Source organism: Nocardia sp. NPDC005998 (assembly GCF_040614395.1).
Classification (GTDB): Bacteria; Actinomycetota; Actinomycetes; order Mycobacteriales; family Mycobacteriaceae; genus Nocardia.
This window is the reverse complement of record NZ_JBEXUI010000002.1, coordinates 57,113-113,589: the sequence shown is the minus strand read 5'-3', so window position 1 is coordinate 113,589 and position 56,477 is coordinate 57,113. Positions and strand designations below refer to the sequence as shown.

At 65.9% G+C, this 56,477-nt stretch carries 54 protein-coding genes and 1 pseudogene (1 of these 55 cut by a window edge); 21 read left to right on the top strand and 34 right to left on the bottom strand.

The annotated features are described in order from the left end of the window. Positions 1-70: 70 nt before the first annotated feature. Positions 71-277 carry a hypothetical protein gene (locus ABZ293_RS04160; protein ID WP_354954113.1) on the bottom strand — a complete coding sequence of 69 codons (207 nt, stop codon included), beginning with the start codon at positions 275-277 and terminating at the stop codon, positions 71-73. Then, on the bottom strand, positions 277-567 hold the full coding sequence (locus ABZ293_RS04155) for a hypothetical protein (protein WP_355177247.1): 291 nt from the start codon (positions 565-567) through the stop codon (positions 277-279). Before ABZ293_RS04155 ends, ABZ293_RS04160 begins: the two co-directional genes overlap by 1 nt. A 560-nt stretch (positions 568-1,127) precedes the next feature. On the opposite strand from ABZ293_RS04155, the gene ABZ293_RS04150 reads away from it, so the two are divergent. The 4 genes from ABZ293_RS04150 (at position 1,128) to ABZ293_RS04135 (ending at position 2,864) form a co-directional block, all read left to right on the top strand. Continuing rightward, positions 1,128-2,087, top strand: coding sequence for a helix-turn-helix transcriptional regulator (locus tag ABZ293_RS04150; protein WP_355177246.1), 960 nt, complete (start codon positions 1,128-1,130; stop codon positions 2,085-2,087). Then, positions 2,084-2,275 (top strand): DUF397 domain-containing protein, encoded by a 192-nt coding sequence (locus ABZ293_RS04145; protein WP_355177245.1) that lies wholly within the window; start codon positions 2,084-2,086, stop codon positions 2,273-2,275. The genes ABZ293_RS04150 and ABZ293_RS04145 overlap by 4 nt, the downstream gene beginning before the upstream one ends. A gap of 14 nt (positions 2,276-2,289) precedes the next feature. Beyond that, entirely contained in the window at positions 2,290-2,514 is a 225-nt protein-coding gene (locus ABZ293_RS04140; RefSeq protein WP_355177244.1) for a DUF397 domain-containing protein, read from the top strand. Between the two features lie 152 nt (positions 2,515-2,666). After that, positions 2,667-2,864, top strand: coding sequence for a hypothetical protein (locus tag ABZ293_RS04135; RefSeq protein WP_354954103.1), 198 nt, complete (start codon positions 2,667-2,669; stop codon positions 2,862-2,864). Between the two features lie 54 nt (positions 2,865-2,918). Here the strand turns inward: ABZ293_RS04135 and ABZ293_RS04130 are convergent, their stop codons facing one another. The 3 genes from ABZ293_RS04130 to ABZ293_RS04120 are packed head-to-tail and all read right to left on the bottom strand — an operon-like array spanning position 2,919 to position 6,472. Continuing rightward, positions 2,919-3,665 (bottom strand): succinate dehydrogenase/fumarate reductase iron-sulfur subunit, encoded by a 747-nt coding sequence (locus ABZ293_RS04130; RefSeq protein ID WP_355177243.1) that lies wholly within the window; start codon positions 3,663-3,665, stop codon positions 2,919-2,921. 5 nt (positions 3,666-3,670) lie between these two features. Further along, positions 3,671-5,611 carry a fumarate reductase/succinate dehydrogenase flavoprotein subunit gene (locus tag ABZ293_RS04125; RefSeq protein ID WP_355177242.1) on the bottom strand — a complete coding sequence of 647 codons (1,941 nt, stop codon included), beginning with the start codon at positions 5,609-5,611 and terminating at the stop codon, positions 3,671-3,673. A gap of 30 nt (positions 5,612-5,641) precedes the next feature. Further along, positions 5,642-6,472 carry a hypothetical protein gene (locus ABZ293_RS04120; RefSeq protein ID WP_355177241.1) on the bottom strand — a complete coding sequence of 277 codons (831 nt, stop codon included), beginning with the start codon at positions 6,470-6,472 and terminating at the stop codon, positions 5,642-5,644. Between the two features lie 392 nt (positions 6,473-6,864). Between ABZ293_RS04120 and ABZ293_RS04115 the strand changes: the two genes are divergently transcribed. Further along, entirely contained in the window at positions 6,865-8,103 is a 1,239-nt protein-coding gene (locus tag ABZ293_RS04115; protein WP_355177240.1) for an acetyl-CoA C-acyltransferase, read from the top strand. 335 nt (positions 8,104-8,438) lie between these two features. Here ABZ293_RS04115 and ABZ293_RS04110 read toward each other — a convergent pair whose 3' ends face one another. The 8 genes from ABZ293_RS04110 to ABZ293_RS04075 all read right to left on the bottom strand — a co-directional run bounded on the left by ABZ293_RS04110 (position 8,439) and on the right by ABZ293_RS04075 (position 15,433). Then, entirely contained in the window at positions 8,439-8,726 is a 288-nt protein-coding gene (locus ABZ293_RS04110; protein WP_354954093.1) for a hypothetical protein, read from the bottom strand. Positions 8,727-8,955: 229 nt separating this feature from the next. Continuing rightward, positions 8,956-10,158: an alpha/beta hydrolase gene (locus ABZ293_RS04105; RefSeq protein WP_355177239.1), complete on the bottom strand. Its 1,203-nt coding sequence runs from the start codon at positions 10,156-10,158 to the stop codon at positions 8,956-8,958. 939 nt (positions 10,159-11,097) lie between these two features. Then, the gene (locus ABZ293_RS04100) at positions 11,098-11,892 is read right to left on the bottom strand and encodes an ESX secretion-associated protein EspG (protein ID WP_355177238.1); all 795 of its coding nucleotides are present in this window, start codon (positions 11,890-11,892) and stop codon (positions 11,098-11,100) included. Positions 11,893-11,896: 4 nt separating this feature from the next. After that, positions 11,897-13,201, bottom strand: coding sequence for a hypothetical protein (locus tag ABZ293_RS04095; protein ID WP_355177237.1), 1,305 nt, complete (start codon positions 13,199-13,201; stop codon positions 11,897-11,899). Continuing rightward, positions 13,198-13,575: a hypothetical protein gene (locus ABZ293_RS04090; protein ID WP_355177236.1), complete on the bottom strand. Its 378-nt coding sequence runs from the start codon at positions 13,573-13,575 to the stop codon at positions 13,198-13,200. The genes ABZ293_RS04095 and ABZ293_RS04090 overlap by 4 nt, the downstream gene beginning before the upstream one ends. Positions 13,576-13,584: 9 nt before the next feature. After that, positions 13,585-14,175 carry a DUF3558 domain-containing protein gene (locus tag ABZ293_RS04085; RefSeq protein WP_355177235.1) on the bottom strand — a complete coding sequence of 197 codons (591 nt, stop codon included), beginning with the start codon at positions 14,173-14,175 and terminating at the stop codon, positions 13,585-13,587. 161 nt (positions 14,176-14,336) lie between these two features. Continuing rightward, a complete protein-coding gene (locus ABZ293_RS04080; protein WP_355177234.1) occupies positions 14,337-14,555 on the bottom strand; it encodes a DUF397 domain-containing protein in 219 nt (72 codons plus the stop codon). Then, on the bottom strand, positions 14,552-15,433 hold the full coding sequence (locus tag ABZ293_RS04075) for a helix-turn-helix transcriptional regulator (protein ID WP_355177233.1): 882 nt from the start codon (positions 15,431-15,433) through the stop codon (positions 14,552-14,554). Before ABZ293_RS04075 ends, ABZ293_RS04080 begins: the two co-directional genes overlap by 4 nt. A gap of 316 nt (positions 15,434-15,749) precedes the next feature. Here ABZ293_RS04075 and ABZ293_RS04070 point away from each other — a divergent pair, with 316 nt between their 5' ends. Beyond that, on the top strand, positions 15,750-16,226 hold the full coding sequence (locus tag ABZ293_RS04070) for a DUF4254 domain-containing protein (RefSeq protein WP_355177232.1): 477 nt from the start codon (positions 15,750-15,752) through the stop codon (positions 16,224-16,226). A gap of 712 nt (positions 16,227-16,938) precedes the next feature. Here the strand turns inward: ABZ293_RS04070 and ABZ293_RS04065 are convergent. Both ABZ293_RS04065 and ABZ293_RS04060 read right to left on the bottom strand, forming a co-directional pair. After that, positions 16,939-17,667 carry a HEAT repeat domain-containing protein gene (locus ABZ293_RS04065; protein WP_355177231.1) on the bottom strand — a complete coding sequence of 243 codons (729 nt, stop codon included), beginning with the start codon at positions 17,665-17,667 and terminating at the stop codon, positions 16,939-16,941. Between the two features lie 96 nt (positions 17,668-17,763). Further along, positions 17,764-17,946: a WXG100 family type VII secretion target gene (locus tag ABZ293_RS04060; RefSeq protein ID WP_355177829.1), complete on the bottom strand. Its 183-nt coding sequence runs from the start codon at positions 17,944-17,946 to the stop codon at positions 17,764-17,766. Positions 17,947-18,311: 365 nt separating this feature from the next. Between ABZ293_RS04060 and ABZ293_RS04055 the strand changes: the two genes are divergently transcribed. Then, positions 18,312-18,854 (top strand): ester cyclase, encoded by a 543-nt coding sequence (locus ABZ293_RS04055; RefSeq protein WP_355177230.1) that lies wholly within the window; start codon positions 18,312-18,314, stop codon positions 18,852-18,854. 164 nt (positions 18,855-19,018) lie between these two features. Here the strand turns inward: ABZ293_RS04055 and ABZ293_RS04050 are convergent, their stop codons facing one another. Beyond that, the gene (locus tag ABZ293_RS04050) at positions 19,019-20,974 is read right to left on the bottom strand and encodes an acyl-CoA dehydrogenase family protein (protein WP_355177229.1); all 1,956 of its coding nucleotides are present in this window, start codon (positions 20,972-20,974) and stop codon (positions 19,019-19,021) included. Positions 20,975-21,223: 249 nt separating this feature from the next. Here ABZ293_RS04050 and ABZ293_RS04045 point away from each other — a divergent pair, with 249 nt between their 5' ends. Beyond that, entirely contained in the window at positions 21,224-22,594 is a 1,371-nt protein-coding gene (locus ABZ293_RS04045; RefSeq protein ID WP_355177228.1) for a serine/threonine-protein kinase, read from the top strand. Between the two features lie 12 nt (positions 22,595-22,606). Continuing rightward, positions 22,607-22,720 (top strand): annotated as a pseudogene (locus ABZ293_RS04040) (hypothetical protein); the annotation flags it as partial. A gap of 26 nt (positions 22,721-22,746) precedes the next feature. On the opposite strand, the gene ABZ293_RS04035 reads toward ABZ293_RS04040, so the two are convergent. Together ABZ293_RS04035 and ABZ293_RS04030 are read right to left on the bottom strand one after the other, a co-directional pair. Beyond that, complete coding sequence (locus ABZ293_RS04035) at positions 22,747-23,214, bottom strand: helix-turn-helix domain-containing protein (RefSeq protein WP_355177227.1); 468 nt, start codon at positions 23,212-23,214, stop codon at positions 22,747-22,749. A 114-nt stretch (positions 23,215-23,328) separates the two neighbouring features. After that, entirely contained in the window at positions 23,329-24,510 is a 1,182-nt protein-coding gene (locus ABZ293_RS04030) for an ATP-binding protein (RefSeq protein ID WP_354959704.1), read from the bottom strand. A gap of 209 nt (positions 24,511-24,719) precedes the next feature. On the opposite strand from ABZ293_RS04030, the gene ABZ293_RS04025 reads away from it, so the two are divergent. The 3 genes from ABZ293_RS04025 to ABZ293_RS04015 all read left to right on the top strand — a co-directional run bounded on the left by ABZ293_RS04025 (position 24,720) and on the right by ABZ293_RS04015 (position 26,461). After that, on the top strand, positions 24,720-24,989 hold the full coding sequence (locus tag ABZ293_RS04025) for a hypothetical protein (protein WP_355177226.1): 270 nt from the start codon (positions 24,720-24,722) through the stop codon (positions 24,987-24,989). A 456-nt stretch (positions 24,990-25,445) separates the two neighbouring features. Then, positions 25,446-26,051, top strand: coding sequence for an NlpC/P60 family protein (locus tag ABZ293_RS04020; protein ID WP_355177225.1), 606 nt, complete (start codon positions 25,446-25,448; stop codon positions 26,049-26,051). A gap of 2 nt (positions 26,052-26,053) precedes the next feature. After that, entirely contained in the window at positions 26,054-26,461 is a 408-nt protein-coding gene (locus ABZ293_RS04015) for an RNA-binding S4 domain-containing protein (protein WP_355177224.1), read from the top strand. A gap of 94 nt (positions 26,462-26,555) precedes the next feature. On the opposite strand, the gene ABZ293_RS04010 is transcribed toward ABZ293_RS04015, so the two are convergent. Genes ABZ293_RS04010 through ABZ293_RS03990 form a run of 5 tightly spaced genes read right to left on the bottom strand, consistent with a single transcriptional unit; the run spans position 26,556 to position 36,218 of the window. Continuing rightward, positions 26,556-27,692, bottom strand: a complete 1,137-nt coding sequence (locus ABZ293_RS04010) for a cation:proton antiporter (RefSeq protein WP_355177223.1) — start codon at positions 27,690-27,692, stop codon at positions 26,556-26,558. After that, positions 27,689-28,081, bottom strand: coding sequence for a hypothetical protein (locus ABZ293_RS04005; protein WP_355177222.1), 393 nt, complete (start codon positions 28,079-28,081; stop codon positions 27,689-27,691). The genes ABZ293_RS04010 and ABZ293_RS04005 overlap by 4 nt, the downstream gene beginning before the upstream one ends. Positions 28,082-28,111: 30 nt before the next feature. Further along, positions 28,112-29,836: a fatty acyl-AMP ligase gene (locus ABZ293_RS04000; RefSeq protein ID WP_355177221.1), complete on the bottom strand. Its 1,725-nt coding sequence runs from the start codon at positions 29,834-29,836 to the stop codon at positions 28,112-28,114. Continuing rightward, on the bottom strand, positions 29,833-35,952 hold the full coding sequence (locus ABZ293_RS03995) for an SDR family NAD(P)-dependent oxidoreductase (protein WP_355177220.1): 6,120 nt from the start codon (positions 35,950-35,952) through the stop codon (positions 29,833-29,835). Before ABZ293_RS03995 ends, ABZ293_RS04000 begins: the two co-directional genes overlap by 4 nt. Continuing rightward, the gene (locus ABZ293_RS03990) at positions 35,949-36,218 is read right to left on the bottom strand and encodes an acyl carrier protein (RefSeq protein WP_355177219.1); all 270 of its coding nucleotides are present in this window, start codon (positions 36,216-36,218) and stop codon (positions 35,949-35,951) included. The genes ABZ293_RS03995 and ABZ293_RS03990 overlap by 4 nt, the downstream gene beginning before the upstream one ends. A gap of 191 nt (positions 36,219-36,409) precedes the next feature. Between ABZ293_RS03990 and ABZ293_RS03985 the strand changes: the two genes are divergently transcribed. Further along, entirely contained in the window at positions 36,410-37,363 is a 954-nt protein-coding gene (locus ABZ293_RS03985; protein WP_355177218.1) for an MBL fold metallo-hydrolase, read from the top strand. 48 nt (positions 37,364-37,411) lie between these two features. Here the strand turns inward: ABZ293_RS03985 and ABZ293_RS03980 are convergent, their stop codons facing one another. Continuing rightward, the gene (locus ABZ293_RS03980) at positions 37,412-38,386 is read right to left on the bottom strand and encodes a nitronate monooxygenase family protein (RefSeq protein WP_355177217.1); all 975 of its coding nucleotides are present in this window, start codon (positions 38,384-38,386) and stop codon (positions 37,412-37,414) included. A 339-nt stretch (positions 38,387-38,725) separates the two neighbouring features. Here ABZ293_RS03980 and fadD5 point away from each other — a divergent pair, with 339 nt between their 5' ends. Together fadD5 and ABZ293_RS03970 are read left to right on the top strand one after the other, a co-directional pair. Continuing rightward, positions 38,726-40,297 carry a fatty-acid--CoA ligase FadD5 gene (gene fadD5, locus ABZ293_RS03975; RefSeq protein ID WP_355177216.1) on the top strand — a complete coding sequence of 524 codons (1,572 nt, stop codon included), beginning with the start codon at positions 38,726-38,728 and terminating at the stop codon, positions 40,295-40,297. A gap of 47 nt (positions 40,298-40,344) precedes the next feature. Continuing rightward, positions 40,345-40,950: a cysteine hydrolase gene (locus tag ABZ293_RS03970; RefSeq protein WP_355177215.1), complete on the top strand. Its 606-nt coding sequence runs from the start codon at positions 40,345-40,347 to the stop codon at positions 40,948-40,950. A gap of 74 nt (positions 40,951-41,024) precedes the next feature. Here the strand turns inward: ABZ293_RS03970 and ABZ293_RS03965 are convergent, their stop codons facing one another. Continuing rightward, positions 41,025-41,669 carry a TetR/AcrR family transcriptional regulator gene (locus ABZ293_RS03965; RefSeq protein WP_355177214.1) on the bottom strand — a complete coding sequence of 215 codons (645 nt, stop codon included), beginning with the start codon at positions 41,667-41,669 and terminating at the stop codon, positions 41,025-41,027. A gap of 105 nt (positions 41,670-41,774) precedes the next feature. On the opposite strand from ABZ293_RS03965, the gene ABZ293_RS03960 reads away from it, so the two are divergent. Beyond that, the gene (locus ABZ293_RS03960; RefSeq protein ID WP_355177213.1) at positions 41,775-42,485 is read left to right on the top strand and encodes a methyltransferase domain-containing protein; all 711 of its coding nucleotides are present in this window, start codon (positions 41,775-41,777) and stop codon (positions 42,483-42,485) included. On the opposite strand, the gene ABZ293_RS03955 is transcribed toward ABZ293_RS03960, so the two are convergent. After that, the gene (locus ABZ293_RS03955; RefSeq protein WP_355177212.1) at positions 42,482-44,854 is read right to left on the bottom strand and encodes a lysylphosphatidylglycerol synthase transmembrane domain-containing protein; all 2,373 of its coding nucleotides are present in this window, start codon (positions 44,852-44,854) and stop codon (positions 42,482-42,484) included. The two genes, ABZ293_RS03960 and ABZ293_RS03955, sit on opposite strands and share 4 nt — an antisense overlap. A 205-nt stretch (positions 44,855-45,059) precedes the next feature. Between ABZ293_RS03955 and ABZ293_RS03950 the strand changes: the two genes are divergently transcribed. Beyond that, positions 45,060-45,908, top strand: coding sequence for an SDR family NAD(P)-dependent oxidoreductase (locus ABZ293_RS03950; RefSeq protein WP_355177211.1), 849 nt, complete (start codon positions 45,060-45,062; stop codon positions 45,906-45,908). A 12-nt stretch (positions 45,909-45,920) separates the two neighbouring features. Here ABZ293_RS03950 and ABZ293_RS03945 read toward each other — a convergent pair whose 3' ends face one another. Continuing rightward, positions 45,921-46,697 carry an SDR family oxidoreductase gene (locus ABZ293_RS03945; protein WP_355177210.1) on the bottom strand — a complete coding sequence of 259 codons (777 nt, stop codon included), beginning with the start codon at positions 46,695-46,697 and terminating at the stop codon, positions 45,921-45,923. Next, positions 46,681-47,460 carry a 2OG-Fe(II) oxygenase family protein gene (locus ABZ293_RS03940; RefSeq protein ID WP_355177209.1) on the bottom strand — a complete coding sequence of 260 codons (780 nt, stop codon included), beginning with the start codon at positions 47,458-47,460 and terminating at the stop codon, positions 46,681-46,683. The genes ABZ293_RS03945 and ABZ293_RS03940 overlap by 17 nt, the downstream gene beginning before the upstream one ends. A 117-nt stretch (positions 47,461-47,577) precedes the next feature. Between ABZ293_RS03940 and ABZ293_RS03935 the strand changes: the two genes are divergently transcribed. Both ABZ293_RS03935 and ABZ293_RS03930 read left to right on the top strand, forming a co-directional pair. Then, the gene (locus tag ABZ293_RS03935) at positions 47,578-48,177 is read left to right on the top strand and encodes a GDSL-type esterase/lipase family protein (protein ID WP_355177208.1); all 600 of its coding nucleotides are present in this window, start codon (positions 47,578-47,580) and stop codon (positions 48,175-48,177) included. Between the two features lie 309 nt (positions 48,178-48,486). Beyond that, positions 48,487-48,621, top strand: coding sequence for a hypothetical protein (locus tag ABZ293_RS03930; protein WP_355177207.1), 135 nt, complete (start codon positions 48,487-48,489; stop codon positions 48,619-48,621). Between the two features lie 123 nt (positions 48,622-48,744). On the opposite strand, the gene ABZ293_RS03925 is transcribed toward ABZ293_RS03930, so the two are convergent. Next, positions 48,745-50,229, bottom strand: a complete 1,485-nt coding sequence (locus ABZ293_RS03925; RefSeq protein ID WP_355177206.1) for an AarF/ABC1/UbiB kinase family protein — start codon at positions 50,227-50,229, stop codon at positions 48,745-48,747. A 109-nt stretch (positions 50,230-50,338) separates the two neighbouring features. On the opposite strand from ABZ293_RS03925, the gene ABZ293_RS03920 reads away from it, so the two are divergent. Together ABZ293_RS03920 and ABZ293_RS03915 are read left to right on the top strand one after the other, a co-directional pair. Beyond that, positions 50,339-51,118 carry a GntR family transcriptional regulator gene (locus ABZ293_RS03920; protein WP_355177205.1) on the top strand — a complete coding sequence of 260 codons (780 nt, stop codon included), beginning with the start codon at positions 50,339-50,341 and terminating at the stop codon, positions 51,116-51,118. 440 nt (positions 51,119-51,558) lie between these two features. Beyond that, positions 51,559-52,491 (top strand): oxidoreductase, encoded by a 933-nt coding sequence (locus ABZ293_RS03915; protein ID WP_355177827.1) that lies wholly within the window; start codon positions 51,559-51,561, stop codon positions 52,489-52,491. 164 nt (positions 52,492-52,655) lie between these two features. Here the strand turns inward: ABZ293_RS03915 and ABZ293_RS03910 are convergent, their stop codons facing one another. From ABZ293_RS03910 to ABZ293_RS03890, 5 genes are all read right to left on the bottom strand, one after another. After that, positions 52,656-52,829: a hypothetical protein gene (locus ABZ293_RS03910; RefSeq protein ID WP_355177204.1), complete on the bottom strand. Its 174-nt coding sequence runs from the start codon at positions 52,827-52,829 to the stop codon at positions 52,656-52,658. A 57-nt stretch (positions 52,830-52,886) separates the two neighbouring features. Then, the gene (locus ABZ293_RS03905) at positions 52,887-54,011 is read right to left on the bottom strand and encodes a nitronate monooxygenase family protein (RefSeq protein WP_355177203.1); all 1,125 of its coding nucleotides are present in this window, start codon (positions 54,009-54,011) and stop codon (positions 52,887-52,889) included. 204 nt (positions 54,012-54,215) lie between these two features. Then, positions 54,216-55,571, bottom strand: coding sequence for a wax ester/triacylglycerol synthase family O-acyltransferase (locus ABZ293_RS03900; RefSeq protein WP_355177202.1), 1,356 nt, complete (start codon positions 55,569-55,571; stop codon positions 54,216-54,218). Between the two features lie 143 nt (positions 55,572-55,714). Beyond that, positions 55,715-56,359, bottom strand: coding sequence for a methyltransferase domain-containing protein (locus tag ABZ293_RS03895; RefSeq protein ID WP_355177201.1), 645 nt, complete (start codon positions 56,357-56,359; stop codon positions 55,715-55,717). A gap of 7 nt (positions 56,360-56,366) precedes the next feature. Next, positions 56,367-56,477 carry the 3' end of a hypothetical protein gene (locus tag ABZ293_RS03890; RefSeq protein ID WP_355177200.1) on the bottom strand. 483 nt of this gene lie beyond the right edge of the window, so the window shows 111 of its 594 coding nt (coding positions 484-594); its start codon lies beyond the right edge, outside the window; its stop codon occupies positions 56,367-56,369.

The window sequence follows — 56,477 nt, the reverse complement described above, 5'->3', positions numbered from 1 at the left end:
CAGTCCAGCAGCACATCCGGAACGCCGTGCTGGCGGGTGGTCGAGATAATGGCTGTCGGCTCGGCGGCGCTCATAACGGCAGCGCGCGCTCGTCCAACACACATTTGCCCGCCTCGACCAGTGTCGTGCGTGCCGCGCGGCGGACCCGGCACCGGTCGACGGTGCAGTCGATATGCAATTGCATTGCGGCGTGGGCTTGTTCGGTTGTCAGCACACCGGGGTCGCTGCCACAGGCCAGTAGCGAGGCGACATGCATATTCAGGTTGGTGAGTTGCATCAGACCACCTCCGCCCGGCGGCGGACCGAGCGGACATGTCGGCTGTATCGGGAGACCGGCCCGTCGTCCCACGGGGCCTGCTGAATTGCCATCCCCAGGGCCTCGAGTGGGGTGAGTCCGATCCCTTCGGCGAGATTGCCGACCGCGCCGAGCAGTGCTGGCACCACCTCAGCAACCTGCAGGGCGGCAACCGCCTGAGGACAGGTCAGGGTGCGCCCGGGCAAATAGGAAACCACCCAGCTCTCCTGCCCGACGCTGCGGGCTCGATGCGGGGTCAAATCGCTGGTCATCAACGACGACGCTATGACACTTACAGCCATGACTCCTCGTTCCTACGTGCGATTCCTGCGACGCTCGCGACGCGCCCGTAGGCGGTAGCTTGCGTGACCACGGAGGGCGCCGCGAGTGTCGCCATCGAATCCTGCGACGCTCGCGACGCGCCCGTAGGCGGTAGCTTGCGTGACCACGGAGGGCGCCGCGAGCGTCGCCATCGAATACTGTGCGTGCCCGGAGCTTTCACCAAGCGAGGGGAACGACGCCTGTTCACTCCGGGCACATTTCCAGCACACCACCGTGACATGTCACGAACGACGTCCTTGGGGGATATCCGAAGATTTGGCGCGAATTCCCAGCACAAAACCCAACCGGGAAGGGAGGATTCTCCATAGTGGACGAAACAACCCGCTACCCAAGCGAAGTGACGGGGAACCGAGCTTGTGGGGTCGCCCCGGAGCAAACCTTTGGGTCTGTATCCGAGCCCGCGGTGTGCGCCGCGGGTCCGGAGGCGGAAGCCTGCGTGCTGACGTAGGGACCCGCGAACGTCGCAATTGAATACAGAACGGAGCGTGCTGTGTCAGCGAGTTCGGCAAGAGCGTCAGACAGTTCCCGGGATGCCGCGCGCGGGACCGAACCTTCGGACCGACTATCCCCCGACAGCACCGCCTCTACCCTACCCAGACGCCAACTCGGCCGATATCTTCGGGACTGGCGCACGCAGGCGGGCCTCACCATCGCCGAAGCGTCCAGGCTGATGGAGTGGGGCGCAAGCACCCTGCAGCGCTTGGAAAAAGGCCAGGCAGACCGCATTCGTACCATCGATATCCAAGAGCTGTGTCACATCTACGGCATCCCGGACGAACTGTCCGACGGCCTGAAGGGCCTGGCCCAGCAGGCCGCGGTCAAGAGCTGGTGGCACGGCTACGGCGACCTCATCCCGGAGAACTTCGACGTCTACGTCGGATTGGAGGCATCGGCCCGGCGACTCGCCTGCTACCAATCCGAACTCGTACTCGGCCTGTTCCAGATCGCCGACTATGCCCGAGCCCTCAATCGCTCTGGCTATCCCGATGATTCGGATGCCGAAATCGAGCGGCGTATCCAATTGCGGTTGCAGCGCCAGGCTTTGATCACCCGCAAGGCCGTACCGGCGACGGTGGATGTGGTGTTGCACGAATCGGTCCTGCGCCGGGTGGTCGGTGGCGCCAAAGTGATGGCGGCGCAGCTACGTCATCTTGCCGATATCAGCACCCAACCCAATATCTGCCTGCGTATTCTGCCGTTCGCGGCCGGTGTTCCACTCGGGGTTTCCACCGGACCGTTCACGGTTCTGGCATTCGGAACCGATAGCAAGGGCCAGCCGGTCGAGCCGCCTGTGGTGTACGCCGAGGGCTTGACCGGGGATCTCTATCTCGAAAGACAAGCCGATGTCCGGCGGTACGATCGTGCGCACGAGTGCCTCCAGCGCAGTGCGCTGGATATTCAATCCAGCAGACATCTGCTTCGGCAGGTGGCGAAGGAGTATGTGGCATGAGTACGGATTTGGTTGGCGCGCAGTGGCTCGAGCTCACCCGCAGTGGCGCGGGTAAGCACTGCGTCGTCTTCCTGGATGGCGGTCGGGTCGGCGTGCGCGACAGCAAGAATCCGAGTGGATCCGCCCTGGTCTTCACCCCGGGCGCATGGAATGTCTGCACCGCCGGTGTGGCGGGTGGCGAGTTCTGAGGGAGTTGCGAGGCGTGAGCATCAACAAGGGTGCGAATGTTGATCTGTCCGATGCTATCTGGCGTAAGGCCGGTGATGGCACCGGAAAGGACAGCGTGGAGGTGGCGTTGCTAGCGGAGGGGCACGTCGCATTGCGCGACGGTAAGAATCCCGATGGCCCGGTCCTGGTCTTCACGCCCGGTGAATGGGCCGCCTTCACCGCGGGTGTGCACGATGGTGAGTTCGACCGGCCCGAGTAGTGCGACCCGCCCGGCGGAGTGCCCGCCGGGTCCGGTCACCTGACGGCCGTGCGATGCCCGGTGATCAGATGTGATCGGGGAGATCACGAAACAGTGCAGATTCGACAACGAAACTGTGTTTGCCGCTGACGATTACGGGTAGACAACAACTTGTGGACCGTGGGCTCAAGAGTTCCCATCCCCGGTACAAGAAGTTGCGGCCGGGCGATTGGGTGGAATGGCTGATCGTGGCACTGCTTTTCGCGGTGTCGGCGGTGGGTGTCTTTGTCCTCACCGGCTCATTTCTATCGTCGCTGTTCGTCGGCGTGCTGGTATGGATGGTCGCCGTCGGAGTCGTCGCGTTGTTATAAAGGGTGCGCCGACCGGCCGGGCATCGAATCCCGGCCGGTGGTCGCGAGGGTGGGTCAGCGCCGGAAGAGCTTGTTGCCCAACCAGACCAGCGGATCGTACTTCTGGTCCGCCACCCGTTCCTTCATCGGGATCAGGGCGTTATCGGTAATCTTGATGTGCTCCGGGCAGACCTCGGTGCAGCATTTGGTGATATTGCAGAGTCCGAGTCCCTGCTCGTCCTGCGCCAGATTGCGGCGATCGGCCACATCGAGCGGATGCATCTCCAACTCGGCGATCCGCATCAGGAACCGCGGACCGGCGAAGGCTTCCTTGTTCTCCTCGTGGTCGCGGACCACGTGACAGGTGTTCTGGCACAGGAAGCATTCGATGCACTTGCGGAACTCCTGGGAGCGTTCCACATCGACCTGCTGCATCCGGTAGTCGCCGGGCTTGAGATCGTCGGGAGGCGTGAAAGACGGGATCTCCCTGGCCTTCTGGTAGTTGAACGACACGTCGGTCACCAGATCCCGGATCACCGGGAAGGTGCGCATCGGCGTGACGGTGATCAGTTCATCCGGCTGGAACGTCGACATCCGGGTCATACACAGCAGCCGCGGCCGACCGTTCACCTCGGCCGAACACGAACCGCATTTGCCCGCTTTGCAATTCCACCGCACCGCGAGATCGGGCGCCTGGGTGGCCTGCAGGCGGTGGATGATGTCGAGCACCACCTCACCCTCGTTCACCTCGACGGTGAAATCGTGCAGTTCACCGCCGTCGATATCGCCGCGCCACACGCGGAATTCGGCGTCATAACCCATTTTCCCTACGCCTCGCCTTCCGTGGCTGATACCGAACTTGCCGGATGGGAGGCGAGTTCGGCTGGGTTGTAATACTTTTCGAGCTCACCGAGATCGAAGAGCGAGAGCAGGTCGGCCCGCATCGGGATCTGGTCCTCGGAAACGACCCGAACGCCCGGCACCGGTCCGTCCGCGTCGGCGGGATCGATCGAGCACACCAGCAGCTTGTTGCGCCAGGCCGCATCCATGGTCGGGAAGTCGTCGCGGGTGTGTCCGCCCCGGCTCTCGGTGCGCAAAAGCGCTGCCTGCGAAACACATTCGCTGATCAGCAGCATATTGCGCAGGTCGAGGGCGAGATGCCAGCCCGGGTTGAACTGCCGATGCCCCTCCACCGTCACATTGTCGAAGCGTTTGCGCAGGTCTGCCAGGCGCGTGATGGCCTCCTGCAATTCATGTTCCTTGCGGATGATGCCGACCAGATCGTTCATCGCCTGCTGCAGATCGGTGTGCAGGGTGTACGGGTTCTCCCCCGTCCCTTCGACAGGCGGATCGAACGGCGCCACCGCGGCTTTCGCGGCGGCGCTGATATCGGTGTCGGATACCGTTGGCCGCTCGGCCAGTTCCTCGACGTAGGTCGCGGCGCCGAGTCCGGCCCGCCGACCGAATACCAGCAGGTCCGACAGTGAATTGCCGCCGAGCCGGTTCGAGCCGTGCATACCGCCGGAACACTCACCCGCGGCGAACAATCCGGGCACGGTGGCCGCGCCGGTATCCGGATCGACCTCGATGCCGCCCATAACGTAGTGGCACGTGGGGCCGACCTCCATCGGCTCCTTGGTGATGTCCACATCCGCGAGCTCTTTGAACTGATGGTGCATCGAGGGCAGTCGCCGCCGGATCTCCTCGGCGGGCAGCCGCGAGGCGATATCCAGGTACACCCCACCGTGTTCGGTGCCGCGCCCCGCCTTCACCTCCGAGTTGATGGCGCGGGCCACTTCATCGCGGGGCAGCAGATCCGGGGTGCGCCGCGCGGAGTCGTTATCGCGCAACCACTGATCGGCTTCTTCCTCGGTTTCGGCGTACTGCCCCTTGAAGACCGGCGGGATGTACTCGAACATGAACCGCTTGCCTTCGCTGTTCTTCAGCACGCCACCGTCACCGCGCACACCCTCGGTGACGAGAATGCCCTTCACACTGGGCGGCCAGACCATGCCGGTCGGATGGAACTGCAGGAATTCCATATTGATCAGCGTCGCCCCGGTCCGCAGCGCCAGCGCGTGTCCGTCGCCGGTGTACTCCCACGAGTTGGAGGTGACCTTGTAGGACTTGCCGATGCCACCGGTCGCCAGCACCACCGCGGGCGTTTCGAACAGGACGAAGCGCCCCGACTCGCGCCAATAGCCGAACGCGCCCGAGATCCGGTCGCCGTCCTTCAGCAGTTCGGTAATGGTGCATTCGGCGAAAACCTTGATGCGCGACTCGTAGTCGCCGGTCTCCGCGAAATCCTCCTGCTGCAGCGAAACGATCTTCTGCTGCATGGTCCGGATGATCTCGAGTCCGGTGCGGTCGCCGACATGCGCCAGTCGCGGGTAGGTGTGGCCACCGAAGTTGCGCTGGCTGATCCGACCGTCGGCGGTCCGATCGAACAGCGCCCCATAGGTTTCCAGCTCCCACACCCGGTCGGGCGCCTCCTGGGCATGCAATTCGGCCATGCGCCAGTTGTTGAGGAACTTGCCACCGCGCATGGTGTCCTTGAAATGGGTTTGCCAGTTGTCCTTTTCATTGGCATTGCCCATCGAGGCGGCGCAACCGCCCTCGGCCATCACGGTGTGCGCCTTGCCGAACAATGACTTGCACACCACCGCGACGGACAGACCGTGTTCGCGTGCTTCGATCACCGCGCGCAGTCCGGCGCCACCGGCACCGATGACGACGACGTCGTATTTGTGCCGTTCCACTTCTGGCATGGCCGCGAAACTCCTGGTTTGTGAGGGCGGTTAGTTGATGAACCGCAGATCCGAAATCGTGTCGCTGGCAACCAACATCACGTAGAAGTCGGTCAGCACCAGCGTGCCGAGGGTGGTCCAGGCCAGTGCCATATGGCGGGTGTTGAGCTTGGAGACCTGGGTCCAGAACCAGTACCGCACGGGGTGCGCGGAGAAGTGCTTGAGCTTGCCGCCCATGATGTGCCTGCAGGAATGGCACGAGAGGGTGTAGGCCCAGAGCAGGATCACGTTGCCGAGCAGCACGATATTGCCGAGGCCGAAGCCGAAACCGCCGGTCTTGCCGTGGAATGCGTAGATCGCGTCCCAGGTGTTGACCAGTGAAACCAGTACGGCCACATAGAAGAAATAGCGGTGCGCGTTCTGGATGATCAGCGGCAGTTTGGTCTCGCCGGTGTACTTGGCGTGCGGTTCGGCGACCGCGCAGGCGGGCGGCGAGAACCACACCGCGCGGTAATAGGCCTTGCGGTAGTAGTAGCAGGTCAGCCGGAACCCGAGCAGGAACGGCAGGACCAGGAAGCCCAGCGGCAGGATCGCCGGGATATGGCCGAACCAGGCGCCGAAGTGACGCGCGCCCTCGACGCAGTCGGTGCTCACACACGGTGAGTAGAACGGCGTCAGGTAGTGGTAGTCGTCTACCCAATATGCCGTTCGCACATACGATCTGATCGTCGCGTAGATGACGAAGGCGGCCAGTCCTGCGGCCGTCGTTAGCGGTGGGATCCACCATCGGTCGGTGCGCAGTGTGCGCGCGGAGATGGCGGCCCTGGTCTTGCTGAAGACGCCGGTGCCCGTTTCCGGGGTGGCGGTCGGTGCGGCACTCACAGGTGGATGCCTCGCTGATCTGCTGTGCGGACGGTCCCCGTGACCTCCGCAATCGAATGTGATGCTGAGCACCATACGACAACCCGGCTATCGAGTGAGCGAGGTCCCGCCAAACATGACCCACCCTCAGGTCCGTGATTTCCGCCACATTCGATCGAGGTCTGCCTCCCGCGGGCCGCGGCGAGCCGACCGCGAAACCGCCGAACTCTCCTAAAACAGAACAGGATTCGAGCGCGCCCGCGAGCAAGGAAACCGCAGGTCGATTTTTCGGCCGCACGAACGTCACGCGGCGGCAACAAACGTGTGGTCACCTTTCTGGAGATTCAACCGCTGACGTGCGCTGATGCGACCGCTGCTCGCGGACGGCCCGGCCGGGGGAAGGAGTGACCCAGATGAGGAGAGCCGCGATCGTGGCGCCGGTCCGGACCCCGAGCGGGATCGAGGGTGGCGCACTGTCCGGTATGCCGCCGGAATGGCTGGCCTCGACCGTCCTTGCTGCGGTGATCGCCCGCGCGGGCATCGATCCGCTGCGCATCGAGGATGTCGCGATGGCCAGTGTCGACAACCGGGCCAGCGCCCCCGAGCTGAGCCGGCTGGCCGCACGGGTCGCCGGACTGCCGTTCGCGGTGCCCGGATTCCTGACCGACCGCCGCTGCGGCAGTGGTCTGCAGGCGGTGATCACCGCGGCGATGATGGTGCAGACCGGTGCGGCCGATGTGGTGGTCGCCGGTGGGGTCGAATGTTCGGCCGCCAGCGATTACCTGTCGACCGATCCGCACCGGTCCGGCGATCTGGCGAATGCCGAAGAGTTGGCGAATGTCGAAGAGCTGGCCCGCTATTACGGCATCAGCCGGGAGGCGGCCGACGAGTTCGCCGTCGCAAGCCATCGCAAGGCCGCCCGCGCCTGGCGGCAGGGCACCTTCTCCGCCGAGGTGATCCCGGTCGGGGTCGTCGACGATGACACGGACTGGAACGAATTCGATACCGCGGTGCGCCATCGGATCATGCGCGACGAAGGTGTGCGCGAGGACGTCTCCACCCGTACCTTGGCAATGCTGCGCCCGCTGATTTCCGACGGTGTGGTCACCGCGGGCAATATGAGTTCATATCGGCACGGTGCGTCGGCCTGCCTGGTCGTGGCCGAGGACCGGCTCGACGAACTCGGCGTGGTGCCGATGGCCTATCTGGTCGGCTGGGCCGCGGCCGGATGTGATTCGGACACCGCGACTCTGGGCGCCGCCCCGGCCGTCGCCAAATTGCTCGGCCGCACCGGATTCACCCTCGACGATCTCGATCTGATCGAGGTCAATGAGGGCTTTGCGGTGGAAGTGCTTGCGCTGGCACGGGAATGGGAGCTGGATCCGCGTGAGCGGCTCAACGTCAACGGTTCGGCGATCGCGCTCGGTCATCCGGTCGGCGCGACCGGCCTGCGGATCATGACCACGATGCTGCACGAGCTGGCTCGCACCAACGGCAATTACGGTCTGGAGGCGATCGCGCTCGGCCCCGACCACGGCATCGCGGCTCTCTTCGAATCGGCGGGCGCCGCCCCGATCCCCGAGACTCCCCGCGGCGCCCGCTTCCACGGCGTCCGCCCGTCCCGCAGGTCGGGTCGGCACCGCGCCTCCTGAGTCGGAGGATCAGATCGAGGCCGCACGCGCTGTTCTAGCGGCCGCTGAGCAATTCGGACGGACCGCGGCAGCAGTATCGCGGGGGGAGGGGGGAAAGCGCGAGCGAATATGCCAGGGGCGCAGTACATCCCGAGCTGCGGGGCCGCAACAGCAGTCGGCGCTGCAACCACCAGGGGCTCACCGCATTCGGATCGATGCCGGTGACCCATTCCGCACGTTCAGCGGCCCGAATGTGGGTTGTTCACCGCACACGTGCGATTGCGCGTGTGCGGTGACCAAAGCGCGTATGCCAGTTTCCGTGCCGACCGGTACGGACGGCGCGTGGAACCGGGGAGCTACTTCGTGCGCGGGCGGGAGTGGAAGCCGAGGCCCTCGTCCTGCGCGCCCATCCACGCCGCCTCGTCGGACTTGCTGTCCGGGACGTAGATGGTCTCCTGCGGGCGATGCGTGAGCTGCTGCGGCGGTGACTGCTCGAGTTCATCGGCATCGATCACGAGCCGCTCGAGGTCGTTTTCCAGTCGTCGCACCGAATTGGCGTCGCCATAGTGCGTGCGCAGTGCGCCGATGGATTGCCGGAGCTGCCCGACCGCGTAGCGGAGTTCAGCTATTTCGCTGCGTGTCATCGATACCTCCTGTGTTCCTTGGCGGGCAGACGAACTCGGTGGGTAGCGGATGCCTCCATGGTCTGCCTGGGAGCGCCCCGCACCAAGTCGTGTGACTCACCACACAACGTGATCTACAACACAGTACGTGAGGATTTGCGATCTGGCTCGTCGGACCAACTTTTCGAATGTTGCCCAAACATTGCCGATGGGCGTGGCAAGCCATCCGTGCACTTCGACGAACACGAGCTCAGCTGGCAGTGGCGTATCCGGGACCCTGACCGCGCATGGCGATGATGACCCGATCGACCAGGTCGACTATGTAGGCGGCCACTTCTTCGGCGCGTTCCAGGTGCACGCTGTGTCCCGCTCCCTCGAGCCGGACCAGCTGTGAGCCGGCCAGTTGCGAGGCCAGCACCACCGAATGCGTGAACGGCACGACAATGTCGGCCGAACCGGCCAGCACCAACGCCGGAATGTCGCCGAGGCGCGGCAGCGACGCGCTCTCGTCGAAGGTGATCAGCGAGGCGAGGAAGCTCGACATGGTGAGCAGCGGGGTGTCGTTCATCATCGCCGCGGCGATCGCGACCATGCGACGGTTCGTCGTCTTGGTGCCCATATTTGCCTCGCGGGCGATCGGCTCGAAGATCCGGCGGGACAGCCGCTTGGAGGCATGCATGAGCCGCGGCGCGCGCAGCACCGCAGTCTGTAGCGAGTTCACCGCGCGCCGACTCAGCAACCGACCGAGTCCCACCTCGGTGAGGCCGTTGGCCGCGCCCGCGATCAGGCCGATGCCGACCACTCGGGTGCCGATCGCCGCCGGGAACAGCCGGGAGTAGGCCAGGGTCACCATCGCGCCCATCGAATGTCCGACCAGGATGATCGGGCCGGTCGGCACGACCGTGCGCAGTACGGCTTCGAGGTCGTGGCCGAGCTGATCGATGGTGTAGGTCGAGGGGTGGGCAACGCCGGACTCGCCGTGGCCGCGGTGGTCGTAGAAAACCATTCGGGGGTCGGTTCCCCGATAGTCGGCCACGTCGATTTCACCGATCGCTCCGTCGCTGTACTTACCCGGCCCGTCGGCTTCGCTGACCGTCAGCCCGCTGTGCCAACCCGCCCCGCCGGCTTCGCTGACCGTCAGCCCGCTGTGCCATCCCCCGTCGGCTTCGCTGACCGCCATTCCGCTGTACCAACCCGCCCCGTCGGCTTCGCCGACTGCCATCCCGCTGTGCCTACCTGCGGCTTCGCCGACTGTCCCCCACTGTCGCAGCAACTGATCGCGCAGGAACGACCAGGATTCGGTGCGCAGGCAGTGACCGTGCACGAAGACGATGGTCAGGGGCGCGTCGTCGGCGCCGTGGGTGCGGACCGCGATCGGGACACCGTCGTCGGCCGACACCGTAATGCGATGGCCGTCGTAGTCGGCGGCCCGCCGGGCGATGGTCATGGACATGAAGGTTCTCCTGTGCCTCGGTGGACACCCGTACGGAGCGTTCTTGCCCGGTTGTCGAGTTGGATTCCCGAGCCGTTAACGCTCCATACCGGTCGTTATGTACGCGTTGTCCAACTGAGGCCGCCGATCGACATCGCGGGGTCGTCCGCTCGCCGCTCGGTGAATCTAAGAGCCAGTAGGTTAGACGCTAGATTCGGGTAGATAACCATGGCTGGCCGGAATTTGTCGGCCAATTGATCAGATTTGATCAGATTTCCTAGAAATCGCTAGAGATTGCTATCGGGTGATCACGAATCCGAAGTATCGAAAATCTATCGGAATCTATCTATTTTTCAAGATTATTTAATATTTATCGATTCAGTGCGGCCCAGCTGCGCACGCACGGTGCGAGCCGTCACCCCTGCCGCAGGTGACGGCTCGCACCGGCTCCGGCCTACTGCCCCGCGTCCAGACAGCTCCTGCCATATCGCCCCCTGGGGGCAGGGGGCGAAGGTAGTCGAAGGGTGGTCGCCCAGGCTGATTCGACCGCCAGATGACTACGTTCGGCGAGCAGCCGAAGTGGGCACATCCCCGCCGTCGGCGGCAAGACTGCGCACGTCCAGCCATACCCCAACAACCCCCCCAATATTGGACAAGCGATCACCATGCGCTGATGCAGGCAAACGCCGAGAGCACCCCTGCACCAGCGCATTCTCGACCGATCGGATTGGGAGTGCAGGGGCGGGGCGATAGGTGGTCGCGTGAGGGGGGCGATGGCAGGAACGGTCGTAGGAGATCGACCTCGGTCGAGGGAGCGATCTGTCATTCCGTGATCTACGGGTTCGGTGCTCTGGCTCGGATCGAAGATGGCCGCCTCCAGTTGCTGGTGGCGGCCGCTGTGTTGAGGCGTCATTTGGTCGGGGTCGCGCGCGGCTGGTTGACGGGTAGGGGCGGGGTGGGTCAGCGGCGGGAGCGGAGGTATTCGTCGTGGGCGAGGTCTTCGCGGTGGTAGCGCTGGGTGAGGGTGAGTAGGCGGTGGATTTCGGCGGCCATGGCGGGGGCGGCCATGGGGGCGGCGATGATGGGGTCGCCGGTTTTGACGTAGTAGCGGCCGTCGGGGTAGTCCATCCACCAGAAGCCGCGACCAGGGGTGGGGCGGGCGTCGACGGCCGGGCCCGCGTAGATGGTGATCTCACCCAGGCCGGAGCGGGTGCGCTGGAAAATGCGGTCCAGTTGTTCGAGGGGGCCGTAGTCGTGGGCGCGGCGGATATGGCGGTCGCGGTCGGCGGCGATCTCCTCGCGCCGGAACTCCAGTCGCGGTTGCGTGCCAGGACCGCGCTGCGGCAAGGCGGCGACGGCGTGGCTGCAGACCTGCTGGGCGGTGCAGTATGTGATGACCACATCGCCGCCGGTGTCGGCGGTGACGCCGGGCAATTGGGTCAGCGCGGCACCCATGCTGTCGCGGATCGCGCCGTGGAATCGGTAGGTCTCGGATAGGTAGGGGCCGCCGAAACCTTTCGACTCCACCCGGGCGTCCGGCTCGAGCAGCACCTCGATGGCGTGTTCGAGTTCGGGGGAGTACTTGTCGAGCAGGGCGGTGAGCGCGGCCTCGCGGTGGCGTTCGAGCTCGTCGAATTCGGTGATTTCGGTGCGGTAGTGCAGCGGGTACGGCAGCCGGTCGCGACCGTATGCGGCCCAGAGCATTTCGAACTCCAAGCCGGTGAGCCTGTGCTTGTTCACCCCGTCGGCTGCCATCCCCCTAGTACTGCTGTGCACCGTCGGGGTCACCGCCGATCACCGGGGGCACGGTCTTGGGTAGCGAATCCAGTCCGGTGGCTTCTTGTCCGTGCTCGGCGGTGATGAGGTAATCGGGAACACCCTTCTTGCGATCCTCATCGCTGCCCTTCCCCTGACCGGCCCCGCCCATGCCCGACATTCCGGATGTTCCGGCCCGGCCTGATGCCGTGGTGCTCTGGCGCGCGGCCGAGGCGGCTGCGGTGGAGCCGGTGGTGGGTGTGCCCGCGACGCTGCGGCCCGGGCCGCCCGAGGTGCTGCCCGGACTACCGGTGCCGACGCGGCCACTCGAGGGGCTGCCGATTCCGGGTGTCGCGGAGTGCGGGGTGCCCGTGGACGGACCGCTGGTTCCGGACGTGGTCGGTGTCGCGGTGGTGGGTGAACTGGATTGCGTTGTCGGCGTGGTGCTTTGCGGATTCGTACTGGTGGGCGTCGTGGTATCCGAGGTCGCCGCCGTTGGCTGCGTGCCCGTTTGTCCACCCGTACCGGATCCCGAGTCCCCGCCTGTCGGGCCGCCGTTGCCGTTTCCGTTGCCGTTGCCGGAACCACCGCCGCCACCTGAATCGCCTGGTGAGCCACCGGGATTCGGCCCTGGTGTGACCGGGCCGCCGGGGCCGTCTGTGATCGTCGGCGCGGTGGGCATATATGGAAGCCCGACATCGGTCTGCCCCGCCACCTGGCCGTAGACCGTCCGTAGGATTCTGCGGCCCTCCTGCTCGGCCTCGGTCTGGGTGTATTCGCCGGACTTCATGACGCCGTCCTTGGGCAGCGTCTTGCCGGTGATCTCCGGGCGTTCGGTGAGGCCGGGCATGAGTGCCTGGGTCTGCTCGAGGCCGGTCTTCATTTCGGAGAGTTTGAGGCTGGTCAGCGTTGCCGCCGTGGCGAGGGGGACGGATTTTTCGTAGTAGTTGTTCACGGCAGTCGTCGCGGCCTGTGCCGCCGTGCCGGTCCAGCCGGGGCGGCCGTTCTGGCCGTCGATGGTGCGTGCGAATTCGCGGTTGAAGGTTTCGAACGAACCCTGAAGTTCCAGTCCGATATTCGCCCACATCGTGACCGCGTCATCGACCAGTTTCGGCTTCATCGCCGAGACGGCGGTCTGCATTTCCTGGAGAGTTAGGTGGTCGTAGCTATCCGGGGTGGTGACGTGCGGCGGCTGCGTTTCGCCTTCGAAATTCTTGTAACCGGATTCGGTCTTGTAGATCCAGTCGCGGTCCCGGTTCCACTGTTCTTGCGCCTCGATGATGCGGCGCTGGTAGTCCTCGTAGGTCATTCCGGGGTCACCTGCGTGAGCTGGGAGGCGTGGTATTGGTCTTGGGCGACGAAGTTCGCGATCGCTTTTGCGACGACCTCTTTGGCGGTCTCGACGGCATCGATGTGCTGCATGATCACGGTGTCGAGCGAGCGGTCGGTTCCGGAGGCGGTCTCGGAGAACTTCTTCTCCAGGATCTTGCCGGAGTTGAATGTCCCGAAGCCCGACATATTGCTGATGCGCCTAACCCCCAGAAGTATCGTGTTCAGCCTGTCGATTTGGTCGTCGCAGACCTTGTCCAAGTCTTTCCCGACTTCCGGGTCCAGCGATAGCTCACCGGCATTGGCTTGGTCGAGTAGCCGTGTCCATTCGTCTGGATCGATGCCACTGATCATTTCCCCTCCTCAGCGCACAGGCAGATACGTGGCCAGGGCTTCAGCGAGCCGACGCGCCTGGGCACACGGTTCACCGGCTTTGGCTCCAGAGGAGCCGTACCGGTTGGCCACATCGAACTCGACCATTCCGTGGGGCACCTCAACGGCGAGCCAGCAGGTCAGGTCGTGCGTCGCACCGGGCTCTCGAAACTGGAGTGCTGGACGAGTACCAACGGTCGTCGATGTGAAGTCTGCATAGTCGGTCCTTTGTCGGGCCTCCTCAAGTGTGTGTTCCGACGAGAGGATCCCAAGGTTGTACGCCTTCGGCTCCGACTCCCAACTGCATACCTTCCAGCCCGTCGGGTCAACGCCCGCGACTTTGTTGTCTTTACTGGCGGTGTTCAATCCGAGCGCGGTAAGCGCTGAATCGGGGATCGTGCACGGATCCCAAACGGCGGCTTCGGGGTCGACCGATGTCGTTGCGGCAGTGGTTGTCTTCGGTGCGCTCGACGTGGCAGCGGTCGGCTTCCCGTCCGTCGAATCGCCATTGCACCCGGCGAGCAGCAGCATCGCGCCAAGGGCCAAGGCCGCAGCGGGCAGCAGCTTCGCTTTACCAGTCATTCGCGAACCCCTTCACTACCACCGGTTGCCGAGGGGGCTATGCGCATCCCCCGCTGCCCCGCACCTTACCGGCGGATGTTGGCGACCAGCAATGAGAGTGCAGGCCAAACAAGATCGAGACCTCCCGCCTCGGACGAGCGGGAGGTCTCGAAGCGATCCGACTACGACCGGCGGAATTCCCCATCAGTGATGGCGGCGGCGAACGCATCCCACGCGCCGCCGCTGAACACCAGTGCCGGGCCGTCAGGGTTCTTCGAGTCCCGGACGCCGACGAGATCGCTTGATAGGAACGCGACTTCAACGCAGTCCCTTGTGGCGGAGCTTCGGGTGCTTTTGAACCAGCGAGCTCCAGAATGGTCTATGTCGCGCTTGAGGGTCACCTTGCATACTCCCTGGCTAGCTGCCGCAGCAGACTTCTACTGGTCGTTTCATCTAGTGCTGCGCGTTGAACTGCCCCGTGAGCATCATGGTAGTGCCGGACATCGTCCTGCGACTCCAAGTACAAACAGCCGGTCAAGTTTTCGAGATAGACGACCGATGGCTCGATCGGCTCGCCCTTCTTGTCCATCCCGAAATCGATTACGGTGAACAGCCCGATCGGGTCACCCAATGGGATACCGGCCGAGTTCGGGAGCACCCGAAGCGTCACGTTCGGCAGTGTGGACATGTCCGCAAGGTGTCGCAACTGTGCGCTCATGATCCGCGTGCTGCCGACAACCCGGCGCAGCGCACCTTCGAGGAAAACGGCATTCAATTCGACAGGTTGCCGCTTGCGGGTGAGAGCCCTCTGACGGCGTTGTTTGACATCGACTCGTCGATCGACCTCTTGGCTGGAAGCCCCGGGCAGCGCCGACCGCACCATGGCGCGTGTGTAATCCGGCGCTTGCAACAACCCCAGAACGACATCTGGCGCGTACGACGTCAGCCTTCGCGCCGACGCCTCTAGCCCTACATACACGTCGAAGTCTGCCGGTATCAACTTCCCAAAATCATGCCACCAGCACTTGCCGGATGCCTCCTGCGCCAGCCCCATCAGTCCGGCGGTCACCACCTCGTTGGCGTCGTACACGCTGCACAGCTCCCGAATATCCAGCAGCCGTATCTTATTCGTCTGTCCAGTCTCCAATCGCTGTAGCGTCGTCGTGCCGCGTTCGATCAGCCGCGCGGCTTCCGGCATGGTCATTCCGGCCTGCAAGCGCAGGTCTCGGAGGTGCCGTCCCAGTTGCCGTCGCGGCACCGTGCTTCCTGTTTCCGACATGGCCCCCTGCCTTCGGTCTCGGATCTGAAGAGATTCGTCCGTGGATGGATGTGTGCCACGCGAAACGGATTTCGTCCTCGCACTTCGGTGCGAATGGCTGGAAAACCCCATGAAGACGCTGACTCCTCCGCCTGTCGCGTGCTCTGCTGTTGCCGCGCCCGGCCGGGGAGCCGTAGGAAACCGAGAAACCTATTGGATCACAACGGATCGCCGTTATCCGGAAATTCGGCCGGGCGCACCGGAATTCACCGATACGAACCGAGGCATCCATGACCCACCCAGCAGTCGACGCATCCGGCTCACCCCGAGGGCTGCCATGCTGATCGACCCGCTGCCGACCAAAGGAGCGATGCTGCGCGCCTGCCGCGGCGTCGAACACACCGAACACCCACTGCTACAGGCGGCCTACGAACTCACCTGCTTACACGAACGCCGCCGCACCCACCCATCCCCCACCGCCCCCAACGGACTCGCACCACAATGCCCACCCGACCACGCCTGCCAGAACCCCGAAATCGACACCCGCAGAACACATCTGGTCCGCGAAATCGACCACTGGATCCACGCCAACCTACCCCCCGCCCACGGCTCCGCCTCAGTACACACCGAAACCCTCGGCACCGTAATCGACCGCCTAGCCGCCTACACCGCCACCGCCTACACCGCCCTCACCAGCCCCTCCGACCACGCCCTCGGCAACGCCTGGGAGCGCCTGGCCGAACTGGCCATCGCCTACGAAGACCTGACCACCGACCTGACCACCGGCCGCCGCCGCCTCCCGGGCGGTCCCTAACCTGCGGCTGCCCACCACCGGCCGCCGCCGCCTCCCGGCCGGTCCTTAACCTGCGGCTGCCCACCATCGGTTGCCGCCGCCTCCCGGGCGGTCCCTAACCTGCGGCTGCCCACCATCGATTGCCGACGCGCACTTGCCGACGCGCTGAGCAGCCTCGCATCCAAGCGGTCAGGTTGGCCCTGCTCCGCTCGTGCGCGACACGCGACCAGCCCTGCACGCAACCGCTTCCACAACGACAGCAGTACCGGCTCGAGCTCGGTCATGAATGCCCGAACGAGGAACTTCCGGCCAACCACCGCAAGCCTCATCACGTGGCTGTTGACTCGGGCAGCGCGCGGCGCAGGATGCGACGGGGTAAAGACCACGATGTCATCCAAAGCGTCCCCCGCTCGACCACCGGCCGCCGCCTGCCGGGTGGCCCCTGAACCGACCCCCTGCTGCGGGCCGCACCAAATCCAAGCTCGCACAGAGGTTCTGATTTTCGACTCGGTGTGTGTGCGGAACGTCGATATGAGACCGTGTCGAAGGTGGGTGAACTCCGTTGGCCCCCAACGCGGGTCCTAACCGCACCGCTGTCCGTGACCTGCGCCGCACACCGACTCGCACCGACAGCACATGCGTCGCGCCGCCGCGCCGGGTCAAGATTGGTCGCCCAGCTTGCGAGTGCTTTGGCCGATCAGGAACTGCGGCGATTACCCAGCGCTGCCGCCCTCTAGGTCGGCAGCATGTCGCTGATCCGATTGACGTGCCGCGAGGACAACGGCCAACGCATTGCGACTATGTCGAGCATGGACTTGATGCGCGCGGAGTCCTCCACCAGTGTCGGTGGTATCGGGGGCTGCAACAGATACTCGATATCGTTGAGCAAGCGGGCCGAGTCTTCCTGATCCATATGAGCCGCCTCGCGGCTGATCTCCGCCAGCTGCGATTGATCGCCGACCCGATAGGCGACGATTCGAACTTGCGGTCCGATCTCCTCGTCCCGCCCGAATTCCTCAGCTAGAGCCAATATTTCGGCAGGCGGGAGGTCACCTGTACGGCCCAGGGAGTCGATCGCATACCTCCGCACCGCGCCATACTCGTCGACATCGCGCACGCACTCGACCAATTCGGCGGTCCCATGCCCCGGGTAGCTTCCCAACGCCTCGGCAATGGAAGCGCGCACTATCCACGACGGGTCGGCGCGCAGCAGGTCCACAAGGACGTCGACCGCGGGACCGTACCGAACGAGGCCGAGCGACTCTGCCGCTTCGTTGCGAACCATCTCGTCGTAATCCGACAGCATCCGCAACAACACCGGCCCGACAACCGAAACCTGTGTTACACCCAGATATCCGATTGCGCGCGCCGCTTCACTACGCACAGCGATATCGCGCGACTCGACGAGCGGCAGGATGTCGGCGACGGCTCGGCCGTCGCCGAGCTCGATCAATTCGATCATCGCACGGACCTGCTCACCAGGATTTCCCGATGTGAGCGCCGAATTGAGCGGGGAGCCTCCGCCGTCCACTTGTACCCACATCCTTCGATCGCTGTCTTAGGCGAATTCCCGTGCTCCCGAGATCCACTGCTGATCGGCCTCCGAATATGCCTGTGCGGCAATGCCTTCCCACCCCGTGTCGCGCAGGGTCGCGATCCGCGTGTCGATCTGATCGAGGTGATCGGCGATGTAGGCGGCCACCCCGGAAAGCCGGGCAATGATCTGCTCGAGTTCGTCCAGGTCGTGACCATATCAAGAGTGTGCACGAGCGGCGATTAACAGTGAGTTAGCTGTAGATTCTCGCGCTGCCCGATCCGTGTAACAACCCGTGCTGGCGCCACCATGGTGTTCTCATCCGAGGGATCCCTGCGGTCGACTCCAAGTCAACTTGTCGAACTATAAATCCACAGGCAGGCATCGTGCCGGCGAGCGGCAGTCTCTGCTGCCCTCTTACTTCGCGCACGAAAGAGGGGCACAATGATTGCGATATACCGGCTTCAGGGTTTGCGATTAACGGGTAGCTGAATGTCTGCTGATGATATTCGGGCGGGCATCCGCCGTGATGACAGCGTCCACATACTGGGGCGCGGCGCCTGGATCCACTGATGGCATCGCGGCCGCGCTCCGCACACTCCGCGCCGGGCACCGCGAATGCTGCCTGTAGCGAATATGGCCGCCCCGCCAGTTCGGCGCCATCAATCGATAGGAGAGCCATGTCAGAACAGAACAAGGCCGCGGCAAGGCGCGTCTTCGACGCATGGAACGCGCGAGACCTCGCTGTGTTCGACGAGGTGTTTGCAGCCGACTTCATCGACCACGATCCACAGAACCCGTTCGCCGATGTCCATGGCCCCGACGGCTTCAAGCGGCTCGCGCAGATGTATCACGCCGCGTTCTCGGATCAACGGTTCTTGGTCAACGAACAGATTGCCGAAGGCGACTTCGTCACTACCCGATGGACGGCGACGGGCACCAACGACGGCGAGATGATGGGCATGTCCGCGACCGGCAAACCAGTGGTGGTTCAGGGAATTACGATCAGTCGGTTCCGGGACGGCAAGGCCGTCGAATCCTGGGTATGTTGGGACACGCTCGGGATGATGCAGCAACTCGGCGTCGTCCCATCGGCGCACTCCGCGACGACCTGAATCGCAACGTGGATGCGCACCGTGTCCTTGGCGAGCGAGAACACGGGCGGGATACGCGCATACGGTTCGGTCCGGAGTTTCGGAGGTACCGAAACCGTGTACGAGCGATCATGCTACGAGCCGTCACCCCTGCCACGGGGGTGACGGCTCGTACCGACTCCGGCCTAGGTCCCCGCGTGACTGCGGGTCGACGGCAGGAACGGTCGCAGCAGGTTTGTCTCGGTCGACGGACCCATCTGCCATTCCGCGATCCACGGTCCGGTGCCCTCGCTCGGATCGAAGACGCCATCCTCCAGCCACTGATAGCGGCCGTCGAGGACGCCGCGGGTGAGGGTGCGATCGTCGTCGTCGGTGTTATCCCACAGCGCGTCGAACAACTTCTTCACCCGAATCCGCGACTGCCTGCTGAAGGTATCGGCGAGTTCCTCGGCGGCCTTGGCCTCCGGTGCGCCGGCGGTCCGCGCTGCCTGCGCCCGCACGCAGGCGGCCGAGATCGCGAACAGTTCGGCGCCGATATCGACAATGCGACCGAGGAAGTTCTGCCGGTACTCCAGACCCGCCTGCCAGCGCGCCATCGCATACATCAGCGACCTGGCCTGTTTGCGGGAGCTGCGCTCGACAAAGCGCAGATGCCGGGCCAGCGGTCCGAATTCGGCATAGGTCGCCGGTACCGTGCCTGCGCCGACCGCCAACTGCGGGAACCACTTGGCATAGAACCCACCCGCGCCGACCGCGGCCTTGGCCTTGTCCTTCAACTCGGCGTTCCGGTCGACCAGCGCACCGGCGGCGGACATGTGCGCATCGGCCATCTCCCGAGCGATCAGCAGGCGCATGATCTCGCTGGAGCCCTCGAATATGCGGTTGATCCGCAGATCCCGGACCAGCTGCTCGGCCCCGACGGCGCGCTCACCGCGGGCCCGCAACGAGGCCGCCGTCTCATAGCCGCGTCCGCCGCGGATCTGTACCAGTTCGTCGGCGATCTGGCAGCTCATCTCACTGGCCCAGAGTTTGGCCAGCGCCGCCTCGATACGGATATCGTTGCGGCCCTCGTCGCACATGGTGGCCGACAGGTCGAGCGCCGCCTCGAGTGCGTAGGTGGTGGCGGCGATGAAGGAGATCTTCTCCCCTACCGCGGCGTGTTCGCCGACCGGACGACCCCACTGCACCCGCTGCGTGCACCACTGCCTGGCGATCTTGAGTGACCATTTCGAGGCCGCCGTGCACAGCGCCGGTATGGCGAGTCGTCCGGCGTTCAACGTGGTCAGCGCGATTTTCAGGCCGTCGCCCTCACGGCCGACGAGATTGCGCTTTGGTACCCGGACATTGTGCAGGCGGGTTACGCCGTTCTCGATACCGCGCAGGCCCATGAACGAATTGCGGCGCTCCACGGTGATGCCGGGCGAATCGGCCTCGACGATGAAGGCCGAGATGCCGCCGCGGTGCCCCTCGCTCTTGGGTATCCGGGCCATCACCACCAGCAGTTCGGCGACCACGCCATTGGTGGTCCACAGCTTCACGCCATTGATCTCGTAGGCCTCGCCGTCCTCGGTCGGGGTGGCGATGCTGGCCATCCGGGCCGGGTCGGAGCCGACATCGGGCTCGGTGAGCAGGAATGCGCTGACCGCGCCCGCCGCGCAGCGGGGCAGGAACTCGGCCTTCTGCTCCGCGGTGCCCGCCAGCTTCAGCGGTTCGGGCACGCCGATCGACTGGTGCGCCGAAAGCAGTACCCCGAGGCTGGGGTGCGCGGAGCCGACCAGCATCAGCGCCCGGTTGTAGCCGACCTGGGAAAGCCCTTGGCCGCCGTACTCCTGCGGAATCTTGAGGCCGAAGCAGCCGAGTTCGGCCAGGCCCTTGACGTACTCGTCCGGAATCTTGGATTCCGCCTCGATGACGCTGCCGTCCAGCGATTCGCAGAACGGCCGCAGCCGGGCCAGATAGGCCTCGGTGCGCGCCGCGTCCTCGGCGCTCGGCTCGGGGTACGGGTGGATCAGATCGAGCCGGAACCGGCCGAGAAACATCTCCTTGGCGAACGATGGTTTGGCCCAGCCGGTTTCGCGGGATTCCTCGACCAGTGCGCGGGCCTGTTCTTCGGTGGCGTCGACTTTTGCGGTAGTCGCCATGATGTCCTCCTCGGACGTGATCAGGATCACATTAGAGTGTAGGAGGGTTTGTTACCGGCCGGTAGATGTTGAGGTAGAGCGTTATCTATCGATCGCTAATGATCTTGATTTAGCGGCAAATGGGCCGCTAACGCTTGCCGGGCGCCGGGCGGACAGATTGTCTTGACACCGGGTTCGGAATGTGGGGTAGTGGCTGATACGTGCCCGGCGACGGCGGCGACGTGGCCCGTATTCCCTTGGAGGGCAGGGATGTTATTGCGGCCTGGGCAGGTGTTCGCGGGCTATTCGATTGTGCGGCCCCTCGGATCCGGCGGAATGGGCGCGGTCTATCTGGCCGAGGATCCGGCGCTACCGCGACAGGTGGCGCTGAAGGTGCTCGCCGAAAACCTCGGCGCCGATCATCGCTACCGCAGCATCTTCCGGCGTGAGGCCGATCTGGTGTGCCGCCTGGACCATCCCAATGTCGTCTCGGTCTACAACCGGGGTGCGGAGGGCGAGGTCCTGTGGATGGCGATGCAGTATGTGGACGGCACCGACGCGGGTGAACTCATGCGCAAGGAACCGACCGGATTGGCGCCGAAGCGGGCGGCGCGCATAGTCTGCGAGGCCGCCAAGGGGCTGCATCACGCGCATGAGCAGAATCTGCTGCACCGCGACGTCAAACCATCGAACATCCTGGTCGCCGCCGGTGCCGAGGGCGAGCGCGTGCTGGTCGCGGACTTCGGGCTGGCGCGCACCCTCGAGGAGGCCGCCACCGTCACCGAAACCGGTTGGCGCGCATGTACTCCCGCCTTCGCGGCGCCGGAGGTGCTGGCAGGGCGCGCGGTGGATCGCCGGGCGGATATCTATTCCCTCGGTGCGACCCTGCTCGCGCTGCTCACCGGATCGAATCCGAACGGCCACGGACCGACGCCAGCAGGGACCCGAACCGTACGGGACAATCCGCAGCTCACCCGGGTCCGGCCGGATATACCACCGGCGCTGGACGACGTAATCGCCCGCGCCATGGCGGCGGATCCGCAGCGGCGCTATAAGACCTGCACGGAGTTCGCGCGGGCGGTGGAACTGGCGATCAGCGATACCGAGCGGTGGCCGCATCGGTGGGGGTTGTCCGGTCTTGCTCGTGCTCCGCGCGGCCGTATCGCCGTACTCGGTGGCATCGCCGCCGCACTGGTGGCCGCGGTGACGACCGCTGTCTGGCTGATGCCCCATCGATCCGATGGGGCGGCCCCGGTGGTGGTGTCGAAGACGAGCGCTGCGCCGCCCGGGCTGCTGCGGTGCTATTGGCGCGTGCGAGTCCCGCTCGGCACCGACTTCTATCTCGAATTGCCCAGCGGGGCAGCCGATCACGACGATGCGCACTGTGTCCTCAATGAGGGCGATCGTGGCGATTCGGTGGCCGCCCTGCGGCAGGCGCTGAACATGTGCCACGGCATCCAGCTGGATGCGACGACGGTGTACGACGCCCCGATGAAGCGCGCCATTCGGCATCTGCAGCTCGACTACGGTGCCGCGGTCGACGGCATCTACGGCCCGGAGACGCGGGCCGAAGCCGTCCAGTGGCCGGTATTTCGGGTCGCCGACGGTGCCTTCGACGGCCGCTGCGCCCCGGCGCCATGACCGTGCTGCGACGCGACCGCCGATCACGGGCAGGTGCCGCAGGTGGTGTTCACCGCGCTGGAGGTCGCCCCGGTCGGGCTGACCGAGGCGGCGGCACGCACAGCGGGCTACGCGGTCGAAATGGTTCGAGGTGTGACGACAGGTTCTAGTTGTCACTTGCGGGTCGCATCTGCCACCGAGGCATCGTGTCGACCCACCTTGCGAACTTGGGTGGTCGCCGCGGTCACGAGCTTGCCCTCGTGGTTTTCGGTGCGCAGTTGGGCGACGGGGCTGCCGTCACGGTCGACGAGTGTCGAGTGGGGTTCGTTGCTGGTGAAGGCGTGGCGTTCGCCCCATTGGCGCAACGCCACGACGACGGTGAATAGGTCCTGCCCGGCTTCGCTGAGTTGGTAGCTGTGCCGCTTGCCGCCGGGGGTGGTGCTCGTGGTGAGGATGCCGTGTTCGACGAGCCTGCGCAGGCGGTCGGTGAGAATGTTCCGGGCGATCCCGAGCCGCTGCTGGAATTCGGTGAAGGTCTGGCCCAGCTCACCGGCACCATCCGCACGGTGCTGCGAGTGCGCCCCATCCTCGACCGAACGGCGCCCATGCAGTGCGGAAGATGATCCGATGGGGGAGTTCAACGCTACGCATCCACCCAAGTTATCCAGTCGCCCTCGGATCGACCCGGGTGACAACCACCGCAGGGCAACTGCGACTACCGGTGTCCACTTCCCTTGCCGTACCGAGTCGTTCGGCTACACGCTGCGCAGATAGCGACCGAAGTGCGGCACCGTGAACCCGATGGTGCCGCGCTCGGCCGAATAGATCAGGCCCTTCTTGATCAATCCGTCGCGGGCCGGTGACAGCGAGGCGGGTTTGCGGCCGAGTTCACTGGCCACCGCGGCGGTCGGTACCGGACCGTCATCGCCCGCCAAATCGGCCATGGCGCGCATATATTCGCGTTCGGCGGGAGTGGCGCGTTCGTATCGGGAACCGAAGAATCCGACGGCGAGTTCTTCTTCGGCGCTCGGTGCCGCCACCTCGACATCCTCGGCGGTAATCGGGCTCTCCGGCGCCTGATCCCAGGCGGCCTTGCCGTAGGCCTGCACGAAGTACGGATACCCATCGGCCCGCTGGTACAGGGCATCCAGGGCGGCCTCGGTGAATTTCACCTCCTCGCGCTCGGCGGGTGCGATGAGGGCGAGGTCGGCGGATTCGCGGTCCAGCCGATCGATGCGGTGGTAGCTGAACAGACGCTCGGAGTAGCTCTTCGAGGCCGAGAGCACCGCGGGCAGGTGCGGAAGTCCGGCACCGACCACGATCAAAGGCGCGGCGTCCTGGCTCAATTCGTGACAGGCGCCGCAGATGGCGGAGATATCGGCCGGTCCGAGATCCTGCATCTCATCGATGAACACCGCGATGCCGACGCCAATATCGCTGGCCAGTCCGGCGGCCTCCTTCAGCAGTTCGATCAGATCGATCTCGATATCGCCGGAGTCGGCGCGACCGGTCACCGCAGGGACATCGATGCCGGGCTGCCAGCGCTCCCGCATGCCCTTATCGGCGGTGGAGCGCAGCGCGAAAGCCTTGAGTATGCCGAGGAAGTCGTCGACGCGCTCCTGATTGCGGTGCGCCATGGCGATGGCACGCACGGCCATATGCAGTGCCGAGGACAGCGGGCGGCGCAGTTCCTGATCCGGTCGTGCCTCGATTTTGCCGGTACCCCAACCGCGCGAGACGGCGCCGGAACGAAGCTGGTTGAGCAGCACGGTCTTTCCGACACCGCGCAGTCCGGTGAGCATGACGCTGCGCTCCGGCCGGCCGCGCGCGATCCGCTCCAGCACGATGTCGAAGGCCTTGAGTTGCTTATCGCGCCCGGCAAGTTCGGGTGGGCGCTGTCCGGCTCCGGGAGCATACGGATTCCGCACGGGGTCCATGCCCAGACACCGTAGCGCGTCTCGTCAGCCGAATCTGGCCATGTATACGGCGTGTCCTAGATATTGCTAGCGAACCATCGCAGTGTTGAATGGAGCGACCTGCAAGCAGTCGCTCACAACGTAGTTATTGCACTATTGCTATCGCCACGAAAGTCTCTACGCTGGTTGCGGTTCGGTATACCGTCCAGTACCGGATGGAACGGAGGGGCATGTCCGAGGAATCGACTCCCGCGACCACCGCCGAAGTGGTCGAATCGTGGAACGTTCCGGTCGGGGCCACCGTGGCCGAACGCATCCGCTCCAACATTCTGGTCGCGATCGAGCGTGGCTATGACGATCCGCAACTCGTCGCCGATCTCGCGGTCGGGCCGCTGGTGATGGCACTGGGGCAGCTCGAGGTCGGCTTGGCCGATGCGCGGCGCCGCATCGATGAACTCGAGCGTGCGCTGGCGCAGCGCGGCGGCCCGGCCGAGGAGTAGTCGGCGCCGAATCCCGTGGGCGCGGTGTCTGATCCGGTCGGCACTCCCGATTCGATAACTCGCGTCGCGCCGCCGATACCGAGTTGTGACCATCCGGAAGTTTTCCGACTCCGGCCGCTCGTCCTGGGGTTTTTCGATCATCCGAGAACAACCTGTGCTGTGCGCTGGACAACATCGCGTCCGGGTCGTAATCTCTTCGTGACTTAGTGGAGTCTGTCGGTTCGTCAGAGAAGCGGCGCCACTGAGTCACCGCCAAAACGGCTGTCGGGACCAATGATCCCGGCCGTCGTACCGGGACCCAGAGATTCAACTGGGAGTTGGGGCCGATCTGCCGGTCCGAACCGACAGCTGACCCGGTCGGCGGGAGAGCAGAAAGATCGGAGATACGGCTCGGTGGGTAAACACAGCTTGCAGCGGGAATCGCGGCTCCCGAATTCAGTCAAGGGTGCGCTCGTCATGGGAGCAGTGGCCGCATCTACCGGTGCGATGCCCGCGATCCCCGCGATGGCAGCCACCATCAACATCCCCGGTATCGGTGATTTCGACGTCCCGGTTCCGCAGGAATTCGAACAGCAGGCCCAGGATCTGGGGCAGCAGCTCACCCAGGCGCTGGCCTCGATGCCCGCCGCGCCTGCGCCGCAGACCGCCCCTGAGGCCGGCGTGCCGAACGTCCCCGGCTTCTTCACCCCGGGTATTCCGCAGATGTTCCACCACAACACCGCCAGTGACGTCGCGCTGGACGCCGCCAAGTCCAAGGTCGGCGCCCAGTACTCCTGGGGTGCCTCGGGTCCGTTCAGCTTCGACTGCTCGGGTCTGGTCCAGTGGGCCTACCGTCAGGCCGGAATCGAACTGCCGCGTACCAGCTTCGAACAGTCGCACGTCGGTGCGCCGGTCGCCTTCGAGAACCTGCAGCCCGGCGATATCGTCGTGACCAACGGTGGCGGCCACGTCGGCCTGTACGCGGGCGACGGCAAGCTGCTCAATGCGGTCCAGTCCGGCCAGCCGGTGTCCTACACCCCGCTGCGCCCCGACATGGTTGTGACGGCACGCCGTATGGTCTAAGGGTGGCACCCGCCCAACCGACTACCAAGAACACCGCCCCGACACAGGCCCGTGTGGACTCGTGGACGTGGGCGGTGCGTCTTTTCAAGACCAGGTCCGCTGCCGCGGAGGCCTGCCGCGGCGGACATGTCCGGGTGAACGGTGTTGCGGCCAAACCGGCCCAGCATGTTCGCCCGGGTGATGAGGTGCGGATTCGCGTCGGCGGTATCGAGCGGATCGTCATTGTCGAGCGCATCGTCGTCAAGCGCGTCGGCCCGCCGATCGCCGCACAGTGCTTGATCGATCGCAGTCCGCCGCCACCGTCCCGGGAGATTCTGGCGGTCGTGCCGCGCCGCGATCGTGGGTCGGGTCGGCCGACCAAACGGGAGCGCCGCGAGACCGATCGTCTGCTGGGTCGCACCGAGGGTTGAGCCTCATTCGTTGGTGCCGCCGCGGCTTGATCCAGCGGCTGATATCCAGGTTCGCGAAATCGGTTGTCGCCTGGGCGAGCTGATGGTTGCGGCGTTACTTTGCGCGGGTGGTCGCGGCCGCGATTCGGCTGGCCGCGAGCGCCGCCGCGGCGATGGTGCACAGTGCGCCGAGCATCATGGCCGATGCCTCGCCCGGCACCAGGACGTGCAGTTGCGAGCCGACCGTGACGGCGGCGACCGGGACGCCGACCTGCGCCGCGGCCAAGGTGCCGAATGCGATCGGCTGTCCGGCGATGCGGGTCGTGAGGTGCGCGAGAACCGCACCGATGCCGAGAGCCAGACCGAGCACGATGAGCCGAGGGTGGTCGCCGAACTCACGCAGGTTGAGCCGGGCACCCAGCCAGACGAAGAACAGCGGACCGAGAAAGCCGTCACTGATGGCGAAGAGTTGGCGGGCGACTCGTCGCGGCTCGCCGACCCCGGCGACCGCCAGTCCGGCGGCGAATCCGGCGAGCATGATCGACACATGGGTTCGGGTTGCCAACGCGCACAGGGCGAACAGCACCGCGAGGCTGACCCGCAGTTCCAATGCGAACCCGCGATCCTCGGACAACCGATGCACCCGCCGCCGCGTACCCGATAGTTCCAGCTGTCGCAGCACCACGAACAGCACGGTGGCGGCTGCCGCGACCGCGATGGCGCCGAGTGCCGCGCGACCTGCGTTGCCGGGATCGATCACCAGCGGCAGCGCCACCACGCAGGCGATATCGGCGATTGCCACCTGAGCGGTCAGGGCCAGCACGGGATTACCCTGCAGACCGAGCGAATCGACAATGGGCAGCACCAGTGCCGCCGATGAGGACGCCATCAGCACCGCGTAGACCGCGCCGTGTCCGGTATCGAACCAGCGGGCAATGCCGAAACCGGCCGCGGTGGCGAGCGATCCGACCAGCACCGCCCGGATCGCGCCCCTGCGCAGTGCGGAACGGACGGCCGGATCACGCACCGGAACATGGCTGCCCGCCACGAACATGACGAGCGCGAAACCCATATCGGCGAGGAAGGCGAACAGGGGGTCGGTGGCGTGCAGAATGCCGAATCCGGTGGTGCCGAAGATGATGCCAGCGGACAGTTCGCCGAGGATCACCGGTATATGCCAGGCCTGCCGCAGTGCGAGCAGCGGGCCGCACAGTCCGAGCGTGATGACCAGGGCGAGGGTGGAGAAGGTCATCGCGGCATGGCGGCAATCTTCGCCGGAATGGCGATATTCTCATCGGCCCAGTGGACCGCGCAGACCCGGTGGTAGCCGTCGGCGATCACCATCGGGACCTCGGTGCGGAAGTCGCCGCGCACCAGCAGGATCGGCGAGAGCGACTTACGATTGTTGATCTTGATGAGATCGCGCCGGACATACGGATTTTCGGGCGAGACCAACTCGAGTCGGGCCGCTCGCAGGATGTCCTTGGCCTTCTTGTGCACGATCGGGGCGGTGCGCAGATCCGCGACAACCGCATCGACGATATCCGGTCCGGCGAGCAGTTCCAGATAGTCGGCGGCCGCCGGATAGTCGTGCTCATCGGGCTGGTCTTTCCATGTCACGGGGAGGATTTCGGTCGACATGGCGCCCATCATCGCGCTCGACGCACCCGATCAGGGGGACATCGGCGGGGTGTTTCCGCAGTGCTCGGGCCGGGTCAGGTGGCCAGCGCCGTAGAGTGCCCGGCATTCGCCGCGGCGCAGTTTGCCGCTGGTGGTCTTGGGGATCCGGCCCGGCTGCACCAGGACGATGTCGCCGGGAGTCACCTCGTGTGCGGTCGCGATGGCATTGCGGATCCGGCGGCCCAATGCGGCCACCTCCGCTGATCCGGCCGCCGGATCGACGAGTTCGGCGACCACCACCAGATCCTCGCGGCGACCGTCATCGTGTCCGAATGCGGTCACATGCCCGGCCCGCACCTCGGGCGCGCAGTCGGCCACGGTGGTCTCGATATCGGCCGGATAGTGGTTGCGGCCGTCGATGACGATGAGATCCTTGAGTCGGCCCGCGACATAGAGTTGGCCCTCGTACCAGAAGCCGAGATCGCCGGTGCGCAGCCAGGATTCGTGGCTGCCGGACAGCGTGGCGCCGAAACTCGCCGCGGTCGCGTCCGGATTGTTGTAGTACCCGGCGCAGACATTGGGGCCGCGGACCCAGATTTCGCCGACCGTGCCCGTCACCACCTCGATCCGTTCGGTCGGCTCCACCACCGCGACCTGCTGGCCAGCGGGAATGCCGCAGCCGACGAGCGGTATACCGGTGCGTGCGGGTTGTGCGGTGCCCTGCGCCAAGGCCACCCGATCGAAGCGGTGCGAGACGGGCTCATCGAGCACACCGCAGATGGTGACCGGAAGTGTGGCCTCGGCCAGACCGAATCCCGGAGTGTGGGCGTGATGCCGGAAGCCATTGGCGGCGAAGGTTTCGGTGAAGGCGGTCAGCACCTCGGCTCGGATCGGTTCCGCGCCGTTGAGCAGCGCGTCGAGTGCGGATAGGTCCAAATCGGCGCGTTCCTCGGCGGTGGTGGCCGAGACCGCGAGGGCCAAGCCGAAATTGGGGCAGCCGGTGGTACCTGCGTGGTAGTCGCTGAGCGCACGCAGCCAGCGGATGGGGCGCTTGACGAATTCGGCGGGCGCCATTGTCACGCCGGGTACGCCCGCGTAGAGCGGTAGCGAAAGGGCCAGCACCAGACCCATATCGTGGAAGAACGGCAACCAGGACACGATCGGTTTGGTGCGTACCGCCGGTACCGCCGTCCACAATTGATCCAGTGCCGCGGCGAGATTCGCGTGCGTCACCTCAACTCCGGCCGGGGCCTTGGTCGAGCCGGAGGTGTACTGCAGGTAGGCCGGATCCGTTCGGATGGCATCGACAATCGGGTCGGCTGATGCGGTGGCATCCGGCTCGACCTCCAGCACCCGACCCAATGCTCGCCCGAAGATATCGCCGGTAGTGGTGTCGGCGGCCGAGATCAGGCTGAGGGCTGGGCAGGCATCGGCGAGTACCCCGTCGAGCCGGGACCGATTTCTGCCTCCGGTGGGTGGGAACAGCGGTACGGCAATGCGATTGCTGTATAGACAAGCGAGAAAGGCGACGGCGTAGTCGATTCCGTGGGCGCAGAGGATTGCCACTCGGTCGCCGGGATCGCTGGTCGCCCTGAGTCTTTGGGCTAGAGCACCCGCTGCGGCGTGCAGTTGCCGGTAGGTCAGCGTGACCGGCTCGCAGTGCTGTCCGTGATAGCGCAACTCGGTATAGGCGGAGCTGTTGGGCTTTGTCCGTGCCCATTCGGCGATTCGGGCGGCCAGTGCATTGCGGGGCGGTGTGGTGTGCGGCGAAGTCACGGCAGTTCAGCGGATTTCGCGGCGATGCGTTCGGCCAGTGCGGCACCGAGTGCGGTGATGGTGGGGTGTTGGAATAGTTCGGCGGTGGAGATCCGGATATTGAGCCGGGATTCGAGGTGGCGGCGCATCTGAATGCCGAGCAGGGAACTCAGGCCCAATTCATTGAAATCGGCTTCGGGATCGAGATGTTCGGAGGTCAGGTCGAGGGTGGCGGCCAGCACGGTGCGGATGGTCGTGGTGAGCGGTTCGACCGGATGGTGTTGCGGGGGTGCCGGATTCGTCGATGCCGGTGTCGTCGGCTGATCGGTGAGCAGGTTGCGCAGGCGGATGGCGACCGGAGTCGAATCCGTCGTCGGTACGTAATCGACCGCGAGCAGGTACGGCTGGTCGTAGTGCATTGTCTGAGCGAACAATTCGGTGCCCCGCGGGATATCGAATGCCGAGATTCCAGCGCGTCGCAAATGTGCCGCGCCACCCGCGGCCGCGGCGAGTCCCGAATCCCAGATTCCCCAGCCGATGCTCAGCACGCGCCGACCCGGATATGCGCGGGCGAGTGCGTCCATCGCGGCATTGGCACTGGCGTACGCGGCCTGACCCGGCGCGCCGAATGTGCCGGTGGCCGAGGAGAACAGCAGGACGAAGTCGGTCGGGTCGGTGGCGGTGAGTTCGATGAGGTGGCCAGCGGCAATCAGTTTCGGCGCGAACATCCGGGCGAGCTGACCTGCGGTGACGGCCTCGAAGGCGGCATCCTCGAGTGCTCCCGCGGCGTGGATGACGCCACGGATGGTGGATCCGCATTCCCGGACATCATCGAGGGCGTTGGCGAGATCGCTGCGGTCGGCGGCGTCGCAGCGCATCACGACGATTCGATCCTCGAGTCCATCCAAGATCGCGGGCACCGGGCGGGGCGCGCGGGTGAGCACCACCACGTCATGGGCACCGGCATCGAGTAGCCAGCGCACCACGACCGAACCGAGCGCACCCAGGCCACCGGTGACCACGTAGGTGCCATTGGGATCGATGGATATCGGGGTGGCCGACCGGGGACGGGCGGGTACGAAACGGCGTGCGGCGACGGCACCGCCGGTGATGCGGAGTTCATCGGGAAGCGCAGGCGCGGTGGCTGCCGCCGTGGCCGCGTGGACGATGAGGTCGCATAGGCGGGGCACCGCGGTTTCCGCTGCATCGGTCCACAGCAGCCGCACCTCGCGGCCGGATTCTAGCTGCATCGAGCGAACCAGTCCGGCCACGGCCATCGGCACGGTGCCCGGCGAGGATGGTGTCGGGCGCCGCGCTGCAGACGGGGAAGCGGGCGGAGCGGTCGCGGTTTTCGGGCGGGAAGCCCGTCGAAAGTCCGGCGATGTCGGCCCGAGCTGGCGGTTTGCCGACGATGCTGTGTGGTCGTCGAGCGGGTGGTCGGAACCGTCATGCGGGAGCACGATCGTCAAGGATGCGGTGGCGTCTTCGGATTGGACGCGTTGCAGCAGATCGAGTATGCGCGCGGTGGTGGTCACGATGCTGTTCGTGTGTCCGTGACGGTCGGATTCGGGGGGCGCGCCGAATCCGGTGGGCCAGACCACGACCACCGCGGTGCGGGCAGAGCCGGTGCGGGCGGCGAGGACGGCGGAGACGATCGGCCCGGCGGCATCCGGTTCGCGGGCGACCCGTTCGGTGGGCAGTGTGCGGTCGAGCGCCCTGGCCAGCCGGACCGCGAGCGGGGATTCGCCGATCACCAGGGCATGCTGCGGTTCAGGGTGGCGCTGGACTCGGTCACCGTTGCCATCGGACGAATCGTGGATCTCGAACGGTATCCACGCTTCGTGGCGGAACGGGCCGACGCGTGTGCTCGATTCGGGCCGCAGCGGCAAGGTCGCGAAACGGATCTGCACACCCGACAGTGCGAGCACCGGAACCCCGTGCTGATCGGTGCCGATAATGTCGCCGGTCAGCCCATGGGGCGATCGATCACGAACGAACGCGTGGGCTTCCAGCAGCACCAGCTCCGGTTCGGCAGAAAGCCAGGCGGATTCGATGCCGATCGGCAGTGCGACGGCATTGTCGGGCAGGTGGTCGTGGCCCGCGGCGGCGAGCAGGTGCAGGCAGCCGTCCAGGATCGCCGAGCGGTGCGGTGATGCGCCGTCGTGGGGTGCGGCGGCGAACGAGCCCACCGCACAATCGGGACCGGTCTCGATGCCGCGCAGCGTACGGAAGCCGGGACCGTATTCGAGGTGATGTGCGCGCAACGAGTCGTACAAATCGGCGGGCGCGAGCATCCGCATCCTTCTGCGCGCGGCTCGATTTGCGTCGACCACCCGCATCCATGCGACGATATCCCCGGGTGTGGGGTCACCGGCCAGCCGTGCCGAAGCCAGCGTCCCGGCGCCTGTGACCTCCGCCTGTAGCTTCCCACCACCGGTGTTCCGGTAGGTGACCGCCGACAGCGCCGCCAGATCGGTTCGATCGTGCACCATGAAATCAGCGATCGCAGTCGATATATGCCCGGCCCGAGCCAGCTCGAGCAACCTGCGCAGCCAGAAGACCGCCGGGACCGTCGGTACACCCTGCACCACATGATCGTCGAGATCATCTGCAGGGAACTCGGATTCGGCGAGGACCACGTCGGATGCGCGCACACCGCTGGCAGCTCGCTGGTCTGCGACACGGATACCGGCGGTACCCGAATCGCCAACGGTGCGATGGTCGATATCTGTAGCAATGCCGTGTCTGACGGCGGGACCTGCCGTGGTGCTGCCGTTGATCCCGAGGCTGTTGTTGATCCGCGGGCCAGCGGTGGTGCCGTCGTCGACACCAGTGGCCGAAGCGATGCCGTCGTAGACACGGGGGCCGGTTGTGGTGCTGTGGTTGGAATCAGCGCCCGAACTGGTGTCGCTGTTGACACTGAGGCCGGAAGTGATGCCGTAGTCGACACCGGGGTCGTTAGCCGTGCTGTAGTTGGATCCGGTGCTGGAAGTGGTTCCGTCGTTGGTGTCGCGGCCGGATGTCGTGCCGCTGGCACCAGGGCTGTTTGTGGTGCTGTGGTTGGTATCGGTGCTGGAAGTGGTTCCGTCGTTGGTGTCGCGGCCGAATGTCGTCCTGCTGGCACCAGGGCTGTTTGTGGTGCTGTGGTTGGAATCAGCGCCCGAAGTTGTGCCGCTGTTGATATTGGGACCGGAAGTGGTGCCGTAGTCGACACTGCGGCTGGAGGTTGTGCCGCCGTCGATACCGGATCCGCTAGCGGTGCTGTGGTTGGAATCAGCACCCGAAGTTGTGCCGCTGTTGATATTGGGACCGGAAGTGGTGCCGTAGTCGGTACCGCGGCTAGAGGTTGTGCCGCCTTTGATGCCGGATCCGCTAGCGATGCTCTGGTTGGTACCGGTGCTGGTAGAGGTGCCTCCGTTGACACCGGGACCGATTGCGGTGCCCCGGTATCCAGCAGCCCTGGTATCGAGTGTGGTGACCAGCGGGAACTGGCGTTTGACCCACTGCCGCTGTGGCGGTGCCGCTGTGAATGGTCCGCTCGCGGCCCAGTTCACCTGTCGGCCTTCGAGGTAGAGTTCGGCGACGCAGGTCAGGAAGGCTGCGGCCTCGTCGTCGCGCTTGGTGGCCGCATGGGTCGCATCGGCGAAATCGGGGTATTCCCGAATCGCGGGTATCAGCACGGGATGTGGGGCGATTTCCAGTACCGATGTGAAACCGTCCTGCGCGGCTAGTTCCAGTGCCGCCGCCAGTTCAACGGTCCCCGAGGCATTTTCGGCCCAGTAGTCGGCATCCATCGCGGCCGTGGTGATGGTTTCACCTGGGCGCGCCGTGGAGTAGACCGGCACGGATGGCACCCGCGCGGTGAGTGCGGCGAGCGCGTCGACGAATTCCGGAAGTAGCGCGCCGACCTGTGGACTGTGTGCGGCGAAGTCGACGGCGATGCGCTGCGCGAACATCTTTCGCCGCCCGGCGCGCCGGATCAGCGCGTCGATATAGCGCGGCGCACCGGAGATCACCACCGAACGCGGGCCATTGATCGCCGCGATCGCGACGGTCGCATGCAGCGGCTCCACCAGCCGCGCCGCCTCATCCGGTGTCGCCTCCAGCAGCGCCATGGCGCCGTGTCCATCGAGCCGCGCCAGAATCCGGCTGCGCTGCACCGCGACTCGCGCCGCGTCCGCAAGCGATAACGCACCACTCACGGCCGCACCGGCGACCTCACCGAGACTGTGCCCGACCACCGCATCCGCCTCGATGCCCCATGCGGCGAGCAATTCGGCCAGTGCCACCTGAAATGCGAAGATCGCCGGTTGCACGAGTTCCGTGGCGCCGGTGCCATTGCTCGCCGACGCACTGCCGAGCGCGAATCCATTGCGCGGCGTCCACACCCGTGCTCCGCCCGCCGCGACAATCGCATCCGCGGCGTCGGTCAGCGCCTTGGCGAATACCGGATAGCGAGCCGCCAGTGCCCGTCCCATTCTGGCGTGCTGACCGCCCTGCCCGGAGAACAGGAACAGCATCCCACCCCGTCGCCGCACCGAACTCGTGCCGATCACTCCCGCACCGGAGGCGCCGTCCGCGAGTGCGCGCAACTGAGTCGCCGCGTCGCCGCGATCGTGGGCCAGAATCGCGGCGCGGGCGAGTTCGGGTATCAATCGCGATGTGGCAGAGGCGAATTGCCGAAGGATGTCGGTATCGCCCTGCCCTGTGTCAATGGCGCCGGCATCGGAGTCCACGCCGAGGTGCGCGTCGGCACCATCGAGCAACTCAGCCCACTGCTGTGCCCGCGTCCGCAGTTCCGCGATATCGCGGCCGGTGACCGGAATCAGCACGGGCGGTTCATAACCCCGATACCGCTCGGGTTCGATCCCGCGCAACACCACGTGCGCATTCGTCCCACCGAATCCGAATGAGCTGACCCCTGCGCACCGCGCACCCACCGGCGTCGCGGTCCAGTCGATCGGCTCGGTCGGCACCCGCAGACCCTGCTCGGCAAGCCGCAACAGCGGATTCTCGGTGTGGAAGTTGATGGTCGGGGCGATCACACCGTGCCGGATGGACAGCGCCGCCTTGACCATTCCGGTGACACCGGCCGCCGCCTCCAGATGGCCGATATTGGATTTGATCGAGCCGATCCAGGTCGGCTCGGCGCCGTCCCCGACCACGGCCGCGAGTGCGCCGACCTCCACCGCATCACCCAAAGGCGTTCCGGTGCCATGGCATTCGATGTAACCGCTATCGCGCGGTTCGAGTCCGGCCCTGGCCCATGCGGTCCGAATGGTGTCCTGCTGGGCGCGACCATTCGGCGCGTACAGACCATTGGATCGCCCGTCCGACCCGACCGCCGCGCCGAGGATTTCCGCGTACACCCGCTGCCCGTCCCGCAACGCATCCGCGGTGCGCCGCAACACCACCACGGTGCAGCCGTCACTGCGGGAATACCCGTCCGCCGCGGCGTCGAATGGTTTACTGCGCCCGTCCGGCGCGAGGAATCCACTGTCGGCCAGGTACTCGGAGGTATGCGGCAGCAGCGTGAGCTGGACCCCGCCGACGATCGCCAAGGGCACCGCGTCATCGGCGAGCAGACGCATCGCGAGATCCACCGCCGCCAGCGAGGACGAGCACGCGCTGTCCACCACCAGACTCGGTCCGTGCAGGTCGAGGACATAGGAGAGCCGGTTGGCGATAATGCTGAGCGCCGAACCGGTCACCGCGTACGGCGCATCGTGCCCGCCCCGGCCGAGCACCGCGATGCCGTGATCGAAGGCGCAGGCGCCGAATACCACCGCGGCCCCGGAACCCCTGGTGCGGTAGCCGATTCCGGCATCGTCGATGGCCTCGACCGCGACCTCGAGTGCCAGCCGTTGCTGCGGATCCATTAGCGCGGCCTCCCGGCCGGAGATGGCGAACCAGTCGTTATCGAACGCGTCGATATCCGGGAGGTATCCGGCGCGGCGCATGCCGAGCCGCCCGGGCGGCGGTGCGCCGGTGGCATCCCGGCCCGCCAGCAGCATGCGCCAGAATTCGGTCACTCCAGCCGCGCCGGGCACCCGGCAGCCGATTCCCACGATCGATACCGGCGGATAGGGCTGGATGGAAGCGGGCTGGCCTTTCTGATCTGTGGGCGGGGTAGTCATCGCATCGCGAGATGCTCGACAAGCTGCTCGATATCCGGGTGGTCGTATAGGGCGGTAAGCGAAACCTCGACGCCCATGGCATCTTCCAGATGTGCCGTCAGCCGGGCCAGCTGCAGTGAGCTGAGGCCGAGATCGCTGAACGGCGCGCTAGTGGACACCGTGGCGGCGTCGACATCCAGTAGGTCGGCGACGGCGGTGACAGCTGCGGTCAGTAGCGCCGCGCGCCGCGGGACAACACTGTGCCCGCGCGGAAGACCAAGCCCCATCCGTCCTCCTACCCCTTGCCCCGAGGGCTGGGTGCCCCCGCGCCGTACCCCCTGCGATTATGCCGTAGAAATCGACGCGAGCAAGACCTCTCCGTCGACCAGGACAGGCGGGTGAAGTGTCCGGATTTGTCCGGAATCTCCCTGACTGCCTGGTTCTTTCGCCGCCCGCGGTGATCGCCTACGGTGACACCGTGCCCGAATCAGGAACCGAGCGGACGCCGACCCTGCCCACCGTGCTGCGCTGCTGCGCCGCACTGGCGGCCACCCCGGCACGGTTGCTGCGCCCGCGTCGCCCCGATACCGCACTGCTGGCCGGACTCGATCCGGTGCCGCTGCCGCAGACCAAGGCGACCGTCGGACTCACCGTACTGATGCAGGCCCGCATGGCCGTGCCGACCACGATCGTCGCGGAGGGCGTGCGCAGCCTGCGTGAACTGCCGCTGACCATGGCCGCGTATCTGATCGAGCATCCGAAGGCGCGATTCCTGGTCGACCCCGCCCTGTGCTCGGATGTGCACGCTCGCGTCGTGCCGGAGCTGCCCTTTCCGATTCCGCTGCTGGTCGCCCCGGATAAGCCGGTACTCGGCCTGTCCGATGCACTCGCCGCCCGCGATATCGCCGTCGAGGCCATCGATTTCGTGCTCCCGACCCATCTGCACTGGGATCACATTTCCGGTCTGCTGGAACTGCCGGCTGCGGTGACCATCCGACTGCCCGCCGCCGAACGCGCATGGGCGCTCGACGGTCCGCATGCTCCGGTGGGTGTGGCCCCGGGGCCGCTGCGTGGCCGCACCTTCGACACCTTCGAACTCGACGGTCCGCCGGTGCTCACCTTCCCGCGCAGCCTCGACCTGTTCGGCGACGGTTCGGTGCTGCTCGTCGACCTCGCCGGACATACCCCGGGCAGCATCGGCGTACTGCTCGCGGTGAACGACGGCACCCGGGTGCTGCTCGCGGGCGATGCGGTGTGGCACCGGATGCAGGTGGAGCTGATCCGCGAGAAGGCCCCCATGCCCGGTCTGCTGTTCGACGCCGACCGGGATGCCACATTCACCACGATCCACCGGCTGCACGCACTGCCCGACGGCATCGACATCGTCGCGGCCCATGACTACGCGGCGGTCGAAGCGCTGGCGGCGCGGTAGCCGATGGTCGCGGTCACCCCTCGATGGACTGCGACGGCGGAATAGCCGCTAGGCGACGACCGTTTCGGCGAGCCGGGCGGTGATCAGTTCCGTCGCCTCGGACACCATCCGGTCGATGAGTTCCGCGCAGGACGGAATGTCGTGGATCAAGCCCTGGGCCAGGCCCGCGGACCAGATGCCCGCGTCGAGATCGCCCTCATCGAAGACGCGGCGCCCGCGCGCGCCCGCGACCAGATCCCGCACATCCTCGAAAGTGCCACCGGCCTTTTCGATTTCGACGACCTTGCGGCTGATCTCGTTATCCGCGACGCGCGCGGTATTGCGCATGGTCCGGAAGATCAGCTGGGTGTCGAGTTCGGAATTGGCGACGATCTGCTCCTTGACCTTCTGATCGATCGCCGACTCCTGAGTGCACAGGAAGCGCGTGCCCATATTGACGCCGTCGGCACCGAGGGCGAGCGCGGCGACCAGACCGCGGGCATCGGCAATACCGCCGGAGGCGATCATCGGAATATCGAGGACCCGCGCGGCGGCCGGAATCAGGATCAGGCCGGGAATATCGTCCTCGCCCGGATGTCCCGCGCATTCGAAGCCGTCGATGCTGACGCCGTCCACGCCGATCTTCTGCGCCTTCAACGCATGCCGCACGCTGGTGCACTTGTGCAGCACCTTGATTCCGGCCTCCCGGTAGTACGGCAGGAAGGGCTCCGGATTGCTGCCCGCGGTTTCCACGATCTTGACGCCGCTGTCGATGATCGCCTGCACGTATTCGGCATATGGCGGCGGGTTGATCGACGGCAGGATCGTGACATTGACGCCGAACGGCTTATCGGTCAGCTCCCTGGTGCGCGCGATCTCCTCGCGCAGGTCATCGGGGGTGGGCTGGGTCAGCGCGGTGATGAAGCCGAGGCCGCCCGCATTGGCAACGGCCGCAACGAGTCCGGCCCGGCCGACATGCATCATGCCGCCCTGCACGATCGGGTGTTCGACGCCGAACATCTCGGTGAACCTGGTACGAAGCACTGCGCTTCTCCTCTGCGTCGCGGGGCGCGCCAGTCCGCCCTTACGCAGTGATGGTGACACGGGAATCGCGCGTTGTTCAACTTGTAAGTAAGCCAGGATTCGCATCGTCATCCCCCATAGACGGAATCTGACGGTCCGTGTAGTGGCTGCGACAACCGAGAAATATGCAGTTAAAAGGCATTTTTGACTCTCGGGCCGCACGCTTGCGCAATTAACGCCGATTCCTATCTTGACATCTTGCTCGCGGAATAAGTTAATTGTTATTCTGCTGACAGTTCAGCCCGTCGACACCGTCGGATAGACCGGCGCACGTTCGGCGGTCCGAGAGGAGTTCGTGGCATGACCACCGGTGCACAGGCGCTCGACGAGCCGCTGCGGTCGCGGCGCAACCACTGGAACAACCAGATCGCGTCGCATGCGCAGATGCGTCCGGACGCGGTCGCCGTGCGGTTCCGTGGTGTGGACACCACCTGGCAGCAGTTGCACGAGCGTTCGCTGAAGTTCGCCGACGCACTCGCCCGGCGCGGCATCGGCTTCGGTGATCGAGTGCTGCTCCTGGCGCTGAACTATCCCGAGTACCTCGAGGCCGTCTTCGGCATCAACGCACTCGGCGCCATCGCGGTCCCGGTGAACTTCCGGCTCACCCCGCCCGAGGTCGCCTATATCGTCAGCGACTCCGGCGCGAAGGCGATCGTCACCGACACCATGCTGCAGCCGCTGGCCACGGCCGTTCAGGGGCAGGCGCCCGAATTGGCGACCTGCATCGTGATCGGCGGCCAGAGCGCCGACGGCGTATTCGGCTACGACGATGTGCTGGCCGAGGGCGGCACACCGCATGCGCCGCTCGATATCCCCGAGGACACCCCCGCACTGATCATGTACACCTCGGGCACCACCGGCAGCCCGAAGGGTGCGGTGCTCTCGCACGCGAATATGAATGCCCAGGCGCTGACCTGCATTCGGGCCATGGATCTGGGACCCGATGCGATCGGCTTCTGCACATCGCCGCTGTTCCACATCGCCGGACTCGGCAGCCTCGCACCGTATTTCCTGCTCGGTGCCAAGACCGTCCTGCATCCGCTCGGCGCATTCGATCCCACCGAATTCCTCGACGCCGTCGAGCGCGAGCAGGCGACCGCCGCGTTTTGTGTGCCCGCGCAGTGGCAGATGATCTGCGAGGAGCCGACGGTCAAACAGCGCAAGCTCGCGCTGAAGATGCTCAGCTGGGGTGCCGCCCCCGCCTCCGATACCGTGCTGCGCGCCATGGCCGACTGCTTCCCGGACGCGGTCAATGTCGCGGTCTTCGGTCAGACCGAGATGTCGCCCATCACCTGTGTGCTGGAGGGCAAGGACGCGATCCGCAAGCTCGGCTCGGTCGGCAAGCCCATCCCGACCATCCAGGCCCGCGTCGTCGACGATGAGATGAACGATGTCGCCCCCGGTGCGATCGGCGAAATCGTCTACCGCGGACCGACTCTCATGCAGGGCTATTGGAATAAGCCGGAGGCGACCGCCGATGCCTTCGCCGGTGGCTGGTTCCACTCCGGTGACCTGGTCCGCGCGGATGAGGAGGGCTTCCTCTGGGTGGTGGACCGCAAGAAGGACATGATCATCTCCGGCGGTGAGAACATCTACTGCGCCGAGGTGGAGAATGCGCTCTTCGCACATCCGAAGATCCGTGAGGCCGCCGTGGTGGGCCGGGCGCACGAGAAGTGGGGCGAGGTGCCGGTTGCCGTTGTCGCCCTGGTCGATCCGGATGCCGAGCTCACCCTCGACGAGCTGACGCCGTTCCTCAACGAGAATTTGGCGCGCTACAAGCACCCCAAGGATCTGGTGATCGTGCCCGAACTGCCGCGCAATGCCAGCGGCAAGGTCGTGAAAGTCCAGCTGCGCAGGGACTATTCGTCCTGAGTGCGGAAATCGTGGACAGTGGCGCCGCGGTGCGTCAAGATCGCCCCATGGCGATACCACGTATTCGCGCCGCGGTCCTCGCCCTGCACTGGCAGGTGAATGTGATTCGGCCCGAGGGATTCTTCGGACCGATGCTGGCCGCGCCGGTCGCGGCGAGCGGTGTGGTGCCGCGCGCGGTGCGCTTGCACGCGGCAGCGGCCGAGCGCGGGCTGCCGGTGGCATTCCTGCGCTTCACCATTCCCGTCGGCGAGGGTGGGCTGGTACGCAACACCGGATTCATGCGTTCGGTGGCGGCGGCGCAGACCGACTTTCGGCCTGAGTCGCCGGGCACACAGCTCATCCCGGAGATGGCCGAGCAGCCGACCGCGGTCTTCGACAATCAGAAGCTGTCCGGGTTGGCGGGCTGTCCGCTGTCCGAATGGCTCGATGAGCAGGGCATCGACACGCTGTTCCTGACCGGTGTCGCGACCAATCTGGTGGTCGAGCAAACCGCAAGGCACGCAACCGATCTCGGCTTCACCGTGCACCCGGTCTCGGACTGCGTCGCCGCGGCGAACCCCGAAACGCACACCGGATCGCTGGCGAATCTCGAATTGACCACCGCCGGTTGCCGCACCGCCGACCAGGTACTGGATTTGATCGGTTCGCACTGACCCGGTTCCGGGATGGGCCCGCGACCGAGACGGCTATCGGTCTGGTTATCGGCCTGCGTGCCAACTGATTCCGTTCAGCCGAAGGCCGCCTTGTCGTCCGTGGCAAGACGGCCTTCCGTGGCTGACGGGTCGGCCGGTCGCCGCACCCGGCGTTCGAGGCCGGGGCCGACCAGATCCGTGAGCCGCTGGTAGGTCTCGGCGGCGGGCAGCGGTGGATCGGCGTCCGCGATCGAGCCGAGCAGGCCGACGACGCCCCAGGACAGGAAGGTCACCGTCACGGCGAATTCGTCGTCGTCCATATCCAGTCGACCCGCGAGCTGTTCGGTGAGAATCTCTTCCACCATCCGCCGGGTCGAGCGCAACAGCACACCGGTCGCCCTTCGCCCCAATAGCGCCCGGTAGACCTCGGGATTCGCCGAGGCCAGGCGGAACAGCGTGTACAGCGGCGCGAGCGGTGTCGAGCCATGCGGGGCCTGCGGGTCGTATGCCGCCGACCCGGCATCCGCGACCGCCGCGCGCAGGTACTCGGTACTGCTCACCAGCAGCAGATCGTCCTTGTCGCGGAAGTGCGCGTAGAACGTGGAGCGTCCGACATCGGCGCGATTCAGGATGTCCTGCAGGGTGATCCGGTCGTAGCCGCATTCGATCATCAGCTCGATCAAGGCCCGATGGAGCAGACTCTTGGTGCGCCGAACCCGGCGATCGGTGCTGCCGGTCATCTCGTCCCTCACGTTCCCGTACAGATGGTGCGAATCCGTCCCGAACCGAACATATCTCGCTTTTTGCTTCTGGTCGTTCCGGGTACGGAGTCCGATTATGAACACATGACCGGAAACAGACAACAGTCCACTGCCGCACATGCTGACCTGAACTCCGAGATCGGCGCCCTGATCACCAGACCACGTGGCTATCTCGTGGTGAAATCGGCCTTCCTGCTCGGCCGAGTCGGCGCACTGGACGCTCGACTCGTCGAGCTGACCGGTGCCGCCGCGGGCGACCGGGCCGTAGATATCGGTTGCGGCCCGGGCCAACTCGTCCGAGCGCTCGCGCGGCGAGTCGGTCCGTCCGGTCACGTGCTCGGCATCGACCCGTCGGTGGAGATGATCGACTACGCGACCGCCCGCACCGCGGCCCTGCCCCATTGTCGCTTCGAGGTGGGCACGGCGCAGTCGCTGAATCTGCCCGACGCCTCGGTAGATGTGGTGACCTCGACCTTCGTGATGCATCACATTCCGGAGGCCAAACGCGCCGCGGCCCTGGCGCAGATGTTCCGCGTACTCCGTCCAGGCGGCAGACTGCTGCTCGCCGATACCCATCCGACCGGACTGGTGCTGCCCGCGGTGATCCGGCTCATGTCCCGATTCGCGGCACGGCGCACCGACGACCCGCATGCGGCCGGACACCAGGCGGATCCGCTATCCGCCATCGATATCCGCCGCTATCGAGAAGCGTTGCGGGAAGCCGGATTCGGGACGGTCGATTTCACCGCGATCGCGCCGACGACCGGTGTCCTGGTGGCGACCAAGAACGCCTAGATCATGTCCTTCGCGGTCATCCAGCGCATGGTGAACCAACCGCAGAACACCGGCAGCCAGCAGGTGAGCACGCGGTAGAGCAGCACCGAAGGCACCGCGATGGTCGCGGGTAGACCGAAGGCCGCCAGACCACCGATCAGCGCCGCCTCGACGGCACCCACCCCGCCGGGGGTCGGGGCGGCCGAGGCCAGGGTGCCGCCGATCATCGTGACGATGGTGACGGTGATGAACGATGCGCCACCGCCGAACGCCTCGACGCTGGCCCACAGCGCGAGCGCCTGGCCGATTGTGATGGCACCGCAGCCGAGCACGATCACCGAGAAGCGCTTGGGATCCCGGGCCAGATCGCCGAGTTCGCCGAGCACCTCCTGCAACTGCGGGCGCACCGAATTGCTCAGCCAGCGGCGCAGTTTCGGCACGAACATGAAGGTGCCGATAATGCCGACACCCACACCGGCCGCCAGATAGAGCACGCTGGCGTCGGGCACGAAATGCGAAAGATTCGCCGAGGTGCCCGCCGCCACGCTGAACAGGATCAACAGGCTGAGGTGGGTGATCACCTGCACCGCCTGCTGCAATGCGACCGCGGCGGTGGCCCGCACCGCGCCGAGTCCGCCCTTCTGCAGGAACCGCACGCTCAGTGCCAGACCGCCGACCCGGGCCGGTGTCGTGGTCGCGGCGAAGGTATTCGCGATTTGCATGATCACCAGATTGCGGAAGCTGACCAGCCGTGACGCACAGGCCCACAGTGCCGCCGCCGCACCGACATACGTCAGCGCGGAAACCGCCAAGCCGAGCAGCGCCCACCACCAGTTGGCGGTGCGCAGTTGGGAGAAGAAGGTCGGCACCGCGCTGATGAACGGATACGCGACGTAGACGAGTCCGATCAGCAGCACCAGCTGGATGATCTGGTTGCGGCTGAACCGGGTGATCTGCTCGGCCTCGATCTTGTCCTGACCGGTCTGCTTGCGCACCTCGTCGCGGGCCGAGGCGACCACGTCGGCCCAGTCCGGAATCGACTTCTTGATCCCGGTGGGCATGGCGGACTTGGTGAGTCGGCTCGCCGCGGTCAGCACGGTCTGCTCGCCGAGGGTTTCGATGGCGGTGCGCACCGCGGCTTCCTTGCCGAAGACCGCCGAGGTCGACACCAGCAGCTGTGCGACATCGGATTGGCGTTGCTTATCCGAGGCGCCGAACTCCGCGTTGACGAAGCCGCCGAACAGGGTGGCGCCGTTCTCGATTCGGATCTCGACCGGCCGCAGGTCACCGTGCGAGATCTGGCCGCAGTGCAGCTTGGCCAGCGATTTCCAGACGCCGGTGAGCACCTCGTCGGAGTGCTCGTCGAGCGGCGTACCCCGGGGCATGGTGTGCGCGTACAGCATCCAGCCGCGTTCCAGCGCCGCGACGGCGACCTGCTCCGTTGCGGCCAGACCCAGTTCGCCGGCCGCAATGGCCATCAGCGCGCGATGTTCGACGGCGCGATGCATGGAACCGTGCAGCGCCGCTGTTTCGCTGGTGCGGAAGGTGAGCCAGCGCCACAGCTGGCGCAGCGCACCGAAGCTGCGCTGGTTCTTGCCGTACATCTCGACGGTCAATTCGCGCTCGGGACCGTCGATGGCGGCGGCGAGCACCAGCGGACCGCGCCCGGCCGGATGCACCACGGTGAACGCGGTAACGGTATGTCCGCGCCCGGCCAGCACCCGCACCGCAGCGTCCAGCGGCACCTCCAGCGCCGGTGTGCCGACCACCAGCACGATGACCGCGCCGACCAGCCAACCGACCGCGAGTCCGAACATGGCCCGCGCCGGCACCACCGTGCTGACCACCAGATGGATCGGCGCGAAGGCCAGCAGCAGGAACCACAGCCAGCGCCGCGGCCGGGTCGGCAGCCAAGGACTGGAGACGGTCAGCACCGCCGCCAGCATCGCGATCCAGCGCGGATCGTCGAGGAACTGCGATAGGAAGGTATCGAGCCGGTCCGGCACCTTCAGATGCCATTGCGGCGCGGACAATCCCGTGCCGGTGATCGAGAGCAGCAGTCCGGCGACCAATCCGGCCGCGGCATAGCCCGCGAGCAGCTTCCACTGCCTGCGGATGATCAGCTCGATGAGAATCGCGAACGGCAGCGCCAGAATCGCCATGCCGTAGACCAGATACACCAGATTGGACTGGTCCGGATTGAGGAAGCCGACGATTTTCGAGACCGACTTCTCCAGCTCCAGCCATTCCGGCCGGGTGATCAGCGAGGCGGCCACCACAACGCCGACCCACAGGGCCGCGAGCACCACGCGGATGATGTCACTGGTCCGCCGCCTCAGCGGTTGTAGCAGGCTCCCCGTGACCGGGATGTCCCGCCCATCGACTCGCATCTCGTGGGTCCTTCGCCTCTCCGCGTCTGTGGCCGGTCGTCGGGGTGTCGATAAACGTACCGTTGCGGGCCGACGGTTTAGGGTCTGCGGGGACGATACACACCGCGCCGTTTTCGCCGACCTACCGGCCAGTAGACGGCCTTGCCGAATGCCGCCGATCCGATGAAGATCAGGACGGATCAGGCTATGGCGCAGGAGGCAGTAGATGGCAGCACAAGATCTATCGGACAAGACGGTGGTGGTAACCGGCGCCAGCTCGGGCATCGGCGCGGAGGCGGCGGCGAAGCTGGTGGCGCGCGGGGCGACGGTCGCGGTGGTCGGGCGCGCACCGGAGCGCACCGCCGAGGTGGCCGCGCGGGTCGGCGCGGAATCGTTCATCGCCGATTTCGCCCGCTTCGACGACGTCCGCAAGCTCGCCGATCAACTCCTCGACCGCTATCCGCGCATCGATGTGCTGGCCAATAATGCGGGCGGCGCGTGGGCGAAACGCACCGTCACCGATGACGGCAATGAGCTGACCTTTCAGGTCAACCACCTCTCGCCGTTCCTGCTGACCAGCCTGCTGCTGGAGCGGTTGGTGCAGTCGCGGGCCCGGGTCGTCAATACCGCGAGCACGACCTACCGGATGGCCAAGCTGGATCTCGATACCGTCAACGCCTCGACCGGTTCGTTCAACCAGTTGGCCGCCTACAGCACCTCCAAGCTCGCGAATATCGTCTTCACCCGGGAGTTGGCCCGCCGCACCGAGGGCACCGGGCTGGTCACCGCCGCCTTCCATCCCGGCGCCGTCGCCACCCACGTCTATGACAATGCCCCGCTCGGCCTCGGCGCGTTCATTCGCTCCCCGCTGTCGCGGCCCTTCTTCATCCGGCCCGATAAGGGCGCGGATCCGCTGGTGCACTTGGCGACAACGCAGGACGACATCGACGGCAAGTACTTCCACCGGCTCGAGCTGGAGCAGCCGCGGAACAGGCAGGCGGTGGATCCGGATCTCGCGCAACGGCTCTGGGCGATGTCCGAGGAGATCACCGGCGCGACGAGTCCGGTGGCGTAGGTCAGCGGTAGGTCAGCGGGCGTCCGCACCGAGTGCGTGACGCCCACCGGCCGCGCCCTCGGCTTCGACACCGACGCTGAAGACCTCGCCCGTCATATCGCCGCGGTCGAGTTCGACGATCGCCCGCACCACCTGCTCGGTGGGCACCACCGCGGGAAAGCTGTCGGGCGCGATCGCATTCGCCCGCACCCCGAACTCCTCGAATTCGGCGGCGATATGCCGGGTCAGCTGGTTGAGCGCCGCCTTGGACGCCGCGTAGAGCGCCTGTCCGCCGGGGTACACCCGCGAGCCCGCAATGCTGGAGACATTCACGATATTGCGATTGTGTGCCCGATTCTCATCCACGGCATGCACCCAGCAACGCTGCGCGAGTCGGGCCGATAACCGCAGCGGCACACCGACATTGACCGCGAAATGCGGTTCGAATTGGTCGAGTGTCGCGTCGCCGTCGACGATGCCGAGCGGTTGAAATCGGCTGTACGCGGCATTGTTGACCAGCAGATCGACGTGACCGAACCGGGCGAGTGCGAGATCGACGACGCGCTCGATCGCACCCGCCTCGGTCAGATCCGCCTTGATCACGAAGATTCGCGAACCGTTCTCCGGCACCGGCATTTCCGGCGCCAGGGGGTCGACGAACCACTCCAGCTGCGACGGTGCCGCCGGGGTGCGATTGCGGCACACCGCGATGATGTCGTAATCGGTGTACAGACCGCGGCAGAAGACGTCACCGAGTCCGCCACCGGCTCCGGTCAGCAGACATACCCGGCGTTCAGTGCCACTGCGCAATGCTGTCTCCTCCCCAACGCCGCACCACATCTTCCTTCGGCCGGTGCAGCCACATCACCACGCTATTGCGTGCCGCGGCATTGCCGCCGACGAAGGTATGCCACGAACGCGGTGTGCATTCGAACAGCAGCAGCGAATTGTCCATCGGCGGAATTGTCAGTGCCGGAATAGGATTCGCACCGAGCTGGTCGAACAGCGCGGTCTCGCCGCCGTCGCCGGGTTGCCAGTCCGGATTGCCGAAATAGAACAGCACCGCCACCGCGCGCACCGTCTCCCGCGCGAAGACCTCCGGCGACCGCGCGCCGGACTTCAGATCCACCTCCGGATCCACCGTCGTGACCTGATCGGGACCGGGCGCCGGACCCTTGAACCAGGCCGGATTCAGATCATTGTGCGGCCACCCCCGCGGGCTGCCCGGCGGATGATGGTGCACCGATCCCTCGACATCACCGGTTGTCGCCACGCCGGCGACGCGGGCGATCAGATCGTGCCATTCCCGGGACAGGAACAGCGCCAACGGCCCGTCCCGCAGCCCGGCCAACTGGGCCCCGACCGCACCGTAATCGGCCGCCACCGAACCGAATGCCTCCGGCCGCTCCCGGCGCACCCGCGCCAACTCCTCGGCCAGCCGCCGGTAGAACTCCGGCACGAACACATCCCTGGCATAGATATGCGGAAACGGCTCCACCCGGCGAATCCAGCGCCGATGCGCGAACAGCTCGGCGAACCACTGCGGCACCGCGGACTCAGCTACCCCGGTCAACGTCAAATCCCTCCCGAACGACCATCGCGATCCTAACGGGTACCACCGCCAGCCGCGCCCGGGTGCGATAGCCGGACCTGGTCCCGGGCGGTGTTCGGCGATTGCGAAGATCGCCGGGTGTGGAACGACCTTCGCGTGTGCTTTATCGGTGATTCGTTCGTCGCGGGTGTCGGCGATCCGCAGTGCCTGGGCTGGGTCGGCCGCCTGGCGGCCGAGACCTATGCGACCGGGCAGCCGCTCACCGCGTACAACCTCGGCGTGCGCAGGCAGACCTCGACCGAGATCCTGGACCGCTGGCAGGCCGAATGCACGCCCCGCCTGCCCGACGGATCCGATGCCCGCCTGGTCGTCTCGTTCGGCGTCAACGACGCCACGCTGATCGATGGACAACCTCGCGTGGCACCCGAACGATCGGCGGCCAACCTGACCCAACTGCTCGCGCAGGCGGCCGAACGCGGGCTGCCGGTCCTGATGGTCGCGCCGCCGCCCATCGATGACGCCGAGCACAATGCCAGGACCGCCGGGCTCGACGAACGCTTCGCCGCCATCTGTACGGCCGCCGCAGTCCCCTACGTCCCCGCCCATCAGCCATTGCGCGACAGCGCGGTGTGGATGCGCGAGGTGCGTGCGGGTGACGGTGCGCATCCAGGTGGGGCCGGATACGACGAGCTGGCCGCGATCATCCGTCCGCACTGGCGAGAGTGGCTGGCGCGCTGATCTGAGCCCATCGCTGCTCGTCGTTCGGATGCGCGACAGCGCGGTGTGGATGCGCGAGGTGCGCGCGGGTGGCGGCGCGCATTCGGATGCGGGCCGGTTATGACGAGTTGGTCGCACTCATCGGTCTGGCGAGAGTGGTTGGCGCGCTGATCTGAGCCCATGGCTGCTCGTCGTTCGGTTGCGCGACAGCGCGGTGTGGATGCGCGAGGTGCGCGCGGGTGGCGGCGCGCATTCGGATGCGGGCCGGTTATGACGAGTTGGTCGCACTCATCGGTCTGGCGAGAGTGGTTGGCGCGCTGATCTGAGCCCATGGCTGCTCGTCGTTCGGTTGCGCGACAGCGCGGTGTGGATGCGCGGGTGGCGGCGCGCATTCGGATGCGGGCCGGTTATGACGAGTTGGTCGCACTCATCGGTCTGTGCTGGCGAGAGTGGTTGGCGCGCTGATCTGAGCCCATGGCTGCTCGTCGTCCTGATGATCATCTACAGAAGCGACGACAGAACTGTCTGAGACGTCATGTCCCAGGTTGCCGGGCAGCGTGTCCGGGCAGGTCAGGGCGTCGTTATGGATCAGCCGACCGATATATGTCGCGCGGCCTGCTCGGCTCGCTTGCGCCGCGCCACCGCCAGGTCGACCGGTGCCGCACCCTCCTCGGCGGGCCGGGTGACCAACTCGTGCAGCGTCGGATGCCAGCGGCCGACCTCGTCGCGGAACGAGCCCTCGGTCTCCAACTGGCCGATCGCGCCGACCAGCGTGAGCATCGAGCGTGCGAACGGTGTGTAGTGCGCGGGCATGGTCGCCTGCCGTAGCGCGTTGGACAGCCGCGGGTTCGTCACGCGCAATACCTGTTTGCGCAGCCAGCGCGTGGTGAACCGATAGGTCGGGTGCTGGAAGGGTTCGATGCACGGCACCATCATGTTGAACAGGTCCTCGGCATCGAGTGTGCGACTCGGTTCGCAGAAGCCGTGCCGTCGGGCCGCCGCCTCCAGATCCGTTGGCCCGCCGTTGAACAACGCATCGCAATAGTCGAACGCCCACTCCTCGAAACCCTCCGCGGGCCACGGCGTACATGCCCCGAAGTCGACGATGCCGAGTCGCCCGTCCGGCAGCACCCGGAAATTGCCCGGATGCGGATCGCCGTAGAGCAGACCGCTGCGGATCCAGCTGGAGGCCATGAACCGGACCAGCTGCATGCCCACCCGATCACGTTCGGCGCGCGTACCTGCGGCGACAATGCGCGGCAGCGGTGTGCCGTCGAGCCATTCGGTGATGAGCACATCGCCGCGCTGCTCGACCACGCGCGGAATATAGAAATCCGGATCGTCGGCATAGGCCGCTGCGAAGGCCCGCTGATGGTCGGCCTCGGCGGCGTAGTCGAGTTCGTCGAGCACGCAGGCGCAGATCGCCTCGGTCACTCCCTTGACGTCGGCGCCGGGCACGAAAACCGTTGCCAGCGTGGACATGCGGCGCAGCTGGTCCAGGTCGTTCGCGACCGCCTGCCTACCGCCGGGATACATCACCTTCACCGCGACAGGTGTGCCGTCGCGCCAGACCGCGCGGTGCACCTGCCCCAGCGATGCCGCGGCCGCGCGCCGATCGTCGAATTCCCGGAAGTGCCAACGCCAGTTCTCCCCCATACTGGCGGCCATCGCCGCGTGCACCGAGCGCGGCAGCATCGCGGGCGCGGAATCCTGCAATTGGCTCAGCGCGATCTTGTACGGCTCGGCGAGCTCCCGCGGCAGTGCGAGTTCGTAAATGGCGAGCAGCTGACCGAGTTTCGTTGCGCAGCCCTTCAGCTCGCCGAGTACCTCGAAAATGTGCTGGGCGGTGCGCATTTGAATTTCGCGATCGACCTCACCGGCCGATCTGCCCATCGCGCGCTTCCCGACGCCCGCGGCCTGCCGACCCGCGAAGGCGACCGGAATTGCCGCCAGTTTGGCATTGCGAACTGCCGTGTGAACTGGGGGTTTGCCGTGGGGATTCGCCGCGAACAGGCGTGCGCGTCTAGTGGTCGAACCCTCGGTCGGCCGACCGCTGCCACGCTGAATGGTCATGACTCACCTCACACCGCACGCTGACGACTGTTACTCAGGTGCAGTCTCGCACAGGAGGGCTTAGACTGTCTGGGACGTATTCGGAACCGAGTCGAAAGGTGGCATCTCGATGGGATCCCAGACGGTAGTCGCCGACGTTGCCGATGAGCTGGCACGCCGGGTTGCCGCGGGGGAGTATCAGCCAGGGGATTTGATGCCGTCGGTCCGGCAGGTCGCGGAGGAGTTCGAGATGAACCGCGCGACCGCACAGCTGACCCTCGGTCGGCTGGAATCGTATGGATTCGTCGAGGCGCGACGCGGCAAGGGGTTCACCATCCGTGATGTCCGTGAGGCGGGCGGCATCGATGTGTATCGGCACCTCTTCCGTTTCTCGATTCCGATGCCGGATGTGGCCATCGAGATGTTCCGCGACATCGTCGAGGTGGAGCGCGGCATCGTCATGGAGGCGCTGCTCGCCTACACCGGCAGCGAACAGGAGATCGACCCGGCCGAACTCAAGGCCGAGATCGATGAACTGGAATCGCTTGCCCGACAGGAGGTTCCCGACTTCCGTCAGATTCTGGCCATCGAGGTCGGACTGGTCCGCCGCCTGCTCACCGCGCTCGGACTGAGTATGCAGCGTGCGATCGTGAACTCCATCGGGGAGATGGTGCTCGACGTTCCCGAGGCCGTCGAGGCCTTCTTCGCGGGCGCTGCCGATCTGCATGTATTGGTATGGCGTGCGCTGGTCGCGGTATGGGACTCCGGTTCCGGTCCGTCCGATGCGCAGCTCGCGCTGTTCGAGGATCTGTTCGGGCTGTACCACGAGAAGGTGATCGCCCGCTTCGAGGAGCTGCTCGACACCGCGGCCGACGGCCATGAGGATGCGGCGCACGCGGCGACGGCCTGATCGCCCCGGCTCCTCCGATTCCACTGTCTGAGCCATTGCTGGCCCAACTGCGCTCGATGCCGCCCGAGGAGTGCGGTGTCGTGGCAGCTGGGCAAGATCACCCGAGCTATTAGTTGTCTGAGACATTTTAGGGTAGATGGTGCGCGGACAGGAGAACACCATGGCAGTAAAGGATGGGCATGCTCGGGGAAGCGCGCCATCATGACGGGCGTGCCACGCGGTGAGATCACTGACTCGTCGATCAACCGGGCGCCGATACGATGCTCGCCGAACTGCTGGGCACCCATTGACGGGAGCGTGTCACCGAATCCGAGGATGCGCCGGTTGCCGCGGCAGGCATCGGTGAGGGTGCGCCGCGCACAACGACGAGGCGGCTTAGGCTGCGAACCGATTCCCTTTCCGCGAATGACCGGGAGTGCTCTGTGACCTCCATACCGATCCTGCCGCGCCGCTGGACCATTGCCGATATCGCGGATCAGTCCGGAAGGACCGTGCTGGTCACCGGCGCGAACAGCGGTCTCGGCCTGCGTACCGCCGAGGCATTGGCGGCCAAGGGCGCCCATGTGCTGCTGGCCTGCCGAAACCAAGTGAAGGCGACCGCCGCGCTGGATGCCGTCACCGCGATCGCCGCCGGGCCGAAACCCGAAGTACTGCAGCTGGATCTGGCCGATCTGGCTTCGGTCCGACAGGCCGCGGCAAAGATAAACGACTCCATCGACCGGGTCGATCTGCTGATCAATAATGCGGGCGTCATGGCGGTGCCGCGCTCGCGCACCGCCGACGGTTTCGATGCCCAATTCGGCACGAACCACCTCGGGCACTTCGCCTTCACCGGCGCCATCCTGCCCGCACTCCTGCGGGCCGAACGGCCGCGGGTGGTGACCGTATCCTCGGTCGCTGCATGGGGTGGCGCGATCAACTGGCTCGATCCCAACTGGGAGCGGCTCTACCTGCGCTGGCCCGCCTACTGCCAGTCCAAACTGGCCAATCTGCTCTTCACCGCCGAACTCGATCGCCGGGCCCGTGCGGCCGGGACCGCCCTGCACGCCGTTGCTGCACATCCGGGTCTATCGGCGACCCATCTCTACGACCGCAACGGTGAGAAGGGGGTGGGCGGCCTCTTGGCGGCGATCCCGCAGACGATCCTGTTCGCGATCGCCCAGTCCGACCGGATGGGCGCGCTGCCGCAGCTATATGCCGCGACGGTGCCGGATCTGCGCGGAAACTCCTATGTGGGACCGGGATTCGAACTGGCGGGATATCCACGGCGGGCTCCGCGCAATCCCATGGCCCACAGCCGCTGGACCGCGCGCAGGCTGTGGCGGCTCAGTGAACAGCTCACCGGCGTGCGATACGACTTCTCGGCGACCTGATCACCCGTCGCCCCGACGGGCGGGAGGCGGACGCCATGCGATCGCTGGCTGCACCTGCGCGCCCATCGGATTCGGCCCGGGGTGCCTGCCGCGGCAGGATCGGATGCGGCAATAGGGGCGGCGCTATCGAGCTGAATCGAAACCCATTGCCTTACAGCGATGGGCTACCGCGGTAGCCATGCCGTGCTGGCGATCACCGCGCTGTTCTTCGGCGGAGCGTATCCGGCGAACCCGGGCGCGAACGGGTGGAGTGCAATGGCGATCGCGATCAGGCGGGTGTGCTGCTCGACGCCGCATTCCTGTGGCGACGCAGCATTGCTCGCGTTCGCGACGATCACGCGGAGGTGGCACGTCGCCCCGGCTCGAGCGCTAGGGCGACGGCACCGATCCGACTGCTAGAGCTCGCTATTGAGCTTGTTCAGGCGGTCACACGCTTCCACGTACTCGTTGATCAGCCGCGCGATCACATCGGCGGAGCGCTCCACCTTGTTCATCATGCCGACGACCTGGCCGACCGGGTTGAAGTTCACGTCCTTGGCCGCTTCCGGGTAGCGGTGTCCGCGCTTGACGCCGTCCAGGGCAACCATCATCTGCAGCGGCATGGGCAGCGGGTCCGGAGTCTCCGGCGCCTCCCAGGCCTCGGTCCAGTCGTTCTTGAGCATGCGGCACGGCTTGCCGGTCCAGGACCGCGACCGCACGGTGTCGTGGCTGGAGGCATCGATATAGGTCTGCATCTGCGCGGGCGGCACATTCGCCTCCTCGACGGTCAGCCACAGCGAGCCGGTCCACGCGCCCGCCGCGCCCATTGCCATGGCCGCGGCGACCTGACGGCCATTGCCGACACCACCGGCGGCCAGCGCTGGCATATCGCCGATCGCATCGATCACCTGCGGCCAGAGCACCAGCGAGGAGATCTCACCGCAGTGGCCGCCGCCTTCGGTGCCCTGCATGACCACGAAGTCCAGCCCGGCCCGCTTGTGGTTGAGCGCGTGCTTGACCGACCCGCAGAGCGCGCCGATGAGGCGCCCGGAATCCTGGATCTGCTTGATCACATCGTCTGGCGGGGTGCCAAGGGCATTGGCGACCAGCTTGGCCTTGGGATGGCGCAGGATCACCTCGATCTGCGGTGCGACGGTCGTCGCGGTCCAGCCGAGCAGCTGGTTGTGATGCTCCTCTTCGGGCAGGTGCGGCACATTGTGGTCATTGAGGATCTTCTCCGCGAAATCCCGGTGGCCCTGCGGAACCAGTTCCGCCAGTTTGGCTTCCAACTGTTCCGGGGTCAGATCGTCGATGCCCTTGCCCTCGTATTTGGACGGAATGACGAGGTCGACACCGTAGACGCCGTGCACATGCTCATCGAGCCACGCGAGTTCGACCTCCAGTTGTTCGGCGGTGAAGCCGACCGCACCGAGCACGCCGAGACCACCGGCATTGCTGACCGCGGCCGCCACATCGCGGCAATGGGTGAAGGCGAAAATGGGGAATTCGATCCCCAGCCGGTCGCAGATTTCGGTACGCATGGCGTGCTGGTCTCCCTACTCGCCCCGCAGCCGGAGCGACCGGCCGAGGAGTGCTGGAACGGGTTACATATTTGGTCGCTGGCCCGCGCCGCCGATTCGACCGCCTACCGCAGATATCGCCATGACGCGATGACGGCTTGGTCAGCAGGCGCGGGCGCCTGAAATCGAATGTAACACGTTCTAGTTTCTTTAGGGATAGCCGTTTCAGACGGCCGCCTGTTCCAGGTCGGTGAGTGAGTTCTCCAGGTGGTCCAACAGGCTGTGCAGGCGCGGCACGCTGCGGCGGCAGCCGACGAGTCCGAAGTCCAGGTTGTCGCCATTGGTGGTGAGGGTGATGTTCACGGTCTGTCCGTCGAACGGGATCGACATCGGGTAGGAGGCGTCGAGGCGGGCGCCGTTCCAGTACTGCGGATCCTTGGGACCGGGGACATTGGAGATGACGATATTGAACGGCGGATTGGCCAGCGACAGCATGCCCGGTAGGAAGGTCAGGGCCAGCGGGCTGAGCATCAGGCCGGACAGTGCCATCGTCTGTATCGGCGAGAGCGCGTTGTAGACCTCTTTGCTGCGGCGCATCGATTCGCTCACCACGCGCAGCCGTTCGATCGGATCGGCGATATCGGTGCCGAGGTTGCACAGGATCGCGCCGACCTTCACGCCGCTGGTCTCGGCGGTATCGTCATCGGCCCGCAGCGAGATCGGGACCATGGCGATCAATGGCTTGTCGGGCAGCGCATGCTGTTCGATCAGGTACTCGCGCAGCGCACCGGCCGACATCGTGAGCACCACATCATTGACGGTGGTGCCGGTGGCCTTCTTGACCTGTTTGACGCGTTCCAGCGGCCAGGACCGCACCGCGCAGCGCCGGGCGCCGCCGATCGGCACATTGAACATCGAGCGCGGCGCATCGAACGGCATGGTCAGCTGCTGTTGCAGCAGCGCGGCGCGGGCCGCCCGCAGTACGGCCGGAGCGGAATTGGCCGCCGACAAGAGATTTCGCGCGATCCCGCCGAACAGGGATCCGGACGGCTCGGGCGCACGCCGCGAACGAGGCAGATTCCATGGCACGCGCATTTCGTTCGCCGCGGGGTCGTCGGTGAGTGTGCGCTGCAACAGCCGCTGCGCGGCGACACCGTCGATCAGCGCGTGGTGCATCTTCGAGTAGATGGCGAAGCGGCCGTCGCTCAGCCCCTCCACCAGGTGGATCTCCCACAGCGGGCGGTGCCGGTCGAGCAGGGCGCTGTGCAGCTCGGAGGCCAGCTCGAGCAATTGGTCGAAGCGCCCCGGACTCGGCAGCGCCGACCGGCGCAGATGATAGGCGAGTTCGACGTCTTCGGCCTGCGTCCACGCCAGCTGCGGTGTGCCGAGCCAACTCGCCGGTCGTTTGCGGAAGGTGGGGTGGAATTCGGTGTCCGCCAACAACTTCTCGTGAACTACCTGGGCGTAGTCGGGTCCGGCGTCTTCCGGCGTCTCGAACAGCTGCAGTGAACCGACATGCATTGGGTGCTCGCGGGATTCGGCCAGCAGAAATACGGCATCGATCGGAGAAATGAGCTCCATTGGTGAGTCGCCCCCTGACGACGGTGTGGTGTGCAGGTCTCGAGCAAGAGGTATCGACCACGATGTCGGAAGGGCTCGCGCAGCCATGTCCCCTGCGCGGTGGCCTCAACCTTACTGAAAGGTCCGGATCGGCGTCCGCCGAATCAGTGATCCTTGACCAGCAGCAAGTAGCCCTGGCTACCCCGCTCGCCGGGATCCGGTTCCCGTACCAGCCGGGCGGTCGCCGTGAAACCGGCCTGGTCGGCCAGCGCGGCGAGCCGATCGGGCGACCAGCGGTAGGAGCGAATCACCTTGTGGTCGTACGGTTCCACATCCTCGACAGCGGCGGCTTGGAAGCCGAGCAGCGCGTGCCCTCCGTTTTCGAGTACCCGATGGAACTCCGCCAACACCGCGGGAATCCGCTCGGGTGGCAGATGGATGAACGAGTACCACGCGAGGACGCCCGCGAGGGTACCGTCGGCGAGGTCGAGGTGTTCGAGCGAACCCTCGCCGAAGGTCAGTTCCGGATATCGCGCTCGCGCCAGTGCGATCAGCCGCGGTGACAGGTCGATGCCGAAGATATCCAGTCCGAGCGCCGCCAGGTGCGCGGAGAGTCGGCCCTCGCCACAGCCGAGGTCGGCGACCCGACCAGAACCGTTGGCCCGCACCAGTTCCGCGAATACGCCGAGCATGGCGCGGTCGAAGGGCTGGGACTCGAGGTGCCCGATGACGAGCTCGGCGTATTGGTCCGCGAGGTCGTCGTAGGCGGTGCGGGTCTGCGCCACATCGGCGTAATCGGTGCGTGCCATCCGGCCATCATTCCACCGCGGGGCGCCGCGACGGCAGACGGCGCAGCAGGTGGTCGAGTCGCAGCGCGGTATCGCAGGTGCCGAGTATCGCGGTGCCGCCCGCGACGACGAGCACACC

Bases quoted from the DNA above. Each gene is read 5' to 3' on its own strand.
- ABZ293_RS04095 (WP_355177237.1), bottom strand. From the start codon at position 13,201: ATGACCTACGAGGACTACCAGCGCCGCATCATCGAGGCGCAAGAACAG.
- ABZ293_RS03990 (WP_355177219.1), bottom strand. From the start codon at position 36,218: ATGGGGCTTGGTCTTCCGCGCGGGCACAGTGTTGTCCCGCGGCGCGCG.
- ABZ293_RS03905 (WP_355177203.1), bottom strand. From the start codon at position 54,011: ATGCGTACCGAAATCTGCGACCGGCTGGGGATCGAATTCCCCATTTTC.
- ABZ293_RS04125 (WP_355177242.1), bottom strand. From the start codon at position 5,611: ATGCCAGAAGTGGAACGGCACAAATACGACGTCGTCGTCATCGGTGCC.
- ABZ293_RS03895 (WP_355177201.1), bottom strand. From the start codon at position 56,359: ATGGCACGCACCGATTACGCCGATGTGGCGCAGACCCGCACCGCCTAC.
- ABZ293_RS04115 (WP_355177240.1), top strand. From the start codon at position 6,865: ATGAGGAGAGCCGCGATCGTGGCGCCGGTCCGGACCCCGAGCGGGATC.
- ABZ293_RS04100 (WP_355177238.1), bottom strand. From the start codon at position 11,892: ATGGCAGCCGACGGGGTGAACAAGCACAGGCTCACCGGCTTGGAGTTC.
- ABZ293_RS03970 (WP_355177215.1), top strand. From the start codon at position 40,345: ATGGCGATACCACGTATTCGCGCCGCGGTCCTCGCCCTGCACTGGCAG.
- ABZ293_RS04045 (WP_355177228.1), top strand. From the start codon at position 21,224: ATGTTATTGCGGCCTGGGCAGGTGTTCGCGGGCTATTCGATTGTGCGG.
- ABZ293_RS04020 (WP_355177225.1), top strand. From the start codon at position 25,446: ATGGGAGCAGTGGCCGCATCTACCGGTGCGATGCCCGCGATCCCCGCG.
- ABZ293_RS04030 (WP_354959704.1), bottom strand. From the start codon at position 24,510: ATGGACCCCGTGCGGAATCCGTATGCTCCCGGAGCCGGACAGCGCCCA.
- ABZ293_RS03900 (WP_355177202.1), bottom strand. From the start codon at position 55,571: ATGGAGCTCATTTCTCCGATCGATGCCGTATTTCTGCTGGCCGAATCC.
- ABZ293_RS03950 (WP_355177211.1), top strand. From the start codon at position 45,060: ATGGCAGCACAAGATCTATCGGACAAGACGGTGGTGGTAACCGGCGCC.
- ABZ293_RS04130 (WP_355177243.1), bottom strand. From the start codon at position 3,665: ATGGGTTATGACGCCGAATTCCGCGTGTGGCGCGGCGATATCGACGGC.
- ABZ293_RS04160 (WP_354954113.1), bottom strand. From the start codon at position 277: ATGCAACTCACCAACCTGAATATGCATGTCGCCTCGCTACTGGCCTGT.
- ABZ293_RS04065 (WP_355177231.1), bottom strand. From the start codon at position 17,667: ATGATCGAATTGATCGAGCTCGGCGACGGCCGAGCCGTCGCCGACATC.
- ABZ293_RS03925 (WP_355177206.1), bottom strand. From the start codon at position 50,229: ATGACCATTCAGCGTGGCAGCGGTCGGCCGACCGAGGGTTCGACCACT.
- fadD5 (WP_355177216.1), top strand. From the start codon at position 38,726: ATGACCACCGGTGCACAGGCGCTCGACGAGCCGCTGCGGTCGCGGCGC.
- ABZ293_RS03920 (WP_355177205.1), top strand. From the start codon at position 50,339: ATGGGATCCCAGACGGTAGTCGCCGACGTTGCCGATGAGCTGGCACGC.
- ABZ293_RS04075 (WP_355177233.1), bottom strand. From the start codon at position 15,433: ATGTCGGAAACAGGAAGCACGGTGCCGCGACGGCAACTGGGACGGCAC.
- ABZ293_RS04090 (WP_355177236.1), bottom strand. From the start codon at position 13,575: ATGATCAGTGGCATCGATCCAGACGAATGGACACGGCTACTCGACCAA.
- ABZ293_RS04025 (WP_355177226.1), top strand. From the start codon at position 24,720: ATGTCCGAGGAATCGACTCCCGCGACCACCGCCGAAGTGGTCGAATCG.
- ABZ293_RS03965 (WP_355177214.1), bottom strand. From the start codon at position 41,669: ATGACCGGCAGCACCGATCGCCGGGTTCGGCGCACCAAGAGTCTGCTC.
- ABZ293_RS03960 (WP_355177213.1), top strand. From the start codon at position 41,775: ATGACCGGAAACAGACAACAGTCCACTGCCGCACATGCTGACCTGAAC.
- ABZ293_RS04155 (WP_355177247.1), bottom strand. From the start codon at position 567: ATGACCAGCGATTTGACCCCGCATCGAGCCCGCAGCGTCGGGCAGGAG.
- ABZ293_RS04070 (WP_355177232.1), top strand. From the start codon at position 15,750: ATGCTGATCGACCCGCTGCCGACCAAAGGAGCGATGCTGCGCGCCTGC.
- ABZ293_RS04110 (WP_354954093.1), bottom strand. From the start codon at position 8,726: ATGACACGCAGCGAAATAGCTGAACTCCGCTACGCGGTCGGGCAGCTC.
- ABZ293_RS04085 (WP_355177235.1), bottom strand. From the start codon at position 14,175: ATGACTGGTAAAGCGAAGCTGCTGCCCGCTGCGGCCTTGGCCCTTGGC.
- ABZ293_RS04005 (WP_355177222.1), bottom strand. From the start codon at position 28,081: ATGTCGACCGAAATCCTCCCCGTGACATGGAAAGACCAGCCCGATGAG.
- ABZ293_RS03930 (WP_355177207.1), top strand. From the start codon at position 48,487: ATGGCTGCTCGTCGTTCGGTTGCGCGACAGCGCGGTGTGGATGCGCGG.
- ABZ293_RS04145 (WP_355177245.1), top strand. From the start codon at position 2,084: ATGAGTACGGATTTGGTTGGCGCGCAGTGGCTCGAGCTCACCCGCAGT.
- ABZ293_RS03955 (WP_355177212.1), bottom strand. From the start codon at position 44,854: ATGCGAGTCGATGGGCGGGACATCCCGGTCACGGGGAGCCTGCTACAA.
- ABZ293_RS04050 (WP_355177229.1), bottom strand. From the start codon at position 20,974: ATGGCGACTACCGCAAAAGTCGACGCCACCGAAGAACAGGCCCGCGCA.
- ABZ293_RS04010 (WP_355177223.1), bottom strand. From the start codon at position 27,692: ATGACCTTCTCCACCCTCGCCCTGGTCATCACGCTCGGACTGTGCGGC.
- ABZ293_RS03995 (WP_355177220.1), bottom strand. From the start codon at position 35,952: ATGACTACCCCGCCCACAGATCAGAAAGGCCAGCCCGCTTCCATCCAG.
- ABZ293_RS04105 (WP_355177239.1), bottom strand. From the start codon at position 10,158: ATGTCCATGACCATCGCCCGGCGGGCCGCCGACTACGACGGCCATCGC.
- ABZ293_RS04055 (WP_355177230.1), top strand. From the start codon at position 18,312: ATGGCATCGCGGCCGCGCTCCGCACACTCCGCGCCGGGCACCGCGAAT.